This is a genomic window from Pseudomonas sp. Irchel s3a18 (assembly GCF_900187535.1).
Lineage (GTDB): Bacteria > Pseudomonadota > Gammaproteobacteria > Pseudomonadales > Pseudomonadaceae > Aquipseudomonas.
The window spans coordinates 262,248-319,918 of sequence record NZ_FYDV01000003.1; the positions used below are offsets into that span (position 1 = coordinate 262,248).

General features: G+C 60.2%; 41 protein-coding genes, 1 tRNA gene and 1 pseudogene (1 of these 43 only partly in view). 16 read left to right on the plus strand and 27 right to left on the minus strand.

What is annotated here, in order from left to right; translation table 11 throughout:
• Positions 1-26: 26 nt before the first annotated feature.
• Positions 27-3,968 (plus strand): annotated as a pseudogene (locus tag CKW29_RS06325) (beta strand repeat-containing protein); the annotation flags it as partial.
• Positions 3,969-4,253: 285 nt separating this feature from the next.
• Here the strand turns inward: CKW29_RS06325 and CKW29_RS06330 are convergent.
• Positions 4,254-4,991 (minus strand): UTRA domain-containing protein, encoded by a 738-nt coding sequence (locus CKW29_RS06330; protein ID WP_095143158.1) that lies wholly within the window; start codon positions 4,989-4,991, stop codon positions 4,254-4,256.
• A 377-nt stretch (positions 4,992-5,368) separates the two neighbouring features.
• Between CKW29_RS06330 and CKW29_RS06335 the strand changes: the two genes are divergently transcribed.
• From CKW29_RS06335 to CKW29_RS06365, 7 genes are all read left to right on the plus strand, one after another.
• The gene (locus CKW29_RS06335; protein WP_095148105.1) at positions 5,369-6,424 is read left to right on the plus strand and encodes an ABC transporter substrate-binding protein; all 1,056 of its coding nucleotides are present in this window, start codon (positions 5,369-5,371) and stop codon (positions 6,422-6,424) included.
• A 175-nt stretch (positions 6,425-6,599) separates the two neighbouring features.
• Positions 6,600-7,487: an ABC transporter permease subunit gene (locus CKW29_RS06340; protein WP_095143160.1), complete on the plus strand. Its 888-nt coding sequence runs from the start codon at positions 6,600-6,602 to the stop codon at positions 7,485-7,487.
• Positions 7,477-8,247, plus strand: coding sequence for an ABC transporter permease (locus CKW29_RS06345; RefSeq protein ID WP_095079514.1), 771 nt, complete (start codon positions 7,477-7,479; stop codon positions 8,245-8,247). The genes CKW29_RS06340 and CKW29_RS06345 overlap by 11 nt, the downstream gene beginning before the upstream one ends.
• A gap of 9 nt (positions 8,248-8,256) precedes the next feature.
• A complete protein-coding gene (locus tag CKW29_RS06350; protein WP_095143161.1) occupies positions 8,257-9,285 on the plus strand; it encodes an ABC transporter ATP-binding protein in 1,029 nt (342 codons plus the stop codon).
• Entirely contained in the window at positions 9,282-9,941 is a 660-nt protein-coding gene (locus tag CKW29_RS06355) for an HAD family phosphatase (protein ID WP_095143162.1), read from the plus strand. Before CKW29_RS06350 ends, CKW29_RS06355 begins: the two co-directional genes overlap by 4 nt.
• Positions 9,942-10,513: 572 nt before the next feature.
• Entirely contained in the window at positions 10,514-18,037 is a 7,524-nt protein-coding gene (locus tag CKW29_RS06360; protein WP_095148106.1) for a type I polyketide synthase, read from the plus strand.
• Positions 18,038-18,059: 22 nt separating this feature from the next.
• Positions 18,060-19,412: an aminotransferase class I/II-fold pyridoxal phosphate-dependent enzyme gene (locus tag CKW29_RS06365; RefSeq protein ID WP_095148107.1), complete on the plus strand. Its 1,353-nt coding sequence runs from the start codon at positions 18,060-18,062 to the stop codon at positions 19,410-19,412.
• Between the two features lie 349 nt (positions 19,413-19,761).
• Here the strand turns inward: CKW29_RS06365 and CKW29_RS06370 are convergent, their stop codons facing one another.
• The 8 genes from CKW29_RS06370 to CKW29_RS06405 form a co-directional block, all read right to left on the minus strand.
• Positions 19,762-20,805, minus strand: a complete 1,044-nt coding sequence (locus CKW29_RS06370; RefSeq protein WP_095143165.1) for a phytanoyl-CoA dioxygenase family protein — start codon at positions 20,803-20,805, stop codon at positions 19,762-19,764.
• Between the two features lie 3 nt (positions 20,806-20,808).
• Positions 20,809-22,896 (minus strand): capsular polysaccharide biosynthesis protein, encoded by a 2,088-nt coding sequence (locus tag CKW29_RS06375; RefSeq protein WP_177452406.1) that lies wholly within the window; start codon positions 22,894-22,896, stop codon positions 20,809-20,811.
• 35 nt (positions 22,897-22,931) lie between these two features.
• Positions 22,932-23,510 (minus strand): GNAT family N-acetyltransferase, encoded by a 579-nt coding sequence (locus CKW29_RS06380; protein WP_095143587.1) that lies wholly within the window; start codon positions 23,508-23,510, stop codon positions 22,932-22,934.
• Between the two features lie 4 nt (positions 23,511-23,514).
• Positions 23,515-25,038 carry an LTA synthase family protein gene (locus CKW29_RS06385; protein WP_095148109.1) on the minus strand — a complete coding sequence of 508 codons (1,524 nt, stop codon included), beginning with the start codon at positions 25,036-25,038 and terminating at the stop codon, positions 23,515-23,517.
• Complete coding sequence (locus CKW29_RS06390) at positions 25,031-25,807, minus strand: SDR family oxidoreductase (RefSeq protein ID WP_095143168.1); 777 nt, start codon at positions 25,805-25,807, stop codon at positions 25,031-25,033. Before CKW29_RS06390 ends, CKW29_RS06385 begins: the two co-directional genes overlap by 8 nt.
• Entirely contained in the window at positions 25,804-27,120 is a 1,317-nt protein-coding gene (locus tag CKW29_RS06395) for a capsule biosynthesis protein (protein WP_095148110.1), read from the minus strand. The genes CKW29_RS06390 and CKW29_RS06395 overlap by 4 nt, the downstream gene beginning before the upstream one ends.
• Entirely contained in the window at positions 27,060-29,081 is a 2,022-nt protein-coding gene (locus CKW29_RS06400; RefSeq protein ID WP_095148111.1) for a capsular polysaccharide biosynthesis protein, read from the minus strand. Before CKW29_RS06400 ends, CKW29_RS06395 begins: the two co-directional genes overlap by 61 nt.
• A gap of 191 nt (positions 29,082-29,272) precedes the next feature.
• Positions 29,273-30,313, minus strand: coding sequence for a phosphotransferase (locus tag CKW29_RS06405; protein WP_095148112.1), 1,041 nt, complete (start codon positions 30,311-30,313; stop codon positions 29,273-29,275).
• Positions 30,314-30,553: 240 nt separating this feature from the next.
• Here CKW29_RS06405 and CKW29_RS06410 point away from each other — a divergent pair, with 240 nt between their 5' ends.
• Positions 30,554-31,486 carry an SIS domain-containing protein gene (locus CKW29_RS06410; protein WP_095148113.1) on the plus strand — a complete coding sequence of 311 codons (933 nt, stop codon included), beginning with the start codon at positions 30,554-30,556 and terminating at the stop codon, positions 31,484-31,486.
• A gap of 166 nt (positions 31,487-31,652) precedes the next feature.
• Here the strand turns inward: CKW29_RS06410 and kdsB are convergent, their stop codons facing one another.
• The 12 genes from kdsB to CKW29_RS06470 all read right to left on the minus strand — a co-directional run bounded on the left by kdsB (position 31,653) and on the right by CKW29_RS06470 (position 44,803).
• Positions 31,653-32,939 carry a 3-deoxy-manno-octulosonate cytidylyltransferase gene (gene kdsB, locus CKW29_RS06415; RefSeq protein WP_095148114.1) on the minus strand — a complete coding sequence of 429 codons (1,287 nt, stop codon included), beginning with the start codon at positions 32,937-32,939 and terminating at the stop codon, positions 31,653-31,655.
• 31 nt (positions 32,940-32,970) lie between these two features.
• The gene (kdsA, locus tag CKW29_RS06420) at positions 32,971-33,813 is read right to left on the minus strand and encodes a 3-deoxy-8-phosphooctulonate synthase (RefSeq protein WP_095148115.1); all 843 of its coding nucleotides are present in this window, start codon (positions 33,811-33,813) and stop codon (positions 32,971-32,973) included.
• Between the two features lie 5 nt (positions 33,814-33,818).
• Positions 33,819-35,306: a hypothetical protein gene (locus tag CKW29_RS06425; RefSeq protein ID WP_095148116.1), complete on the minus strand. Its 1,488-nt coding sequence runs from the start codon at positions 35,304-35,306 to the stop codon at positions 33,819-33,821.
• Positions 35,307-35,383: 77 nt separating this feature from the next.
• Positions 35,384-37,195 carry a polysialyltransferase family glycosyltransferase gene (locus CKW29_RS06430; RefSeq protein ID WP_095143176.1) on the minus strand — a complete coding sequence of 604 codons (1,812 nt, stop codon included), beginning with the start codon at positions 37,193-37,195 and terminating at the stop codon, positions 35,384-35,386.
• On the minus strand, positions 37,192-38,172 hold the full coding sequence (locus tag CKW29_RS06435; protein ID WP_095143177.1) for a glycosyltransferase family 4 protein: 981 nt from the start codon (positions 38,170-38,172) through the stop codon (positions 37,192-37,194). Before CKW29_RS06435 ends, CKW29_RS06430 begins: the two co-directional genes overlap by 4 nt.
• A 121-nt stretch (positions 38,173-38,293) precedes the next feature.
• Positions 38,294-39,385 (minus strand): polysaccharide biosynthesis/export family protein, encoded by a 1,092-nt coding sequence (locus CKW29_RS06440; RefSeq protein ID WP_095148117.1) that lies wholly within the window; start codon positions 39,383-39,385, stop codon positions 38,294-38,296.
• On the minus strand, positions 39,378-40,484 hold the full coding sequence (locus CKW29_RS06445; RefSeq protein WP_095148118.1) for an ABC transporter permease: 1,107 nt from the start codon (positions 40,482-40,484) through the stop codon (positions 39,378-39,380). The genes CKW29_RS06440 and CKW29_RS06445 overlap by 8 nt, the downstream gene beginning before the upstream one ends.
• A gap of 50 nt (positions 40,485-40,534) precedes the next feature.
• Positions 40,535-41,188 carry an ABC transporter ATP-binding protein gene (locus tag CKW29_RS06450; RefSeq protein ID WP_095148119.1) on the minus strand — a complete coding sequence of 218 codons (654 nt, stop codon included), beginning with the start codon at positions 41,186-41,188 and terminating at the stop codon, positions 40,535-40,537.
• Between the two features lie 11 nt (positions 41,189-41,199).
• On the minus strand, positions 41,200-41,991 hold the full coding sequence (locus tag CKW29_RS06455; RefSeq protein WP_256576997.1) for an ABC transporter permease: 792 nt from the start codon (positions 41,989-41,991) through the stop codon (positions 41,200-41,202).
• 1,030 nt (positions 41,992-43,021) lie between these two features.
• The gene (arsH, locus tag CKW29_RS06460; RefSeq protein ID WP_095148121.1) at positions 43,022-43,717 is read right to left on the minus strand and encodes an arsenical resistance protein ArsH; all 696 of its coding nucleotides are present in this window, start codon (positions 43,715-43,717) and stop codon (positions 43,022-43,024) included.
• Positions 43,718-43,730: 13 nt separating this feature from the next.
• Positions 43,731-43,934: a hypothetical protein gene (locus tag CKW29_RS06465; RefSeq protein WP_177452399.1), complete on the minus strand. Its 204-nt coding sequence runs from the start codon at positions 43,932-43,934 to the stop codon at positions 43,731-43,733.
• Positions 43,935-44,314: 380 nt separating this feature from the next.
• Positions 44,315-44,803: a hypothetical protein gene (locus CKW29_RS06470; protein WP_095148122.1), complete on the minus strand. Its 489-nt coding sequence runs from the start codon at positions 44,801-44,803 to the stop codon at positions 44,315-44,317.
• 175 nt (positions 44,804-44,978) lie between these two features.
• Here CKW29_RS06470 and CKW29_RS06475 point away from each other — a divergent pair, with 175 nt between their 5' ends.
• Positions 44,979-45,644, plus strand: a complete 666-nt coding sequence (locus tag CKW29_RS06475) for a ribonuclease T2 (RefSeq protein WP_095143184.1) — start codon at positions 44,979-44,981, stop codon at positions 45,642-45,644.
• 66 nt (positions 45,645-45,710) lie between these two features.
• On the opposite strand, the gene CKW29_RS06480 is transcribed toward CKW29_RS06475, so the two are convergent.
• Positions 45,711-46,352, minus strand: a complete 642-nt coding sequence (locus CKW29_RS06480) for an HAD family phosphatase (RefSeq protein WP_095148123.1) — start codon at positions 46,350-46,352, stop codon at positions 45,711-45,713.
• A 266-nt stretch (positions 46,353-46,618) separates the two neighbouring features.
• On the opposite strand from CKW29_RS06480, the gene CKW29_RS06485 reads away from it, so the two are divergent.
• Both CKW29_RS06485 and CKW29_RS06490 read left to right on the plus strand, forming a co-directional pair.
• A complete protein-coding gene (locus CKW29_RS06485; protein WP_095148197.1) occupies positions 46,619-48,196 on the plus strand; it encodes a GGDEF domain-containing protein in 1,578 nt (525 codons plus the stop codon).
• 107 nt (positions 48,197-48,303) lie between these two features.
• Positions 48,304-49,710 carry a DUF1254 domain-containing protein gene (locus CKW29_RS06490; RefSeq protein WP_095148124.1) on the plus strand — a complete coding sequence of 469 codons (1,407 nt, stop codon included), beginning with the start codon at positions 48,304-48,306 and terminating at the stop codon, positions 49,708-49,710.
• On the opposite strand, the gene CKW29_RS06495 is transcribed toward CKW29_RS06490, so the two are convergent.
• Positions 49,711-50,202, minus strand: a complete 492-nt coding sequence (locus CKW29_RS06495) for an HIT family protein (protein WP_095143187.1) — start codon at positions 50,200-50,202, stop codon at positions 49,711-49,713.
• A 146-nt stretch (positions 50,203-50,348) separates the two neighbouring features.
• On the opposite strand from CKW29_RS06495, the gene CKW29_RS06500 reads away from it, so the two are divergent.
• Together CKW29_RS06500 and CKW29_RS06505 are read left to right on the plus strand one after the other, a co-directional pair.
• A complete protein-coding gene (locus tag CKW29_RS06500; protein ID WP_095148125.1) occupies positions 50,349-51,179 on the plus strand; it encodes an arylamine N-acetyltransferase in 831 nt (276 codons plus the stop codon).
• A 212-nt stretch (positions 51,180-51,391) separates the two neighbouring features.
• Positions 51,392-52,918: a nucleobase:cation symporter-2 family protein gene (locus CKW29_RS06505; protein ID WP_095143189.1), complete on the plus strand. Its 1,527-nt coding sequence runs from the start codon at positions 51,392-51,394 to the stop codon at positions 52,916-52,918.
• A 183-nt stretch (positions 52,919-53,101) separates the two neighbouring features.
• Here CKW29_RS06505 and CKW29_RS06510 read toward each other — a convergent pair.
• Positions 53,102-53,177 (minus strand) — tRNA-Asn (locus tag CKW29_RS06510).
• Positions 53,178-53,430: 253 nt separating this feature from the next.
• Between CKW29_RS06510 and CKW29_RS06515 the strand changes: the two genes are divergently transcribed.
• Entirely contained in the window at positions 53,431-53,664 is a 234-nt protein-coding gene (locus CKW29_RS06515; RefSeq protein ID WP_095143190.1) for a hypothetical protein, read from the plus strand.
• A gap of 6 nt (positions 53,665-53,670) precedes the next feature.
• Here CKW29_RS06515 and CKW29_RS06520 read toward each other — a convergent pair whose 3' ends face one another.
• Together CKW29_RS06520 and CKW29_RS06525 are read right to left on the minus strand one after the other, a co-directional pair.
• Positions 53,671-53,874 (minus strand): hypothetical protein, encoded by a 204-nt coding sequence (locus CKW29_RS06520; RefSeq protein ID WP_095148126.1) that lies wholly within the window; start codon positions 53,872-53,874, stop codon positions 53,671-53,673.
• Positions 53,875-53,983: 109 nt separating this feature from the next.
• Complete coding sequence (locus CKW29_RS06525) at positions 53,984-55,180, minus strand: amino acid aminotransferase (RefSeq protein ID WP_095143191.1); 1,197 nt, start codon at positions 55,178-55,180, stop codon at positions 53,984-53,986.
• Positions 55,181-55,529: 349 nt separating this feature from the next.
• On the opposite strand from CKW29_RS06525, the gene uvrB reads away from it, so the two are divergent.
• Positions 55,530-57,545 carry an excinuclease ABC subunit UvrB gene (uvrB, locus tag CKW29_RS06530; protein ID WP_095143192.1) on the plus strand — a complete coding sequence of 672 codons (2,016 nt, stop codon included), beginning with the start codon at positions 55,530-55,532 and terminating at the stop codon, positions 57,543-57,545.
• A 52-nt stretch (positions 57,546-57,597) separates the two neighbouring features.
• Here the strand turns inward: uvrB and CKW29_RS06535 are convergent, their stop codons facing one another.
• Positions 57,598-57,671, minus strand: the 3' end of a protein-coding gene (locus CKW29_RS06535) for an MDR family MFS transporter (RefSeq protein ID WP_177452410.1). It continues 1,417 nt past the right edge of the window; only the last 74 of its 1,491 coding nucleotides appear in the window; the start codon falls outside the window, past its right edge; it ends in the stop codon at positions 57,598-57,600.

The window sequence follows — 57,671 nt, forward strand, 5'->3', positions numbered from 1 at the left end:
CAGGCGGCGCGGCTAACGCGGTCTCGGCGACGCAGACGGTGACGATCACCCTTACCGGCACCAACGACCAGCCGACACTGACGATCACCGACACGACCGGTGCGATGAACGAAGGCAACGGCGCAGCCACGCTGAGCGACAGCGGTGTGCTGAGCTTCTCGGACCTGGACAGCAATGATGTGGTGACGGTCAGCCAGACCTCCAACGACGACATCGCCTGGAGCGGCGGTACCCTCGACGCGGCGCAGGCCGCAGCGTTGGTGGCGGGTTTCTCGGTCGATCAGGACAGCTGGAACTACAGCAGCAGCCAGAACCTGGACTTCCTGCGCGCCGGCGAAACCATCAGCTTCTCCTACGCCGTGGTGGCCAGCGACGACAGCGGCGCGGGCAATGCGACCTCGGCAACGCAGACCGTCACCATCACCCTTACCGGCAGCAACGACGCGCCAGTGCTCAGTTTCGTGACGGGCAATGATGCGGGCGCGGTGCAGGAAGACACCACGCTCACCGTGAATGGCCAGTTCAGTTCGGTCGACATCGATCACGATGCCACGGCGACATGGAGCATTGCGGGTGCGGATACGGGCACCTACGGCTCGATCGCGGTGGACAACACCGGCAAGTGGACTTACACGCTGGCCAATGGCACCAATGGTGTCGCCAGTGCGGTGCAGTCGCTGAAGGCTGGCGAGAGTCATGATGACGTGTTTAGCGTGCAAGTCAGCGATGGCCTGGGCGGCGTAGACACCCAGCTGGTGACCGTCACCGTCAGCGGCAGTAACGATGCGCCAGTGCTCAGCTTCGCGGTGGGTAATGATGTCGGCGCGGTACAGGAAGACGGCACGCTCAGCGTGAATGGCCAGTTCAGTTCGGCCGACATCGATCATGACGCCACGGCGACATGGAGCATTGCGGGTACGGATACGGGCACCTACGGCTCGATCGCAGTGGACAACACCGGCAAGTGGATCTACACGCTGGCCAATGGCACCGATGGTGTCGCCAGTGCGGTGCAGTCGCTGAAGGCTGGCGAGAGTCATGATGACGTGTTTACGGTGCACGTCAGCGACGGCCTGGGCGGCGTAGACACCCAGCTGGTGACCATCACCCTCACCGGCACCAATGATGATCCGGATATCCATCTGGTCACGAGCGACAGTGCGAGCGCGACGCTGACGGAGACTAATGCGGGGCTCACCGCGAGCGGTACGCTGAGCGTCAATGATGTCGATCTATTAGATTCGATCAGCACGTCAATCACAGGAGTGGTTGCAACAGGCACTACTGCAGGGCTTGGCCTGACGAACGCACAACTGCTGAGCATGCTGAGTGCAACACCTGCTTCCGGCCTGGCGGCTGACAGTGGCAACGCGCACAACCTGAGCTGGAACTTCGACTCCGGCATACAGGCGTTCGACTATCTCACTGTCGGCCAGTCCCTGGTGCTGACTTACACGGTGCAGAGCGCAGACAACACTGCTGCGTCTGACACACAGACAGTGACAGTGACTATCAACGGCACGAACGACGACACGACGGCGCCGACGGTAACGGGCACCAGCTATGGCACTAACGATGGCACGCTCAAGGCAACTGAGACGGTGACACTGAGCGTAACTTTCAGCGAGGTCGTACTGGTCACAGGTTCGCCGACGCTCAACCTGAACACCGGCGGGACGGCAAGCTACGCGAGCGGCTCGGGCACTAATACGCTGACGTTCACTTACACGGTAGGGGCCGGTCAAAATACAGCCGACCTTACCCTGGCTGCGTCCCCATTCACGCTTGGTGGTGCGACGATCAAAGATGCGGCGGGGAACAATGCCATTCTTACAGGAGCCAATGGCGTCAATCCAACCGGCACATTGATAATCGATACTGTTGCACCCGTCGGGGGGGCTGGGGGGGGGAACGGATACTACGTTCCAGGTAGCAATGTTTTCACAATAGGTGTGACTGACACTTCAGGTTCAGGCGTGGTGTCGGTGACCGTTCATGATAACCATCCCACTTCTCCTGTCGCAGACTTCTCTTTAGTGCTGGTGAATGGAACTGCAACCAATGGAAATTGGGCGATAGATGGCGATACCAGCTCCGCTTTAGGAACTTCAGACAGTATAGAAGGGCACAATGTCACAGTGACCATGACTGACCTGGCGGGTAACACAAGCACGAGATCAGGAGTTGCCCCAGCGGGGATCGCTGGAGAGGCTATCAACCTTGCACTGACTGATCCGACGGTGGGCGCAAGTGACTCTATCCTGGTGACGATAACAGGGATGCCGTCAGGCTGGACGCTGAACGCCGGAACCAACAACGGCGACGGTAGCTGGACAGTGCATACCGACGATCCCGGCTCACTGACGGTGACCACGCCAACTGACTTTGCCGGCGCGCTGGTGCTCGACGTCAGCATGACCTGGACCAACGCCGATGGCAGCATTGGCAATACCTTCGTTTCCGACAACGTAGAAGCCTACGCTCCAGGCTCACCGATCTTCGCTTTGTCAGTGAACGACAACCTGACCGGCTCCAGTGGCGCCGACCTGTTCGTCTTCGCCCAGCCGATCGGCAACAACGTCATTCACAACTTCGATGCGGCGGCGGACAAGATCGACTTGATCGGCTTCACGGGCGTCAACGATTTTGCGGATGTGAGTGTCGTCAACGACGCGAGCGGCAATGCCGTGGTCAGCATCAGCACCGGCCAGACGATTACTGTCAAAGGCGTGGATGCGGCGGCGCTGAGCGGGGCCAACTTACTGTTCGATGTGGACCCGGTCACGACTAATACGGGCACCATCGCCATTGCCGACGGCGCGATCATGCCGTTCGGTGGCAGCATCGACAACAGCGGCACCATCACGCTCGGCTCCACCGGCAGCGGGACCCATCTTGAGATCCTGTTCCGCGGCGCGACGTTGACCGGTGGCGGGCAAGTGGTGCTGTCCGACAGCGCGCAAAACGTGATCTTTGGTGGCAGCGCGGACACGGTACTCACCAATGCCGACAACACCATCTCGGGTGCCGGCCAGTTGGGAGCGGGGCAGATGATGCTGGTCAACGCAGGCCTGATCCTTGCCAGCGGCGTCAATGCGCTGGTGATCGATACGGGTAACAGCGCCGTCATCAACACGGGCGTGCTGGAAGCCAGCGGCAGCGGCGGACTGGTGATTAAAAGCGCGCTCGTCAACAGCGGTAGCCTGTGGGCGAACGATGGCAATATCATCATCCACGCAGATGCCAGCGGCGCGGGAAGTGCGACTATCAGCGGTTCGGCGATGCTCGAATTCGGTGCTGCCTCCGATCAGCACGTGACGTTTGACAGCGGCGCGGCAGGTACGCTCAAGCTCGATGTGTCGACGGCGTTCAGTGGCAGCGTCAGCGGTTTTACCACGGGCGACACGCTGGACTTTGGCGATATAGCGTTCGGCGCCAATACGCAGATCACCTATGCAGCGAGTGACACAGGCACCGGCGGCATGCTGATCGTGAGCGACGGCGTGCATGTGACGCAGGTCGCGCTGAGTGACCAATACGCGGCGGCGGGCTTGCAGGCGAACGCCGAGGGCAGCGGCAGTGAGCTGGCCTACGATGCCGCGGCGGCAAACCACACGATGCTGGGCGGCCTGGCCAATGACATTCTGGTCGGCGGCGCGGGTGACGATCTGTTCCTCGGCGGGCTGGGCAACGACACGCTCGACGGCGGCCTCGGCAACGATACCTTTGTGTTTGCTGCTTCGGGCTTTGGCAACGACTCGATCCAGGGCTTTGACGCCAATCCGACCGGAGGGCAGGACTTGCTCAATATCGCGGGGCTGGGGATCAGCAGCGAGACGTTCGCTACCAACGTGAGCATTGCGGCTGACGGGGCGGACACGGTGATTGGGATCGGAGTGGAGTCTATTCGCCTTGTCGGTGTTAGCAGTGAAGGTATCGACCAGGCGGACTTTATCCTGACGGTATGATGTTTTTGCTGCTGGCCGCACGTTGCTACGCGGTTGCAGACCCCATTGCGGATAAATTTGCGATGGGGTCTGTGCGAGGTGTTTTTCTCGGCATTCCACCCGGAGCGATTCATTTCGGCTTTTTTCGAAATTGATTGAGACTGATCTTTTATGTGGCGTTTCTGTTGTTCCGGGAAACGATACTTGATCAGAACAATGAGTCTCGAGGCTCAGCGGGTAAGTGAACGTTCTGTCAGCTCTAATAGAGGGGGGCCGGATGTATCATTCGTTCAACCATGAGAATGGTTAAGCGACCTTGTCGGAATGCAGCGCCTGGCTATCCATGGTGATTCGGACTGCGTCATGACGCCAGAACTCGCGATCGCAATCAAGTATCTGTCCATGTTGATCGTAGTTGACGCGAATGATCATTAGCAGCGGGCTGCCTTCTGGCAGATTGAGGTAATTCGCCACGCTGGCCTGTGCCGCCGTCGGGTAAATATCAAAAGTCGCGCGGCCGCAATGGATGTCATAGTGCTTTCGGTAAATCAATGTCAGCGACTGACTCAGGTCCAGTTTCAATATGTCCGGGAAAAACTCGGGTTTCAGATAATGTTCTACAAACATCACAGGGCGCCCATCGACTGAACGCAGGCGGCGTATACAGTGCAGCCTGCTTAACGGCGGCACCGCCAACTTCAGGCACAACTCCGGGCTCGCCAATTCCGTACTGGTCGACATGACCTGTGTGATCGCCTTGCGTCCCTGGCTTTCGACCATCTGGTGGAACAGTGAGTGTGTGAAGGGGTTGTACACCAGTCGGGGTGGGGTAACAAACCAGCCACGCCTGCTTTCCCGATAGATCGATCCTTGCGCCTCCATTCTTTGCAGGGCTTCTCTGAGCGTAATGCGGGTTGTGGAAAACAGTTCGCTCAGCTCTCGCTCGGAAGGGAGCTTGCTACCGGACGCCAGCGTGCCATCGATGATCTGCGTTGCCAGGGCGTGATGGATGGTGGCAGCTTGGGTGGTGATTTTTTTTGTCACGGTGAAGGTCTGGATGATTTTCGAGCGCTGATGTTATCCCAGTTAATGATTTCATTCCCTTTACGACGCTCAACTGATGCTCTTCGGGCACACCTGGCCCACTACCTCCCTGACGTTTGATCTCCCGCGACGGGGGCTCGACTGTCGTCCGCGTTCGCGTTCTGGTGCACCTTGGGATAGCGCTTGCCTTTCTTGTTTCTGGTCGAGCCAGGCGCGCCACGAGCGTGGCATCGACAGTAACGACAGCCCTGTTGCATTGCGCATATCTCATCGCATTGGGGGCAGTGTCCCAGCATCCCGAGTGTCATATTTCGGTCATTTCCTCTGGGTAGTATCCAGTTTCCGCCCCAATCTGGTCTATACCACACGGCTAAATCATGAAAAAAATCCTGATTACGAGTTTGCTTGCAAGTGCCTTGTCGATTGCAGTTCCTGCTGCGTATGCGCAGCAGGACATGGATGCTTTAGTCGCCGCAGCCAAAAAGGAAGGCGCGGTTAATAGTCTGGGGATGCCGGATAACTGGGCGAACTGGAAAGATACCTGGGCCCAGATCACGCAAAAATATGGCCTGGTACACCTGGATACCGACATGAGTTCCGGGCAGGAAATCGCCAAATTCGAAGCTGAGAAAACGAACGCATCAGGCGACATCGGCGACGTTGGCCAATCGTTCGGCCCGATTGCCGTCAGGAAGGGTGTAACCCAAGCCTACAAGCCGACCAACTGGGACGACATTCCGGCGTGGGCCAAAGACGAAGACGGTCATTGGGTCGTGGCTTATAGCGGGACCATTTCCTTCATCAGCAACAATAAGCTGGTCAAGAATCCGCCCAAGACCTGGGGCGATTTGCTCAAAGGCAACTATAAGGTGACCGTAGGCGAAGTAGGTGTTTCGGCGCAGGCCAACAGTGCGCTGCTGGCAGCCGCGATTGCCAATGGCGGCAACGAAAAGAATCTGCAACCTGCGTATAAGTTGTTTGCCGAACTGGCTAAACAAGGGCGGCTCTCCATGACCGATGCGAGTATTGCCAACCTGGAAAAAGGTGAAGTGGAGGTCGCGCTGTTATGGGACTTCACCTCATTGGGTTACCGCGAAAAGATTGACCCATCCTTGTTCACGGTCTCCATTCCCGAAGATGGAAGTGTGAGTGCCGGCTATTCAACCCTGATCAACAAATACGCGCAGCATCCGAACGCCGCCAAACTGGTGCGTGAATACATCTTCAGCGATGCCGGCCAGATTAACCTGGCCCGTGGTTTCGCGCGTCCGATTCGTAGCGACGTGGTCCTGCCACAGGATGTAAAGGACAAGATGTTGCCTGCTGCGCAATATAACAACGCCAAACCGATCCAGGACTTCGTGGCGTGGGAGGGGACCACCAAGGCCATACCGCGCCAGTGGCAAGAGCAAGTCATGATTTATAACAAGTAATGCCAAGGGCGTTAGGCCGCCTCTACAAACCACTGCGCGCACGTTGCTCGTTCACTACGGTTTTTAGAGGTGGCCATGAGAGGAGTGTTCGGGGCATTGGCCGCACTAAAGCTTTACTGCCGCGGTGCCCCGCTATCACTTATCAAAACCCAAGGAACACGGAGTTGCTAGTTGTATGACAGTTGCATCGAACCCGCTGGCCACCCCAGTGACCATCGACACCCGGCTTTCTCCACGCTTTCGCCACTGGCGGGCGGCGCTGGTCCTGCTGCCCTTGTTATGTGTATTGGCGTTGTTTTCACTGGCGCCGACAGCATGGCTGCTGATCAACAGCGTGCAGGTTGATGGCGCATGGTCGCTGGCGAACTTCAGTGAAATCCTGAGTTCCCCGTTTTACCGTCAGGCCTTTGGCAACAGCCTCTGGGTTTCCGTCTGCTCCAGCTTGATTGGATTAGCCATCGCGCTGGTGGCCGCCGCTTCGTTGAAGCGGGTGGATTGCACGGTTCGCGACATAACGGTGGCATTCACCAACATGACGGGCAACCTGAGTGGGGTGTCATTGGCATTCGCCTTCATTATCGTGATGGGAACCAATGGTGCCGTGACGTTGCTCTTGCGGCGATGGGGTTGGCTGACTGATTTTGATCTATACACGCAGACTGGGCTGACGCTGATTTACAGCTATTTCCAGATACCGCTGGCGGTACTGTTGCTCTATCCAGCCTTTGATGCGCTGCAGGACGATTGGCAAGAGGCCGCCTCCTTGCTGGGTGCCAGTCGCGCCAGTTACTGGCGCCGGGTTGCGTTGCCGGTGCTGATGCCGGCGATTTTCGGTACGTTCATTTTGTTGTTGGCCAATGCCATGGGGGCGTATGCCAGTGCGTACGCACTGATGACCTCCAACTACAACCTGGTCACCATCCGGATTTCCAGCCTGGTCGCTGGGGACATTTCTCTGGAACCGAATCTGGCGGCAGCACTGTCCGTGCTTCTGGTGGCGATGCTGGTGTTCGTGGCGATGGTCAACCAGTTCTTGATGAAGAGAAGCTACCATGCACACTAACCGTTATCACCAGTTCGTGCTGTATGGCTTGATGGCTCTACTCAGTGTCCCTGTTCTGGCGACCCTGGTTTATTCATTTTCCCAACATTGGGGTGCAACGATATTACCCGATGGGCTGACGTTCGACTGGTATCTCAAGTTGTGGCAAGAGCCGCGCTTCTTGAGCGCATTTAGTCATTCCTTGTTGATTGCACTGGGCACATTGGTCTTCAGCACAGTGGTCATCGTGCCTGCCACCTTTGTCGTGTTCTATTATTTTCCGCACTTGGATCGATGGATGAACATCCTGATTCTGATCCAGTTCGCGGTGCCGCCTGTGGTGTCGTCGGTGGGCCTGTTGCAGATTTATGCCGACGGCCCGTTACCGCTGATTGGCACGCCGTGGGTACTGATAGGGTGTTATTTCACAATTGTTCTGCCGTTCATGTACCGGGCACTCGCCAATGGTCTGCAAGGGCTGAACGTGCGCGACCTGATGGATGCGGCGCATCTGCTGGGGGCAAGTACTCCCGCTGCTTTTCTACGGGTGGTCTTGCCGAATATCCGCAAGGGATTGATGGCCGCCTTGTTTCTCTCTTTCTCCTTCCTGCTGGGCGAGTTCGTGTTCGCCAACATATTGGTTGGCAGCCGTTACGAAACCTTGAACGTCTATCTCTATTCCGTGCGCTCCACCAGTGGCCATTTTGTGAGTGCCGTGGTGATGAGTTATTTCATATTTACGCTGGGCGTGACCTGGATCGCCACCCGCTTGAGCCGATAGGACAGTGCGATGAATTATCTTGAAGTCTCCAAGTTATCTAAATCTTTCGGCAAAAGCTCGGACAAGACCCGGGTGTTTGACGACATCAATTTCACTATCAAGGAAGGCGAACTATTGACCCTGCTCGGCCCCAGCGGTTGCGGCAAGTCGACCTTGTTGCGCTGTATCGCAGGTTTGACTGAGGTTGATGGCGGTCAGATCCATGTGGCGGGGAATAACATTACCCATGTTGCTCCGCAGAAACGTGGCATCGGCATGGTATTCCAGAGCTATGCGTTGTTTCCGAACCTGACGGTGACGGGCAATATTGCCTTTGGCCTGAACATGCAGGGCGTCTGTGTCGAGGAAACCTTGCAGCGCGTGGCCGAAGCGGTGAGCCTGGTGGAATTGCAGGGGCACGAGAACAAATTCGTGAGCCAACTCTCCGGCGGCCAGCGTCAGCGAGTCGCCCTGGCACGGGCATTGGTGGTACGGCCACGCATCCTGCTGCTGGATGAACCGCTGTCGGCGCTGGATGCACGCATCCGCAAGCACCTGCAGGAAGAGATCAGGCGGATCCAGTCGCAGCTGAAACTGACGACCATTTTCGTGACCCACGATCAGGAAGAAGCGCTGATGCTGTCCGATCGCATCATCGTCATGGATGGTGGTCGCATCGTGCAGGAAGGCAGCGCCGAGACCATCTACACACGTCCGGCCAATGGTTTTGTCGCGCGTTTCATGGGCAGCTACAACCTGCTGGATGCCAGCCAGGCGCAACGACTGCTTGGTCTGCACATACAAGGGCAACTGGCAATCCGGCCGGAAGCGATCCATGTGGCGCAAGCCGGTCGCAGCTATGGCCCGCATCTGGGCGCACCGTGCCGCGCCACGGTACGTCACCATCAACTGCTCGGCAACGTCATCCGTTATCACGTCGATGCGCAAGGCTGTTCGTTGATGGTCGATCTGCTCAATCGCAGTTCTGCATCCTTGCTACCGGCAGGCGCGCAGCTCGACCTGCTGTTCAATCGTGAAGAACTGCAGGAGGTCGCATGACGACGCTGGCTATTTTTGACATGGACGACACCCTTATCGATTGCGATAGCTCCAGTCTCTGGCTGCGCTATCTGGTGAAGCGCGGAGTGGCAGCCGCCGACATGCTGGTCACCGAGCAGGCGATGATGCAGGCCTATCATCTGGGCGAACTGTCCATGGCGCAGTACATGGACTTTACGCTCCAGCCGTTGTCTGGAGTGGCCGTCAGCGAAGTGGAGCGATGGGCTGATGACTTTGTCTCCAGCATGATTTCCACGCGCATATTTCCAGCCGCGCGTCGACAAATTGAGTGGCATCGTCAACAGGGAAACAAACTTTTGATCATCTCGGCCACGGCTGACTTTATTGTCCGCCGTATCGCCGCCATGCTGGGCGTGGACGAGGTGATCGCCATCGAACTTGAGCAGGTAGCAGGCAGCTTTACCGGCGCAACCGAAGGGGTGCTCAGTTTTCGGGAAGGCAAGGTAGAACGCTTGCAGGCGTGGCTGCAGATCCATGGCAACAGCTTGCAAGGCAGCTATGGCTACAGTGACTCGGTGAATGACTTGCCGCTATTGCATGTGGTCCAGCATGCGTGCGTCGTCAACCCCGCGCCAGCGCTGAAACAGGTCAGCGACCAGCATCAATGGCGACAGTATGACTGGCAGTTGACGTAACATGAGCACAGCGTCACGGGTCAGGCCCAGGGGGCGGCATGCTGTTAATCCAGTTGCGTTCCGATGCTTTGTTGCGCCACAAGGCGACGGGCCTGCCGGTACCTGGGCTAACCCTGGTGGCGTCGATAGGGCAGGGATCTCTGAATAGCGGCGGGCACGAGGGTGTACGGGTTCGTGCCTGGCCAGACTTGAACGCTTGAGTGCCATCAGGCGGCTGCGAAGGGGCGTTTCTTGGCCGAATGTGGCAAGTGACGCTCAGCCGGCGATCTGCGGGCTGACGCCCGACAGCATCTTGTCATGTGAACCATCTCGAACATTTCACGCAGCAACCACCGCTTAGGGTTTTCCCTGGCCGTCCAGACCGCGTATTATCCCGACATATTTTCTGCAGACTTCCTACGCCCAGCGTTTAGGTGACTTGTCTTGCTTTCCACAGGTGCTTGGCAAGGTAACCTCCAGATCACAGAATAATCCTCAGGTAACGTTTAACGACTTGCCCAAAATATATCGGCCAGGCATGCGGCTGTCCGCTGGATGGGACGGTGTTCGGTAGTGTTTTAAAGGAATGGATTTTGACAAAGCCTAGACAGGTAGCAATTGTTGGTTGTTCTTTTCGTTTCCCCGGTTCCACGACCAGCAATTTCTGGCAGAACCTGATGGCAGGGCGGGACCTGGTGACCCAGGTCGACGCCTCGCGCTGGGATCACGCCGAATTCCTGCACCCGGATAAAGCCAACCCGGCCACCAGTTATACCTTTGCCGCCGGTAGCCTGGGCGACATCAGTGCCTTCGATGCGGGCTTCTTCAACATCTCGCCACGGGAAGCGGCGGTGATGGACCCGCAACAGCGCTTCCTCCTGGAAATGTGCTGGGAAACCTTCGAGAACGCGGGCATCAAGCCCTCGAGCCTGCGCGGCAGCAATTGCGGTGTGTACCTGGGGATCGCCGGTGTCGAGCAGGCCTATCGCCTGGTGGAAGACCTGGCGTCGATCGATGCCGCCACGGCCACTGGCAACACCATGAGCATTGCCGCCAACCGCCTGTCGTTCTTCTACGACCTGCGTGGCCCGAGCATGGCGATCGACACCGCGTGCTCGTCTTCGCTGGTGGCCTTTCACCAGGCCTGCCAGGCGATCATCAGCGGCGATATCGATCAGGCGGTGACTGGCGGCATCAGCCTGCACATGCACCCGTTCGGCTTCATGATTTTCGCCAAGGCCTCGATGCTGTCGCGTACCGGGCGTTGCCAATCCTTCGATCAGAACGGTGACGGTTACGCGCGCTCCGAGGGCGGCGGTCTGTTCCTGCTCAAGGATTACGATCAGGCCGTGGCCGACGGCAACCCGATCCTGGCGGTGGTTGCTGCCAGCGCCGTGAACACCGACGGTCGCAAGTCGAGCCTGACCTTGCCCAGTGCCGATGCACAGGCGGCGCTGCTCAAGAGCACCTATGCCAAGGCCGGGATCGATCCGTCCCGACTCGACTACCTCGAAGCCCACGGTACCGGCACGGCAGTCGGCGACCCGATCGAGACCCGCGCCATCGGCGAGGCCCTGGGCCAGGCCCGGGGGGCGGGTAATCCGCTGCCCATCGGTTCGATCAAGAGCAACCTCGGTCATCTCGAAGCCGCTTCTGGCGTAGCCGGATTGATGAAGGCCCTCAACTGCCTGATCCAGCGGGAGGTCCCTGCGACCATCGGGGTCGAGGCGCTCAATCCGAACATCGCGTTTGCCGATCTGAACCTGCAGGTCGTTACTGAAAACCGTGCGCTCAAAGCCGAAGGGCAGTTGACCGTCGGTATCAACTCATTCGGTTTCGGTGGTGCCAACGCCCACGTGATTTTGCAGAGCGTCGAGTCCGTGCCTGCGGCCGCTGCGCCGACACAGGCCCGGCGCCTGCCGTTGTTGCTCAGTGCCAAGGATGCCGAAGGCCTGCGCGCCACGGCTTCGGGGTTCGCCGACTACCTGGCGGCGCACCCGCAGGCCGCTTACTACGATGTGGCCTACCAGGCCATGTTCCGTCGTGACGCGCACCCGCATCGCTTGCTGTTGATCGGCTCCGATCCGGCCGAGGCCGCCCAGGCCCTGGCGGACTATGCTCAGGACCCGAGCCTCAGCGAACTGAGCTCGGTGGTCGAGGTCGGCCAGGCGCTGGACAAGGTTCAGGGCCCGGTGTTCGTCTATTCCGGCAACGGTTCGCAGTGGCAGGGCATGGGCCGGGCAATGCTCGGCCACCCGCTGTTCGAAGCGGCGGTGGCCGAGGTCGACGGGCTGTTCCAGCCATTGGCGGGCTATTCGTTGCGCGCCGAACTGCTGGGCGAAAACGGCGATGACCGTTATGTGCGCACCGAGATCGCTCAGCCGGCGCTGTTCGCCCTGCAAGTCGCGGTCACCCGCGTGCTGGCGGCACAGGGTTTCCATCCGGCGGCCGTGATCGGCCACAGCGTTGGCGAAGTGGCGGCAGCCTGGGCCAGTGGCGCCCTGAGCCTGGAAGATGCCACCCAGGTGATCTTCCATCGCAGTCGCCTGCAAGGGCTGACCCGCGGCAACGGCAAGATGGCCGCCGTGGGGCTGTCGGGCGAAGCCACCGCGAGCGTGCTGGTGGAACTGGGCCTGGACGACCGTCTGGTGGTGGCGGGCGAAAACAGCGCCCGTGGCGCCACGGTTGCAGGTCCCGTCGAGGCCCTGGCCGAGCTGGAGCAGGTGCTGACCGAGCGTCAGGTGTTCGTTCGTCGCCTGGACCTGGACTACGCCTTCCACTCCCCGGCAATGAATCCGATCGAGCAACAGGTCATCGCCGACCTGGCTCACATTCGTCCGTGCAGCGGTCGCATTCCTTTTTACTCCACGGTAGTGGGTGGCGAACTGGACGGTCAGCGTCTGGACAGCCGTTACTGGTGGCAGAACATCCGCTTCCCGGTGTTGTTCCAGGGCGCGATGGACGCGCTGCTGGAGCGGGGTTTCAACCTGTTCGTCGAAGTCGGTCCGCACCCGATCCTGCGCTCTTATGTGACCGATGCCCTGACCCAGCGCGAGCTGCCCGGTCAAGTGCTTGCCACGCTGCAGCGCAAGGACGACAGCCCTGCGCTGCTGGAGCGTTGCGTCGCCAGGCTGCTGATTGCCGGTGCCGAGCCGGATTGGCAGGCCCATTTCCCGGTGGCCGGTAACAACCTGCGTCTGCCGAACTACGCCTGGCAGCGCGAGCATTTCCAGTTGCCCGTCAGCGCCGAGTCGTTCGGTGTGCTGCAACGCGAGCGTGTGCATCCGTTGCTGGGCTACCCGCTGCCCGACCGCACCCTGACCTGGGAAAACCGCCTCGACACGCAACTGTTCCCGACCCTGGGCGACCACAAGGTCGGTGACGCGGTGCTGTTCCCCGGCGCCGGTTTCACCGAGCTGGCACTGGCCGTGGCCTTGTTGCACCAGCCGGGCGAGTTCGTCGACATCGAAGAGCTGGAAATTCATAACCCGCTGCTGCTGGGGCACGAAGGCAGCAAGAAGATCCGGGTCAGCATCGAGGAAGCCGATGGCACCCTGCACATCACGTCCCGCAGCCTGGCCCAGCGTGAAGAGTGGGTGCAGCACGTGGTCGCCCGCCTGCCTGGCGAAGCCCGTGGCGTGATGCTCGGCGGTCGTGCCCCGGCGCTGCCGCAACGCCCGGCGGACTTCACGGGTGAGCAGCACCTGGCGCTGACCCGTGCGGTCGGCCTGAACTATGGCCCGGCCTACCAGGCCGTGGCGGCGGTGTGGGTCGAGCCGACGCGCGTCCTTGCGCAACTGAGCGTACCTGACGCCATCACCCATGAGCTGGCCGCGCTGCACCTGCACCCGGCCTTGCTCGATGGTGCATTCCAGTTGATCACCGAGTTGCTGGTCGGCCAGCCGGGTAGCAACAAAGGCCTGGCGTTCATTCCGGTCAAGCTTGGTCGCATTGCCTTTGCCAAGGCCGGTGGTGTGCCGTGCCTGGCCGAGGTGCGGCAGCTCAAGCGCACCGAGCATTCGTTGCTGGTGGACTTCACCCTGTACGACGCCGCGGGCGACGCCGTGCTGTTTATCAAGGATGCCCGTTTCCGTGGGGTGCGCTTGCAGCGCGACCGCTCTGGCGACATCAAGCGCCTGGCCCATGTCGGCCTCGCCGCGCCAGGTCAGGTGGTGCCCGTACTGCGTGAAGCGCATGGCAGCACTCCGCTGGCCGCTCATCTGCAAGGGCTGGGTGACGAGCCGGTGCAGGCCCGTTACCTCAATGAGGTCGAGCCGCTGCTCGATGCCCTGTGTTCAAGCTTCGTGCTGGACCTGATCGACCAGGCCGGTGGCCATTTGAGCGCCGAGCAGGTTGCCCTGTGGTCGCAGCAGGACGGCGTGCCGAGCGACTACCTGTCGACGCTGCTGCGTCATGGCCTGGAAGACGGCAGCCTGAGCCGCGATGCCGACTGCACCTGGCACGTTGTCGAGACGGGCGAGCGCCCAGCGTCCGAGGCCATCTGGCAGGAGCTGTTCCAGAGCTACCCGGAACACTTCCAGATCATTCATTCGGTGGGTCGTATCGGCCGCCATTTGCAGGCATTGCTCGACGGTCGTCAGCCCCTTGAGCAATTGCTGCCGAGGGAAACCAGCGGCGCCAACCTGTTGCGTCTGGTGCTGGGGGCGTCCGGTCAGCAGCGCGTGCTTGCCGGTCTGCGCGAAACCCTCGCCCAGCGCCTGGCGGCATTGCCGGCCGGGCAGCGCCTGCGGGTGCTGGAACTGGGCTTTGGCGGGCCATCCTTCGCCGAGTCGTTGTACGCCGGGATCGATTTCGATCGTGTCGATTACAGCTATTGCGTGCAAGAGCCGGAACTGGCGCAAATGCTGCGCGTTGATTGCCCGGCCCTGGATGTCCTGGGCTTTGATCAATTGGCGCAGGGCAGCGGCTACGACTGGGTGCTCATGCCGACCGACCTGGCCGCCCTGGATACCGTGGGCGAAGCCCTGCGTCAGGCGGCGAGCCAGCTCAACCCTCACGGGCAGCTGGCGTTGCTGGCACAACATCCGGCGCGCTGGGCCGACTTCGTGTTCGGTGCCCAGGCCGACTGGTGGCTGGCCGGCCCGGAGCAGGCGTTGTCACGCCAGCAGCGTCCGCAGTTCTGGCAGCATGAAGTGCAACGCCACGGCTTGACCCTGACACACACCCTTGAAGCCTTGCCGGGCACTGCCTGTGGCAGTTACCTGCTACTGGCCGATAAACCGGCGGGCGCGATGAGCCCGCGGGGCGAGACAGCGCCACAGCGCTGGGCGCTGCTGGCCGAGGCCGGGCAGGGCGCTGCTGAAGCGTTGGCCCAGGCCCTGCGTGAGCAAGGCCAGCAGGTCAGCCTGCTGGTTCCGGGCGATGCCCGGGCCTTGGCGCAACAACTGGCCGCCCTGGATCAGGCGCCGGAGCAGGTGCTGCACCTGGTCGGTTTCGACGGCGACCAGGGGCTGGATGCCCAGGGTGCTCGTTGCCTGCAGGCCGCCGCGCTGGTCCAGGCGTGCGAGTCGTTGGGCATGGCCCCGTCATGCTGGCTGCTGACCCGTGGTGCGGCCGGTCACTTCTATGGTGCCGATACGGCGACAGACGTCGACGCCATCGCCGATGCCGCGTTCTGGGGCTTTGGCCGGACCCTGGCGAACGAGTCCGCCAGCTGCCGCATCCGGCTGCTCGACCTGGCCTTCAAGGCGCCGATTGTCAGCCTGATCCCGGCGCTGCTGCACGCCGATGCCGAGACCGAACTGGCGATCAGTGCCGACGGTCAGCGTTATGTGCCACGCTTGCGTGTTCTGCAAGAGCAACACGGTGTCGCTCGCGATGGCGACACGCGTATCAGCCTGGGCTTTGATTTGCCGGGGCAATTGCGCAACCTGCGTTGGGAAGCCCGGGCGCTGACGCCGCCGGCTGCGGACGAGCTGGACATTGAGGTACGCGCCACCGGCCTGAACTTCCGTGACGTGATGTTCGCCCTCGGCCTGTTGTCCGATGAAGCCATCGAGAACGGTTTCTCCGGTCCGACCATGGGCTTTGAATTCTCCGGCGTGGTCCACGGCAAGGGCGCCGCAGTGCTCGGCGATTTCGCCCCGGGCGACCGTGTGGTGGGTTTCGGCCCACGCAGTTTCGCCAACCGTTTGGTGACCAACGCCAATGCCGTGGCGCGGATCCCGGAAGGCATGTCGTTCGAAGCGGCGGCCACCATCCCGAGCACCTTCTTCACCGTGTACTACGCCCTGCATCATCTGGCGCGGCTGGAGCCGGGCGAAAAGGTGCTGATCCACGGCGCAGCCGGCGGCGTCGGCATTGCTGCGATCCAGATCGCCAAGTGGTGCGGTGCAGAGATCTACGCCACCGCCGGCAGCGACGAGAAACGCGACTTCCTGCGCCTGCTCGGTGTCGACAAGGTGTTCGACTCCCGCTCCCTGGCCTACGCCGACGAAGTGCTGGCCGTGACCGGTGGCCGTGGCGTCGACGTGGTCCTCAACTCCCTGGCTGGCGAGGCGATCAACCGCAACCTGCGGGTGCTCAAGCCGTTCGGTCGCTTCCTGGAACTGGGCAAGCGCGACTTTTACCAGAACACCCGGATTGGCCTGCGGCCGTTCCGCAATAACATCAGCTACTTCGGCATCGACGCCGACCAGTTGATGAGCGAGCGTCCGGACCTCACGCGGCGTTTGTTCGGGCAAATGATGGCGCTGTTCGAGCAGGGCATTTTGCATCCGCTGCCATTCCGCGAATTTGATGCCAACCATGTGGTCGAGGCATTCCGCTACATGCAGCAGGCGCGGCAGATCGGCAAGATCGTGGTGACCTATGGCAACCCGATCGAGCAGTTGGTGGAAACCCGCGAACAGCCGTTGCAACAGCTGCAACTCAGTGGCGAGGCGACCTACCTGGTCACGGGTGGCCTGGGCGGTTTCGGCTTGCGCACCGCCCAATGGCTGGTGGACAAGGGCGCCCGGCACTTAGTGCTGCTCGGTCGTCGTGGCCCGGCCAGTGTCGAGGCTCAGCCGAGCCTGGCGGCCTGGCAGGCCCTGGGCATCGATGTGCAGGCGCTGGCGTGCGACATCACCGATGTGCAGCAGCTGCGAGGCGTGTTCCAGCGCATCGCCGCCAGCCCGTATCCGCTGCGCGGCCTGGTGCACGCGGCGACGGTGATCGACGACGGTCTGATCCGCAACCTCGACGCCGAGCAACTGCAGCGCGTGCTGGAGCCCAAGGCCAAGGGTGCGCAATACCTGCATGAACTGACCCGTGAGTTGCCGTTGGACTTCTTCGTGATGTTCTCCTCGGCCACCACCCTGTTCGGCAACCCCGGCCAAGCCAACTACGTCGCGGCCAACCATTGGCTCGAAGCCCTGGCCCGCCATCGTCGCGGTCAAGGCCTGGCCGCCACGGCCGTACTCTGGGGCGCCATCGACGACGTGGGCTTCCTGGCCCGTAACGAGCAGATCAAGGACGCCCTGCAAAGCCGCATGGGCGGTGCTGCGCTGCGGGCCGACGTGGCCCTGGCGCACCTGGAGCAGATGCTGCTCGGTGGTGATGACGGCATCGGTGTGCTGGAGCTGGAATGGAAGGCTTTGTCGCGCTTCCTGCCGAGCGCGGCGACCCCGCGTTTCCAGGAACTGGTCCGCGCCCACGGCGGGGATCAGGACGACGACAATGACGCCGAGGACATCCAGCGCATGCTGCTCGAGCTTGATGACGAGCAGCTACTGGAGCGTTTCGTCGAATTGCTCAAGCACGAGGTCTGCGAGATCCTCCGGCTGCCGGCGGCCCGCCTGGACTCCCAGCGTCCGTTGCAGGAACTGGGGCTGGACTCGTTGATGAGCGTCGAGTTGGTGGTGGCGCTGGAAGAGCGCTTCGGCGTTCGCCTGCCGGTGATGGAGCTCAGCGAGAGTTCCAGCATCGACAAGCTCAGTGTGCGCATTCTTGACCTGCTGCGCGGTGAAGCGGGGGCTGATGAAGCCCCGGCGCCTGTGGCCCTGGCCGAGAACGTACTGGCTCGCCACGGCAGCGAATTGAGCCGCGAGCAAATGGCCGAGATGAACGCCGAACTGGCCGACAGAGCCGCGGCACCCAACCGATTGATTGAGTGATGTTTGATTGAGTGATAGCCCGATGACTGCAACAACGACCACCGGCCTGAGTGTCGGTATCAAGCAACGGCTGATCCAGCAAGCGCTGGAACGCCGTCGCAGCGAGGCGGGCGACACGGCGGGTGGTGCGACTCTGGAGCAAGCGCGACAGGCCGCACTGAAAGTGCCAGAAGCGTTTTATCGCTTTGACCAGCACCCCGGTTATCAGCAGTTGCGCGTGATACAGCAGAGCGCCGCGCGCCTGGGCCTGGCCAACCCGTTCTTTCGTATGCACGAAGGGACGGCGGGTGCCGAGACCTGTATCGGCAGCCGTGAATACGTCAACTTCGCCAGCTACAACTACCTCGGTTATTCCGGTCACCCGGTGGTGGCCGAGGCGGCCAAGGCAGCGATCGACCGGTACGGCACTTCGGTATCGGCCAGTCGCCCGGTGTCGGGCGATCGTCCGTTGCACCGTGAGCTGGAACGCGAGCTGGCCAGTCTGTACGAGGTTGATGATGCGGTGGTGTTTGTCAGTGGCCATGCCACCAACGTGACCACCATCGGCTATCTGTTCGGCCCCCGGGACCTGGTACTGCACGACGAACTGATTCACAACAGTGTGCTGCAGGGCATCCAGTTGTCCGGTGCGCGTCGCCTCAGCTTTGCCCACAACGACTGGCAAGCGCTGGACCGGATCCTCGGCGAGCAACGCCAGCACTTCGAGCGGGTGCTGGTGGTGGTCGAAGGGATCTACAGCATGGACGGCGATTACCCGGACCTGCCGCGCTTCGTCGAACTCAAGCGCAAGCACAAGACCTTCCTGATGGTCGATGAGGCGCATTCGCTGGGGGTGATGGGAGCAACCGGCAAAGGTATTCGCGAGCACTTCGGCCTGACGGGCGATGACGTGGATATCTGGATGGGTACCCTGAGCAAGACCCTCGCCAGTTGCGGCGGCTACATTGCCGGCAACACGGCGCTGGTCGAGCACCTGAAGTTCCTCGCGCCGGGCTTCCTCTACAGCGTGGGCATGCCACCGTCGGTCACGGCAGCGGCGTTGGCGGCGCTGCAGTGCCTGGCTCAGGATCGTGAGCGGGTGCAGGCGGTACAGGCCCGTGGTGAATTGTTCCTGCGCCTGGCCAAAGAGGCGGGCCTCGACACGGCCACCAGTACCGGGCTTGCGGTGATTCCTGTGATCACCGGCAGCTCGTTCAAGGCCGGGCGGCTTTCCAGTGCCCTGTTCGACCGGGGCATCAATGCCCAGCCGATCTTGTACCCGGCGGTCCCGGAGCACGCGGCGCGGGTGCGTTTCTTCGTTTCCTGCGAACACACCGAAGCGCAAATCACCCGCACCGTGGCCATCGTTGCCGAAGAAATGGCCAGGATCGGCTGACGCGGCGGGTTATCGTTTATCGTCGGATCGCCGCCAGGAGCCAGCGCGTTTTCACGGGCTGCCTGGCAGCCCCCCCAAAAAGGTCGCTCAATGCTGCTCAGTTAAGGCATTGAGACCGCCCGTGTAGGAGCAGCCGGTCGACGCTCGAGCGCTCGCGATGGGCGTCAACGAATACGCGTATTTTCTGAATAAACGCGTGGCCCTTGAGTTCATCGCGAGCGCGCTCGCTCCTACAAAGGTCGGCGTTCTCTAACTGAACGGGATTGCCCAAAACTGCAAGACCGCAAGCTCCCTCGCCACGGAGACGACGTTTAGGCTTGATTGAGCGGCACGCCGCGGCCGTTGCGGATCAGATATACGGCTTTTCGTAGGCGTTGAGCTGTTCGATGAAGCGCCAGTGGCTGCGTTTGTCGAAGCCCATCAGGCGCTTGAGGCGGATGTCCCAGCGCATGTGGTGGTTGGCGATCCAGGGCAGGGCGAACAGGTGGGCGCCGCGCCAAGGGATGAACGGGTTGCGGCGCAGGCTGGCGTAGATTTCCACCCGGTGGCTGGGGCGCAGGCTTGGGCAGCGGGCGTGGAAGCCCGAGGTGTCCGCCACCACCAGGGTGTTGGCCGGTACCGAAAAGCGTCGCGGTGCCGGCAGGCCGAGCCCGGCCAGTTCGTGTTCGTGAATGCGGAACGAGCCCTCGCGATGCATCTGCTCGTCGGAGCGTGCCGCGCCGAGGCTCTGGCGATACTCCCAGGCCAGCCGTTCCGGTGTCAGGCGATGGGAGCCCGGGACGTAACTGAACGGCCCCTGGTCGTCGGCCACGTCATCGAGAAACAGCCAGGCCTTGGCGGTCGGATGGAAGGTATCGGCGTGCAGGCGGGTTTGCGGGTCCTGCTCGGCATTCACTCCATCGATCACGATCGACTGCAACTGATAGGTGATCCCACCGGTATTCGACGAGGCATAGGCAATCAGGTCACGCACACTGCGGTCGGCCACAAAGGCAGCGCTGGCCGGATTACGGGCCAGGACATCCTGGTCCAGGCTGACCCGCCGGGTCACGGCCTTGCCTTGGCGCATTTCCCAGCCGGTGCTGCGCAGGTCACCCAGTTCGGCACGCAGGGCGGCGAACTGTTCGGCAGGCAGTGCATTCTCGCGAACGAAAAAACCCTGCTCCTCGAAGCTTGCAAGCTCCCCGGCATCCAGCCGTGGCGCCAGGGCCCGGCGCCGCATGGCGGCCATGCTCATGGCCAGTTGGCGGCGTTGCACGTGCAGGCCCAGGGCATTGAGCCGGGCGCTGCCGATTACCGGGTTGTTCTCGAACGATTTGGCGTGGGTCAGCAATTGCAGGCAATGCCAGGGCAGTGCCGCGTAGCGGCCCAGGTCCTTCAGTGATGCAGGCATGGTCTAATCCTTGAGGGGGACCGCTGCGCGGGCGCAGCCGAGCATGGTCCGGGTGTAATTGAGCAGCGGCAGCAGACGCGGATGGTGCGTCAGGCGCGGCGGGCGAGGGGTCGACAGGCATGCCAGGGCATGCCACGCATCGCAGGGCAAAGCTTGCTGGGGGTCGGCATAGCGCGCATAGCGCAACAGGGCGCCGGCTACCAACTGGTCCAGGGTCAGGCGCCGGGTCCGGCGCGGCAAAGGCTGGTGGTCACGGGTCAGGCCCCAGCCGGCATAGAAGGGCGTGCCGTAGGTCACCACCGTCAGGCCACGCAGCAAGGCCTCGAAGCCCGAAGTGGAACTGAGGGTGTGTACTTCGTCGACCTGGGCATACAGGCGGGCGATGTCGGCACCGGGCAGCACCTGGTCGGCCAGCCCGTGCAGCAGCTGCGCAGGCACGGCGCCCTGGCGTTTTCCGGCTTCCACATCCGGGTGCGGCTTGTAGACGATCCAGGCGTCTGGCGCGCTGGCCCGCACTTGTCTGAGCAGTTCGAGATTGTCGTGCAAGGTGCCGCCACTGCACAGCAGCGAGGCGTCGTCTTCCACTTGGCCGGGTACCAGAATCCGCCGTTGGCCAGGTCGTGCGCACACCGGGTGATCGGCGTCGATCTTGAGGTTGTACTTGCTGGTGCCGCCGGTCACGATCCGCTCGCGCAGGCGGGCGGCTTCGGCGAGGCTGTCGGCGTCGAAGTCCCCGTGTTCCAGCAAGTGTTCCAGGTCACAGCTGGCGCTGGCATCGAAGTGCATGCCGCTGCGGTCGAGCACCAGCGACAGGGCCGGTGCGTTCAGCGCGCCAAGCCCCCTGGAACGCAGAAAACCGTCTTCGACGCGCCACAACGGCACCCCGAGTGCGGCAGCGCGAACCTTGAGGTCGGCCGGTTCGCGAGCGGCCCACACCAGCAGCTTGCCGCGCTTGGCGGCGATCTCCTGGAGCAGCGTCGGGCTGTCCTCGGCGAAGTCCAAGCGACCCCAGCGGCTTTCGAAAAAGCGCCGCATGTTGTGCTGCTTGTGACGCTTGACCCCGAGCACGGTGATGCTCCCGGCGAACTCGGCGTCCCGGGCTTTCTTGCGGGCCAGTTGGTGGGCCACGGTCAAGGCGTCGGTGGGTTGGCCGGTGAGCGGGTCGACATAACGGCAATAGCGCAGGTAGGCGGCGGCCACCAGTTGCACCAGGTCCGGCCGTGCCTGCCGTCGGGGGATCGGCATGCGATCGTCCGTCAGGCCCCAGCCGGCATAGAAGGGCAGGCCGAAGCAGGTCACCGGCACGCCCTGGATCAAGGCTTCGAGCCCGGCCTGGCTGGTGCCGATGTACACCCGTCGGGCGCGCCGGGCCAGCGAGGCCCAGGACACCGGGCGACTCTCCAGGCTTACCCCTCGCGCCGTGGCGGCCGCCAGCAGGCAACTGGGCTTTTGTCCGCCCACGCAGTCCGGGTGGATGCGCACCCGCACCTCGGCGTCCGGGTTTTCCGCCAGGGCCGCATCGAGCATGCGCACGTAGTCGGCCTCACACAGGCCACCGCCAGGAATCGAGTAGTCCCCGGCGGTCTGGTCCACCACCAGCACCAGGGGGCGCTCATGGCCCAGCGGGTCGTCCGGGTCCAGGTCCGGGGCATTGTTGTACTTGCCGATGCCGCTGCTGCGCATCAGCGCGATCAGTTGCCGGGCGCTGTCGAGCTCTTCAGGGCTGAGGCTGTCTGGATCCTGCAGGATGTTTTCCAGCAGCGAAGGACGGTCGGCCAGGTAGTGGATACCCACCGGATCGACCACCATCGACATCGGCGTGTCGCCCTCGATGCCCAGGGACGAAGAGCGCAGGAATCCGTCTTCCAGAGCGATGTAGGGCAAGCCCCAACGCTGACACAACACCCGGGCCTGGGCCGAGGAGTGCTTGTAGCCAATGCCGGCAATGGCTTTCAGGCCCTTGGGGGCATGCCGCCCGCGCCGCCACAGCCAGAAGGGCGAGCCTTCCGGCCCGAGGAATTGCGGCAGGTGCAGGACCTTCCACGCCACCCACTGGGACATGATGCCGATCCAGCCGGGGCCTTCGACCATTGGCTGCAGGGTGATCGCGGGTCTGTCGAGGCCGTTCAAAGGACGGGCTCCGCGCGTCGGTGCATGGTGCGCACCGGTGGCCACGGCACCCAGCGTTTGCGCAGCAAACGGAAGCCGTTATGCAGGTACAGTTCGCGCGCTCGCTGGTTGTCCAGTGGCACTTCCAGGAACACGTCCTTGAAACCGCTGGCCGCGGCCTGTGCGCAACACGCCTGGACCAGTGCCGAGCCGACGCCATGCTGGCGTGCGGTTTTGTTCACGCGCAGGCCGTACAGTAGAAACGGGTAGCGCCATTCGCGCCACTCGCTCAGGCAGAACGCGGCAAAGCGCAGCCAGCCGCGCAACCAGCCGAATTCGCGGACAAAGGGTTGCGAGCGCAGGGCGAAGGGGCCGCGCAGGTGATGCTTGAACGCGGCATAGCCCTGCGCCTGACCGTCTTCGAAGGCCAGCAGCACCCGGTCCCAGTGAATGCTGGTGCCGAGCAGGCGCTGGCGGCAGGCGGTATCGCCGAGGATAAACGCCAGCGAGCCGCGACCGTCCGTGACGATCCGCGACAGCGCGGGGTCGGCGGTCAGGTCCGGTGCCAGGCTCGATCCCAGTACGATAGTCACCACGGCTTCAAGCCACGCCGGCAACAGCGGTGGGCGTGCGTTCCTCGTGGGCGCAGGCAACCAGTCGGCTGGACAACGCATCAACGCGGATCGGGCAAGGGGAGGCGCCGGGCTGTCGCCGGTTGGACCAGATCAAGTAATCAGTGTCGCCGGCAGGCGCGCCAATGGCCTGGTACACGTTCGGCAGGATCGGTACATGGTCGCCGAAGAAACACAGGAGTGCTTCCCGTGGCTGTGCGAGCAGGGTGCCGCGCAGCTTGCCAAGCATGCGATCGGCGTTGGCGATGTGGCGAAGATAGGGGGCCAGGTCGTCCATGCCGGCGAGCAGCGGGCGGTCGAACCAGGTCGGCAACTCGGCAGCGTCGACGTGCTCCAGGTGCAGCGGGCCGTGGTTTTCCATGGTCACCGCGTGGATGAACAGCGGCTGGCTGCGGGCCGGGTCTTCGAGCAGTTCGCGGATCTTGTCGGCCACGGCGCAATCGCCAATGAACGGCCCGGCCTTTTGCGAGTCGTCGAAGGCGCGCACGTCAATGAACTCATCGAACCCCAGGGCCGGCAGCACGGTGTTACGTCCGTAGAAACTGCCGTCGTAAGGATGGATGCAGACCGTGCGGTAGCCCAGGGCCTTGAGGTGCGCCGCGATGCTTGGCAAGCCCTGGCGGGCCAGCACCCGGTAGGGGTTGAAGCGGTGTACGCCGAGGCGGTCGCCGGGGATGCCGGTCAGGTAGGCGAACTCGGTGCGCACGGTGTTGGCGCCCCAGGCGGCCACTTGCAGCTTGCCACGGGCCAGGGACTGCTCGGCAAGACGGTCGTATTCACTCAGTACCTGGGGCTTGACGCCAGGCCACAGGTCGCGCACATCGAAAAACGATTCGCTCTGCACCGACACCAGGTCGGGCAGGGGCATGCCGGGTGGGCAAGTGCATGGCGTGTTGAACGGCGAGCCCAGTGTCCTGCGGTCGACCGGTGCGCGGGCTGCCCAGAAGTACCGCCACAGGCTGGTCGCCAGGCCCCAGCGCCGTACATCGGCTTCGGCATCGAAAGTCGGTACGCTGCGGCGATGGCCGAGCTTCAGCAGGATCACGCCCGCGAGGCCCAGCCAGAGTGCGCTGAGGCGCCCCCCCGCGACTTGCGCTTCGAAGCTCAAGCCGGCCCACAGGTAAATCACGAAGCCCACGGCCAGCAACGCGGCCTTGCCGATGCCGAAGAACGGCAGGTACAGGCGCGGGAAGCGTATGGCATCGCTGAAGTATTCGAAGTCGGCGCACACGAACGGTTCGCGCAGGGAGTGGTACTTGGCGTTGCTGACCATCACGATCAACAGCCACAGCAGCAGTACGTTGATGCCACTGAACAGCGGGCGCGCGGTCGCGCCATACAGCACGGCCAGAGCGACGGACCACAAACCGCCGTGCAGCAACCAGCAACTCAACGGGCGGCGCAGGTTCGGGCGTGGGGTCAGCAGGCGTTCGATCAGGACGGTGAGGAGCAGGCCGACGATGCCGACCTGAAGGATGGACAATTCACTCACTGTAATTCAGACCACGCAGGATAAACGAAGAAAGGCGCTGCGGAATCACCCCCAGCAGCCAGGTGCCGAGGTTCAGCGGGAACGGGAAACTGATGCGGGCCTGGTTTGCTGCCAGCCCGCGCTTGATCCGTCGGGCAGCCTTTTCGGCGGTCCACAGAAAGGGTTTGGGGCCGGGCATTTCGAAGCACATTTTCGACTCGACGTAGCCGGGGACGATCACGTTGATCTTCACTCCTTCCGGCGCCAGCCAGTCGCGGATCGCCTCGCCGTAGACACGGATCGCCGCCTTGCTGGCGCTGTAGGTCGGCGTTACCGGCAACCCGCGCCAGCCCGCCAGTGAACTGAACAGGGCAATCTGTCCATTGCCGCGGGCACGCATGGCCGGCAGTGCCGCTTCAACGGTGGCCAGGGCCGCCATCACGTTGACTTCGAGCAAGGCGCGGCTGTCGTCCCAGCGCTCGGCTTCGCCATGGCTGCCCACGGCGGTATTGAGCCCGGCGCCGACCAGGACCAGGTCTGGCTGCTCGTCTTCGCTGACCCGGCGAACCATGGCGCGCAGCTCATCCAGTTCGCGCACGTCCAGGGCTTCGAGCAATACCCGGGCACCGAGTGCACGGCATTCGCTGGCCAACTCTTCGAGGCGGTCCAGGCGGCGGCCCTGCAGGATCAAGGTCACGCCCGGCGCGGCATAGGCCGGCGCCAGTGCGCCACCGATACCGCCGGTGGCGCCAGTGATGAGAATGCAGCGGGGCGAAGAGCGGTGCGTCATAGGAAGTTTTCGATTCTCGAGGTCTTTGCCAGCAACACGTCCAGGCAATTGTTCACGGCCATGTCGATACCGCAACTGGTATAGAAGCCGCCATTGATCTGGGTGGTGTGGATGACGGTGTTGCGAAAATGATGGAACAGGGCCATGTCCGGCGCTTGTGGATGATGCCAGAAGTCGTCGAGGCTGCCTTGTTGGGTCAGCCCGGGCATGGCGTAGATCGGGTTGGCGAGGGTGAAGGTCGGGCGTTTGTGCAGCAGCGCTGACGCGCCTGCCGTGCTGTTGACCGTAATCATCCCGGCAATGTGCGAGAGCAGCGTCGGCATGTGCCCCCTTTCCAGGAAGTCGACCCGGTCGGCCACGTCATACTGCCTGGCGAGTGCATGGGTGATGCGCTGGTAGTTCACCAGGCCAGGGGTCAGCGGATGGTTCTTCACCAGCAGTCGTGCGGCGCTCGGCGCCGAGGCGGCGAACGAGGCGATCACATGGTTGATGACGTCAAACATGTTGGCGAAGGGCGAGTGGTCCTTGATCTGGGCATCGCTGTCCAGTTGCAGCGGCAACAGGAAGGTCGGATGCCGCTCGCGAGCGACTTCGGCCACCCGTGCGTCGTCGCGACGCGCGGCAAACAGCAGGCGTATGCCCTGACGGACGAAGCCGGCATATTCCGTGGCCGCACTGTACGGCGCATGGGTGCGGTAGTGGGGGAAGCACAGTGTGTTCAGTGCGCCACCGCTGTGGTAGAGCACGTCATGGGCGGCACGGGCGACGAACGACAGTTTGAACGGGTTGCCATTGTCATAGCGCGCAATGTGCTGGCCGACGTCGCGGTACCAGTCCGGGTCCCGTGGCAGGCGCGAGTTGTTGTTCACGCCGTCGCGTTCCAGGGTGACCCAGTAAGGGCGGAAATAACCTTCCTCGAACACATGCACACGAATGCCCTGCAGCCGGGCCAGGGTCACCGCCGGGCGATGCACGGGGCGACAGTCTCCGAACAGCACCAGGTCGGTGACCTGGTGGTCGTGGAAATACTGGCTGTAGAACGCCTCCAGTTCCTGCGGGCGCGCCGAATAGACGCTACGCGAACCGGTGCTGTACAGCAGGTCGCCGACGTTGAAGCTGATGCTGTGCACGCGCTGGTCGATCGCCCGCAGGGCTTTGGCCAACCGGGCGAAAAACGGCGAGCTGACACCCTGCAAAAACAGAAAGCTGTTGCGCGGATGAGGCGCAGGAGGGCGATCCGGTGCCCGCGCCTTCAGCTTCTCAGGCGTCTCATGCCCAACAAACTGCTCAAGCGCTGTTTCAAGTCCTGCCATCGGGATGTTGCTCCTGGCTGCGGTAACGCGTGCCAATTCTGTAATTCGTAGAGAGTCTGTTCAGCGGTGGTGAAACGGTTGGTGATGCGGCTGACATACGTGGGGTACAACAGCAACGTGCCCGCCACCAGTTCATCCAGGCTCAGTCGGCGCCTGCGCCTGGCTTGCACGTCGGGGTGCAAGTCGACATCCCGGGTCAGCCCCCAGCCGGCATAGAACGGCTGGCCATAGGTGGTGACCGGAACACCGCGCAGCAAGGCTTCGAAGCCGGACTGGGAGGTCAGCACGTGCACCTCGTCCACGGTTTCGAGCAATTGCTGCAAGGGCGTATTGCCGATGACCTCGTCGCACCAGTGCACCGTCTGTGCTTCGTCGTCGCCTCGGGCACGGGTACCAGCGAGCACTTCAGGGTGCGGCTTGTACAGCACCCACGCCTCGGGGTTGCGCTCGCGCACCGCCTGCAGCAGTTGCAAGTTGCTGCGGATGCGATGGGCGCCGAAGCGGATCGAGGCATCGCCTTCCACCTGACCGGTCACCAGGATCACCCGTTGTGCCTGGGGCGGTCGCTGCCAGGCGTTGCCAGGCAAGTTGTATTTGGTCAACCCTGCGCGGCAAATGGCTTCGCGCAGATCTTGGGCGCGGGTCAGCAGCTCGGCATCAAAGCGCTGATCCAGCAAGATGCGCTCAAGGCGCGAGCTGCGCGTGGCGTCGTAATAGATGCCCAGGTCGTCGACGACCCAGGACAGCGGGCGGGCCTTGCCGGCGCCGAGGCCAACCGAACGCAGGAACCCGTCCTCGACCCGGCTGACCGGTTGCGGGTGCTCCCTGAGGTCAGTGTCGTGCTTGCAGCCCCAGGACACGGTAGCCAGGCGTGGGTCCAGCGGTTGTTCGGGTTTGACGAAGCGAATCTCGCAGCCGTTGAAAAACAGCTTCACCAGCGGCTCTTTCCAGCGGCTGAAACCGAGCATCTGGATGGCCGCCGGCAGCGCACTGCGATGACGGCGTTGCAGGCCGAGCCAGTTGATCAACACTTCCGGGGTGCATGGCTGACCGGTTTCGGGGCTGACATAACGTGGGTAGCGCACCAGGCTGGCGTGTACCAGTTGGGCAAGGCTCACCGGCTGGCGCCGTGACGGTGCCGGCAGGCGGTCATCCGTCAGCCCCCAGCCGGCATAGAACGGCATGCCCCAGGTGTGCACGGGCACATTCCACAACAGCGCATCGAAGCCCAGTTGCGAGGTCATCACGTACACGGCCCGCAAGCGCGGCAGCAGCTCGGCCGGGTGGACATTGCGCGCCAGCACCTGGACCCGTGGCTGGTCAGCCAGCGCCGCCAGGTCGAAATGCCCGCGCTTGCGGCCGGCGACCACGTCCGGATGCACCTTGAGCAGGATCGTGCTGGCGGGATAGCGCGCCAGGGCCGCCTCGAGCATCGCCCTGAAGTCGGCGGGGTCGGCGCCCTGCAGCGAGGCATCGGCGAAGGTCTGGTCGGCCACCAGCACACAGTCGGCGGGCAGGTCGGGGTATTCGATGCGGGCGTCGTTGTACTTGGACACCCGCTGTTGTTGCCACAACTGTTGCAGCGCCGTGGCACGCAGGGTGTCGGCATCGTTCAGGGGGAGGGCAATCAACTGCTCCAGGCGCGAAGGCGCGCTGGCATCGTAGTACACGCCGATGTCATCGACGATCAACGACAGCGGTGGCTCGTCAGCGCCCAGACCCACGGAACGCAGGAAGCCGTCTTCCAGTGTGAGGATGGGTCGATTGGCTTTCGTTGCTTTGGCGATGATGTTGAGTGCGCTAGGTTTGCGTCCCCAAGCCATAAGGTAGTCCGCTCTACCGACTGCGCGCACGCCGCCATGCTGCAGGACGTAATCGGGCAGCAGCGAGGGCAGCGTGGCAATGCGTTGAGCACCCTTGGAGAGGATCAACAAGCGCGGGCGATGAGAAACGTCATCCATAAACGTGGAACGGAAATCCATTAGAGTGAGCGATTGCGCAGGGCAATGACGATGAAAAAGCCATTGCCCCTGAATAATATCGCGCGAATGTTAATACAATTTAACAGATGGAGAGCGGACTTTTGGATATGTATGTAGGGGATTTCTGAAAAGTGTCCGCTATCACCCTCGATGACATCCTTTCGCCAGGCTCAGAGCAAACTGAGCAAGTAGTCGTACTTCTGCCGCAGCACCGGCATGCGCTGTGTTTCCTGGTACTCGGCAATGGTCTCCGGGCGCAGGCAGTGGAAGAGTGCATTGAGCAGGAACATGTACTGCAAGTTGCGCAGCGCTTCCCCTGTGTCGAAGCCGGCAGGCAGGGCCTCGCGGTAGGCGTCCAGGAACTGCTGCCGGGCCGTGAGGAACACCGGCATGTCTTTGCGCCGGAACAAGGCCCCCAGATAGGCCCCGCCATCGAACCCCACACGCCCGACCTTGACCTCGCTCCAGTCGATCAACTGCAGTTGGTCGTTGTCGATGAACAGGTTTTTGCGCAGATAATCCATGTGGCTGATGCAGCGGGGGCTGCGGCGCGCGGCCCGGCCCAGTCGCGCCAGCAGCGGCTCGAAGGCCTTGAACGAGTCGGCCAGGCCGATGAATCGCTCATCGTTTCGGGCCAGGCGTTCGAGTTCGGGCAGGCAACGGGCGAAGTTGAAGCGCGGGCGCAGCAGGAACCAGGGGCGAAAGAAGTCCATGCTCCAGAACAACGGGGCCTTGTGCCATGGCTGCTGGCTCAGATAGCGATGGCTGAGGCTTTCCAGTTCGGCGATGCCGAGCGCCAATTGCTTGGCAATGGCCTGCATGCGCGGCGGTTTACCACGCACGAAGCCGGTGAAAATCAGACTTTCCCAAGGGGTTTCAATGACGCCCAGGCAGTCGGGGTAATGAAAGTGCTCACTGCCGCTGAGCATGTCCCGGGCCCGATAGAAGCGGGCCTCCTGGCTGCCGATGAACGCCACTTTGCGAATCGACTTTTCCACCAGCTCCAGGTCCTGGCCCGTGCAGGGGTCGACCAGTCGATGATGGCGCACGTAATTGACGAAAGAGGCGTTGGAGGCCAGGTCTTGGCTGATGATGGTCACCGGGCGCTCGCCCCAGTGAGGGTGCAGGGTGCGTAAATGGTGTTCCAGGTGACCGTGTTGCCAGCGGTAGAGCGTTCTGCAGCCTTGCAGGGGGTGTAGATCCAGGTTCATAGCTTCAACTTAGGCAAACGCCATATGTCCGATTTGTAGCGGTTTTGGTAACAATATGCTGCGGGATACAGAACGCAGGCACAACGAAAAGTTTGCTGAAATGGCTGTTGCAGTGGCTCGGGCCGGTATTTAAAGCGTTTTAATTGCTTGTCCGGCAGCAATGGGACTTTGCTAAATGTTGCAAAAACCCTAAAATTGGCCGTTCAACGCCACGTTGTTTTCAGGGACGAAAGTCAAAACATGAATCACCTCGCTATCGCTAAAGAAGCCCTTATTGCCCAGGCGCAGGCTGTCACTCAGTTGGCCAGCCGCCTGGATGGTGAATTCCAGAATGCCGTCGAGCTCATCCTCGGCTGCAAAGGCCGCACCGTCGTGTGTGGCATGGGCAAATCCGGCCTGATCGGGAAAAAGATGGTCGCGACCTTCGCCTCCACCGGCACCCCGAGTTTCTTCCTGCACCCGGCGGAAGCCTTTCACGGCGACCTGGGCATGCTCAAGTCCATCGACGTACTGATCCTGATCAGCTACAGCGGCGAAACCGATGAACTGATCAAGCTGATCCCGAGCCTGAAGTCCTTTGGCAACAAAATCATCGCCATGACCGGTAACGGCAAGTCGACCCTGGCCAAGCACGCGGATATCTGGCTGGACATCTCCGTCGAGCGCGAAGTGTGCCCGAATAACCTGGCCCCTACCACGTCGACCCTGGCGACCATGGCCATGGGCGATGCCCTGGCCGTGGCATTGATCGACGCCATTCAGTTCAAGGCCATGGACTTTGCCCGTTACCACCCCGGCGGTAGCCTGGGCCGTAAACTGCTGACCCGCGTCAGCGACGTCATGCATTCGCCGGCACCGATCGTCACCCCGGCCACCAGCTTCCACGACTGCCTGCTGGTCATGACTCAAAGCCGCATGGGGCTGACCGTGGTCATGGACGGCAATATGCTGGTCGGTATCGTCACCGACGGCGACCTGCGCCGCGCGCTGCTGGAAAACGAAGGCGTGATCCACACCACCGTGGCCCACTTCATGACCGCCAACCCGCACACCATCAAGGCAGACGCGCAGTTGTCGGAAGCCGAAGCCTACATGCTCGACAACAAGATCCGTGCCCTGGCCGTCACCAACCACGACAACGCTGTCGTGGGTGTGGTTGAGATCTTCGACTGATACCGCTGAACCCCAAGGCTTTGATCGTTCCCGCGCTCCCGCGTGGGAATGCAGCCAGGGATGCTCCGCGTCCCATCAACGGCCCAACGCCAAACGCTGAACTGTACCAACGATAACGGGGCCCGACATCGGCCCCGTTATCCTCAACAGCGAACAGTCCTAGCGCTTACTGCGCCATCTTCGCCATCACCTGCGCATAACCTGCCGCAGTGCCCAATACCGCCTCCTTGCCCTGAGCAAACAGGATGGCGTCCGCCACTTCGCGAAACGCACCGGTACCGCCCGCAGCATTCAGCTCATGGGTGGCCGCCGCTTTCACGTACACCGGTGCATCCGCCACGGCAAACGACAGCGCGCACGCGGCGAACGCCGGCAGGTCGATACAGTCGTCGCCGATGCATGCCGTTTGTGCGGCGCTGACACCGGCTTCGGCCATCAACTGGTTGCAGGCCGCCAGCTTGTCCTTCACGCCGAATTGGCAGAGGGTAATGCCCAGATCGGCCACGCGCTTGCGCAGGGTGGCCGAATCGCGACCCGACAGCACCGCTACTCGCACACCGTTTTCTTCCAGCAGGCGCATGCCCATGCCGTCACGCACGTGGAAGCGCTTCAGGCATTCGCCAGTGGCATCGTAATAGATGCCACCGTCGGTGAGCACGCCGTCCACATCGGTGATCACCAGGCGGATGTCATTCAGCGTCGGCCGTGGGGCAGGGGGCTGGCCGCTCATCAGTGCGCGCACTTGCTCCAGGCACTCTGGCGTGTCCACGCCTGGGCCGGTCGGCTCCACCAGGTACGCTCGAATGCAGTAGCCCGCGGCCATCAGCCGCAGTTGCTCCAGCTTCTCGGCGTGTTCCAGCATCGGCTGCGGCAGGCTGCTGTAGTCGGCCAGCACGTCGCGACGATAGCCGTACACACCGACGTGCTTAAGGTAGTGAGCGACTTCGCCGTCCCGTGGGTACGGGATCGGCGAGCGGCTGAAGTACAGCGCGTTGCCGTTATTGGCCAGCACCACTTTCACGGTGTTGGGGTTGCCGGCTTCGTGTGCTTCGATCGGGTGGCACAGGGTGCCGACCTTCACGCTCGCATCGGCGAGCATGCCGGCAGCAAGCGCCTCGATGTCCGCCGGACGCACCAACGGCTCATCACCTTGCAGGTTGATGTAGATGTCTGCCTCGACCTGGGCCATGACTTCGGCCAAGCGGTCGGTGCCGGACGGGTGATCCGGCGAGGTCATCACGCACTCACCGCCAAACGCGCGCACCGCTTGCGCGACGCGTTCGTCGTCGGTGGCCACCACGACCACCTGGGTATTAGCAACTTGCAGGGCGCGCTCGTAGACGTGCTGCACCATCGGCTTGCCGGCAATGTCGGCCAGCGGCTTGCCTGGCAGGCGAGTCGAGCCATAGCGGGCCGGAATGACAATCGCGACCCGTTGTTCTGTACGTGCCATGTTCAGAATCCTTGCTTCAAGAGGCGCTGCTTCAGGCAATGTTCAGGGGGGCGAACGACTTGACCAGGTCATCCAGTGCCTTGATCTGCGCCAGGAACGGCTCCAGTTGATCAAGCGGCAGGGCGCTCGGGCCGTCGCACTTGGCCTGGTCCGGGTTCGGGTGCGCTTCCAGGAACAGACCGGCCAGGCCAACGCCCATGCCGGCACGAGCCAGCTCGACGACCTGGTCGCGACGACCGCCGGAAGCGGCGCCCGACGGATCGCGCTGCTGCAGGGCGTGGGTCACGTCGAAAATGATCGGCAGGTTCTCGCACGTACGCTTCATCACGCCAAAGCCCAGCATGTCCACTACTAGGTTGTCATAACCCAGGCAGGTGCCACGGTCGCACAGGATCAACTGGTCGTTACCGGCTTCCTTGAACTTGTGCACGATGTTCTGCACTTGCGATGGGCTGAGGAACTGAGGCTTCTTGATGTTCACCGGCTTGCCGGTCTTGGCCAGGGCCATCACCAGGTCAGTCTGGCGCGCCAGGAACGCAGGCAGTTGCAGTACGTCGACCACTTCGGCAACGGGCGCCGCCTGATAAATCTCGTGCACGTCGGTAATCACCGGAACACCGAACTCAGCCTTCACCGCTTCGAAAATCCGTAGGCCTTCTTCCATGCCAGGTCCGCGATAGGAGTGAATGGACGAACGGTTGGCCTTGTCGAAGCTCGCCTTGAACACATAAGGAATGCCCAGCTTTTCGGTGACACGCACGTACTCGGCGCACGCGGTCAGGGCTAGGTCCAGCGATTCGAGGACGTTGACACCGCCGAAGAGAACGAAGGGGGCGTTGTTGGAGCATTCGATAGTTGGGGTGATTTTGATCATTTTTTTTACTCGGAGAAACCCATAGGAAAATAGCCAATGGTTAGGCAGGCATTCTTAATCTGAACGACTTTGCTTTTTCCATCGGCAGCTAGATTGAACCTTACGAAGATACGGTCCTTATGGTTATGGTTTACAGACGTGAATTGCTCGAATACAACAAGCCTCTTCCACTTTCCTGCGGCGCTCTTATCTGAGTTCTTATGGTGATAACCAGAATCTCCGACTCCGCCGAGAGTGAGTGAAATCTCACCCTCGGTTGTAAATACGTCAGCAGTAAATGTCAAAAACTGGCCGCGGATGTTTTTGGTTTCCACCGACTCGGGTATGCTGGAGTTGATGTAAATGTTCTTGTTTCTTGCTTCGCTGATATGTATTTCACAGAAGTTGTGGTTGCCGTTTATGGTTACTGGGGAGGCCAGTTCATTTCTAATCCACCAGTAATCATTGAAGAATGAATTGTTGTTTGAAGCGTTGAAATTTCCGTTTGTGGCAAAGTCATTGCAGGAAATCAGATTGTCGGAGGCGTTGTAGGGCAAACTTGTTAGGCGCCACTTTTCACCATCGAAATAGCAAATTGCACCGGAAAGTGTATTGTTGTGATAAAAGCCAATGTTTCCGAAAAGGATATTGGAGCCGGCCGCCTCATGGTTGTACCGGTCTTGCCAGAGGATGCCTTTTTTTGGGGGTGTCAGAGATCTAAAAGGATCGTCTATTGATAGAAGATTCCTTTCAGATCTCAATGACTTTTTTGTGTTTTTTGCTTCTGCGGTTAAGCTTTCGACTGTCGATGAAAGATCAAGGTTTTTTCGAAATATAGAGAGTAACTCCATAACATCATAGACGTACTCGATGTTCTTTCCGAAATAAAGTACATGGGAGTCAACGTCAACAGTTTGGATAATGAGCTTTTTGTTGTCAGGCTTGGTGTTGATAAGTAGATTGGCATTGATCGTATCTATATCGTCATGCCCATGTATGATGTAGATGGCTGAGTCTTTCCAGATTGCTCCGGCAATCTTTTCGATATTTATATGGTTTCCGTTTAAGTCATTGATGTGTTCAATGAGTTCTGGCCACGCATAGTCTTTGGTGATGTTTAGATTTATTTGAGGGTTGGATGCAATCGCATTGAGGTTAAGCTTCAATGCATGAAGGATTGCGCCATATCCCGACATTGATGAGCCAAAAAGAAAGACGTTCTTGTTGTCGTAGTTTTTTGAGTAGTTGTAAATAACTCTTTCGAAGGATTCGCCATTGTCTTCGTCGAGATACCAAGAATTCTTTGGATCGGTTATGAATAACAGATCGCAGGTCTGCTTTTCTAGGAATGACCGGAGCGCCATGTATTTTTCGCCATGGTTGTGCGCGCTCATGACAATCAATAGTCTTTCTGAATATTTTTTTCGGTTTAGACGTACAAAAAGAGTTCTCTTCCCTGAGACAATTGATTCGTTGCGTTCGATGATTTCTACAAGGTCGAGCGTGGCAGTCACATTCAGTTCTCTTGTTTGATGTGGAGGTAGATACACTCTGTATATTGAGGTGTATCTAACTCCACTTGGTTTATGCTTTATTTATTTCTAGAAAAGCGCATTTTTTTTGGAAAAAAAACATGTAGCCAACGAATTCGCTTGTTTTTCGAGTCCGAAAAGAACTTTTTTGGAGTATTGCGAAATTTTTGCCATTTTTTTTTCGATCTTTCAATCGCTTCTACTTTTTCTTCTTCTATTTTTGCTTGTGCGATGCGTTTTCCATGATCTTCGGAATCGGTTTCGATTGCTTTATTTTGGGGGGCTGTGCTTGGTTTTTCAACCTGGGCGGGTTGCTGTGGCTTGGGGGCTGCCGTTCCTGCGGGAGCGGGAGCGGTTGCTGGTTTAGCGGGGGCAGTTGTTTTCGCAGGAACAGCTGCTTTGGCAGGAACAGCTGCTTTGGCAGGTGCAGTTGCTTTTACCGCCGGGACCGGTTTGGCAGCAGGTGCAACCGGTTTTGCTGGTGCGACAGGAGTGGCTCCTGGCACGCTCGGTTTTAAAAGAGTGACATGTGAAGGCAACTGGAATATGTTTTTCAGTTGGGCCTTTCCGGAAGGGAAAGCAGAAACCAAAGAGTACTGAAGCGTCCGAAGCAAAAAGTTTTCGTAGCTGCGGTATGCTTCTATTCCAAGGTGGCTCGGTACCTTGCCAGAGTTTAGATCTTTAATGAAAAGATCAATTTCGTCAGCATTGTAGTCCGAAGTGAAACCTTTTTTCCCGTAAAAGGCGTTGCCGAATTGTATGGGCTGGTAGCCCTCAAATGCTGCCTCGATTAAAGCCTGAGAGTTTATTCCGGCAATAAAGTCAACTTGTTTGAATAGTGACTTTATGTTGAAGTCTTCAATAAATATTAGTCGGTCGTTTGCGCTCGTGATGCTGGGGGAGGCGCTGAATTTTTTGCAGAGTGTATTCAGTGTCAGAGGTGCAGTGATGTTTTTCTTTTTTCGTTCCCAAGGGTGGGATTTAAAAATTATATTCAACTCAGTGTTGGCAAGAAGCTTTTCTATGAGTTTTGTATAGAAAGAGATACTATTTAGACCGGTGCCATTGTGTTCAAGGACCGAGAAATCATTCAGTACTTGGCCAGTGATAAGGATCGTTGGTTTTTTGTTTTTGAAAAGTTTAGCCTTGGATTCACTTGGTTGGCTTACATTTTTGTTTTTTGCTGAGATGACTTTGTTGATCGCTTTGTTGCGCTCGCGGTCTCGTTCGTCAGCCGAAATTTTTGGTTCTAAGGATTTGAAATAGGCCAGGTGCTTGATGTTTGAGTTGTTTGCGATGGGTTCGTATTTTTCTTCAATATAGTTGTCATTTCCAGTGAAGAAACTTTCGAGTACGAATGCACGTGCAGTATGCGTGCGGGTGAACTCAAGTAATGCCCGTGCATATGTCAAACTGCCAGAGAACACCAGCGCAAATTTTGGATTATGCTTTCTAAGCGAGCCTGACCAAAAATTGACCCAATGAATAGCTGCGGCCATATTCCACAGTACTATTTCACGATGATTTTCTAGCAATAAGCTGAGCAGTGCTTTTGCGTCTTTTGGTAGTTCCTTGTCTTGGAACTCATCAAAGGTTATTGCGAGGCATAGAATTTCCGCTCGAGATACTTTGAAAATATTGATTTCTAGTACGCTGTACTCGAACAGTTGAGCAGCAGAAAGATTTTTTATAAGGTTGTAATTTTCGGTTAGCTTTTCCTTGAAAGGAGTGTAGTCGCCGAAGGCGCTCATCCATTCGTGGTAGTCGTTGTTCGTAATTACGGTCGCTTTTGCGTCTACAAAATAGTCGAACAGACTGCGAAAGTTTCTGGTGTGAATGTGTACCGGGTCCGCGATAAGAAACTTGCTCATGCAATTGCATCCAATGCTTTATTGATTGATACCTGATTTCCCTTCAGAAGCTTGAGGTGTTGCTTCATGTTCATGAGAATGGAGTCTTGCCACGTAATAAGGTTCTGGCTAGGTGATTGGCAGGAATGAAACATTCTCGAATAAGCATTGCCTTCATTGCTGGCCAGGCTATTGATGGTGTTGGCGTCAGTGGCGGGGTCCATCGTTAGATAAATGCCGTGGCGCCCATTCTCGATAAGATCCGGCACCATCCCTATTGGATTCGAGAGCACAGGGACGCCCATCGCTGCGGCCTCGGGGATGTTGGCGGGACCACCTTCAAAATAACTCGTCATCAAGAGTGCATCGATACTGCGGTAGGCATCGATCAGGGTCGGGTAAGGGAGTCTTTCGTATACTTCGGTTTCGAATCCGAGACCTCTAAATACGCGACCTTCCTCGGCTCGACCATCACCTACCAGGAAAAATTCGATGAGTGAAGGGTCTAGGCGTTTGGCAAGCTCAAACAAAAATGCCTCTCCCTTGACCTTTCTTCCATATCTTTTCGATACGATGGCAAGCGTGAACTTTTCTCGTCTGATGCGTCCCTTCGCGCGTGCGCCATCAATAAGGTGATGGTTGTATCCGTGAGGAACAACGCAGGTGTGGTAGATGCCACACTCGGCTAGTTTTTTTTGCTGCAGGGTATTCAAGCAAATAACCATATCTGCTTCACGGTACCGATCAAGAAATGCGTTGAGCGACAGCCATCCATCAGGGTCGTTTAGATCGTGGTGAACAGTAACGACGCACGGAGATATTAGCTTATCCTCTAGGTGAGGGCGGTGGTAATGTCTAACGTGTGCGCCTATAACAGGCTTTTCGCTAACGATTTGCTCGGCGAATCCTTCGGTATAGCGAGAAAAATAACTAAATATATCGTCGAAGATCCCGCTATGAACGTTGTTGGATGTGACGTGGTTTATGATGATGGTCATGTCGAGTTTTCAACCCTGAAAATTCGTGATGTTTAAGATTTAACGCTGGGTGTCAGACGTCTATTTAACAGGGCGGGCTAATCAGAAGGAGTCCTACGGATTGCCCGTTGTTGGCTTCGTCTTATTTGTAAACGCCTACGGCACGTCCTAGCACCATGGTCTGTACGACTGGCGAGATAACTTTTTGCCACTCGTACACTGCTGCGTTAGTTACGTAGATCGTGTCATCCGGTTTAATTACGATTTGACGTGCGTAAAAAATCGCCGCTGGATCGCGCATGTCCAGGCGAAGAACTGTTGGTTTTGGATTGGCACCTTCCCCCATGCGGAACACGAAGACTCCTTCCGGATTCGCGCTGGCTTCTCGCAGGCCACCGACGCTACCCAGCGCATCCAGCAGGCTGGTGTTCTGTGCTGGCAAGTCTTTCAGGCCTGGTTCGGCTACGGCGCCCATGGCTACGAAGCGTTGCCGTGCACGGTCCAGTACCACTTCCGAGTTCGGGCGCAGCACCATGTTGTTGCCGGCCAGTACGTCTTCATAGTTGAACTGCTGAACCTGACTGCCGGTACGCACGGTGACGTTTACCAGGTGAGGCTCCATCACGGGGCCACCGGCCTGGTTGACCGCGTCGAGCAGGGTCAGCGGGCCTTGCAGGGTGCTGAAGCGGCCAGGGGACTTGACCGCGCCGGCCACCAGTACCGAGCCCGACAGGTCGCCGACCAGTTCGACGTGGGTCTGCACGTCGGTGGTCACGCCTTTGAGCTGCTTACGGATCATGTTCTCAACCTGGTTGAGGGTCATGCCGGCGACGAACTGACGGCCCACATAGGGCAGGGAGATCATGCCCTGGTCGTCGATGCGGGTCTTGAGCTGGGTACCGCCGGTGGACAGTGGCGCGAACAGGGCCGAGCCTTCCGGTGCGTTGTCGGTGATCAGCACGCTGAGGGTGTCACCGGCCATCAGGCGCGCCGAAGGGGCGACCGGCTTGGCGATGCTCGACTGCACTGTACGCTCGGCACCGCGCATGTAAGGCGCGATGGTGTTGGCGTTGATCTCGACCAGGTTGTACGACTCGTTCTTGGTTTCGATATCGCCCTTGTACGGTCCGGCGCCCGACAGCGTGCCGCCGCATCCGGCCAGGCCCAGGGTTGCCAGGGCCAGCGCCGCCAGTTTCAGGTTGAACTTAGGGGAGACAGCAGGGGATTTAATCACGATGATCCTCGATCGAAGCCAGGATGAAGCGGGTTATGCCGTACAGCATGAGCAGGCCAAGCAGGATGGTTGCCAGGTTGTACAAACGCTCTGGGTACAGGGCCAGTTGCGGGGTGTTCGGGCTGACCACGGTGACCAGGGTGCGGATCTTTTTGCTGGCCTCGATACGGGCGTTGTCGAGGGCGGCGACGGCTGTCTTGTAGCTTTCTTCGGCGATGCCGGCGTCCAGGGTCAGTTGCTGGAAGCGCGAGGCGACCACGTTCAACTGGGAGCCATCGGGCGAGGAGACCAATAGGCGTTTTTCCTTGGCCAGTTGCTGGGTGATGGCGGTGACTTTCTGCTTTTGCTGTCTGACCTGAGGCGAGTCGGCCCGCAGCTTGAACAGCATTTCGGTGAGCACCGCCTGCTCCTTGGTGTACTGGCCTTCCAGGTCGGCAATGATGGTGGCGCGGCTCTGTGCGGTGTTGCCGCCGTCCAGTACCTTGTTGTCATTCTGGAAGTCGAGCAGTTCGGTCTTGCGCTCGGCGTAGTTGGTCCGCACCGTTTCCAGCTCGCTTCGGGCGAAGGCCATTTGCTCGCGGGCAATGCTGTGGCTGACTTCGTTGACGAAGTGTTCGCTGGCCTGAAGGATGGTGCGCAGCATCTGCTCCGACAGTTCAGGGGTGAAGGCTTGCACCTCGACCCGTAGCAGACCGGTGGTTTCGTCGTAGTGAGCCGAGACCATGCGCTGGTAGTACTTGAGCAGGTCTTCGCGTTCGGCGTTCTGGTCCAGCCAGAAGAAGATGTCGCGGCGCTGGGCGGAATATTGCTCGACCCAGTGCAGGCGCTCTTCCAGCAGCAGCATCATGTCCATGGACACGATGTACTCGCGCAGGTAGAGGGTCTCTTCCCGGGAGGCCGGGTTGGTGCCGGTCAGCAGGGTGGCCAGCCCGGGCACCGCGGCGCTCTGGTTGCCGCCATCCTGGCGGACGACCACCTGGGCGGAGCTGACGTAACGGTCGATGGCGAACATGCCGTAGTAGATGGCCGCCAGGGCCAGTGGCAGGACCACCAGGCCGATTGCCAGGCGCCAGCCCTTGAGTTTACCCGTACTGCTCATATGTGATGCATCCTTGAAGTGGAACGGTGCTGCGATATAAGGGGGGGTGATCAGGTGTTGTAGGCCTTGATGCCTTCGGCGACGTCTTCGTAGATCTGAATGCCGCCATCGCGTACCAGCAGGACTATGTCGCAGAGCTTTTCGACTTCAGGCATGGTGTGCGTGACCAGTACCACTTTCGATTGCTGCAGTTTTTGCTGGAACACTTCGGCGCATTTGCGCTTGAACTGCGCATCACCCACCGACATCACTTCGTCGATCAGGTAGTAGTCGAAGTCGAACGCCATGCTCAGGCCGAAGGCCACGCGTGAGCGCATGCCGGAGGAATAGGTCTTGATCGGCTCATCGATCCAGTCGCCGATTTCGGCGAAGTCCTGAACGTAGCGGACTTTCTCGCGCATGGCTTCGCCTTCGGCGCCGTAGACCCGGCAGACGAACTTGATGTTGTCGCGGCCGGTCATGCTGCCCTGAAAGCCACCTGACAGGCCGACTGGCCAGGAAATGCTCCGGTCGGTGACGATGGTGCCGGAGTCGGGGATGTCGGCGCCGCCGAGCAGGCGCATCAGGGTCGACTTGCCTGCGCCGTTGCGGCCGATCAGGCCAATGTTCTTGCCCGGTGGAATCGACAGCGACAGGTTGCGGAACACATACCGGCGCCCCTTTGGGGTCAGGTAGGACTTGGTGACATTCTTGAGTTCGAACACGTTGCCTGTCCTCAGCCGTTTTTCGTGGAAATGAGGTGCAGCCGGCGGGCGCGGTAGCTGCCCAGGGCAACGAACAGCAAGATCACCGTGAACGTGATCACGTAGGTTTCAGACACGCCATCGACCGGGGTGTAGTGAGGCAATACTTCGGCACGGATCAGTTCGACCAGATGCAAAAACGGGTTTAGCAGTAGCAGGGGCATCATGGCTTGTGGCAGATAGGATGCCGGCAAGAGCACGCCGGAAATGAAGTAGAGCGGGAAGAAGGCCATCCGGATGACCACCTTGAGACTGGGAAGGGCGTGGGTGATCAGGGCCAGCAGCATGCCCAGGCCAAAAGCAAACAGCAGACCGAGGGCTAATGTTGCCACCCATTGAAGCGGGCTGTGCACCGACATGTCGAAGCCGAACCAGGCGAAGCCGAACACCAAAATCGCGTAGACCGTGACGCTGATGCAGGCTTCTACCAGTACTCGGGCCACATAGGTGTCCAACGGTTTGATCTGCTTGTAAGCGAATAGAGAGCGATTTTCCCGAAGACTGTCCATCAGTCTCAGGGCGATGTTGCGGTAGAGCAGGAAGGGCGCCATCCCCACCAGTACAAACACCGGGTATTCAACGCCGGAGACGGTGCGGCCGCGAATCAGGGAGAACAGTACGGTAAAGATCAGCAGGTGGCAGATCGGCTCGATCAGGGTCCATACCGCGCCCATGCGACGGTCGCCGAAGCGCGCGCGGGCCTCGCGCAGCACCAGGGCAAAGATGACCGATTTTTGAATCTGGAAGGAGGAGCGAGGCTTCAAGATAGTTACCGCACAGCAAAGCAGCGTGCCTGGGCGCGCCGGTGAATTCATTTCAGGAAAAGCCCGTGTCCCGCGCAGTGTTTTGGGGGATTCAGGCAGCTTCCGTGCTCTAAGGGCGGGGAGATTAATCGCTGGGTGGTATTAGCGTCAAGGGAGAAGCATTCCCAATATCCTACATCCACCTAACTATTTTCTGCATGGAGGTATTACATTTGGAGCTAAAAATCATACGGAAGAGTCAGCTGCACATAAATGACAGAGTTAGGTGTTGAAATGACATGATATCATAATGATGTCATTTTGGGGTTTGGGTCGTTGCTGATTCATTATGTTGAAAGTGCGAGAGTATTGTTCGTTCTGAAAGCTGCTGGTCAGCAGGTTCATTGCTTACAACTGACTTGGAGAGTGGAGGCATTGTAACGATCTTGCTATGCAAGTCATTGATTTTGATGGGTATTTTCAGTCGAGCGGTTCAGGTTTCAGTAGATGATACGGGTTCGGCCGGGCGCATGCTCTTTCAGTTTGAACGGTATTGGTACGCCTGTACCGTTTACGCTTGGCGTGCGATGGCATGTGTTGCATTGTCGTATATCGCGCTGGCTCGTAACGGTCAGGCTTGATGATGCCACATCCTTGAAATCTGCTTCGCCATCGTGCGATTTGCATTCGACTTCAGTGCAGCATTCTGCCTTGATCAAGTAACGCACGAAGCGTGGCGTGGTACTCGTCGGTTTCTTGGCGTTCGTATTTTGACTGTGTAACTTTGGTCAAGTATTAAGTAATGCATCTGTATTGATCCAATTACATTCGTCATACCCGTTTGAGAGTGATGTCACATATGGCGGATTAAGGGGGGAGATGTGGGGGGTGAAGTTGGCCTCTGGAATGACCTGCTATTGATCTGTAAATACCGCTGGGGGTGTTTTGATGCGTCGCGTGCGCAGATCGGTTATCCATCTGCCATTGTTCACTGAGTGAGTGTGTCGGAACGAACGAAAAAGGGGCCAGCAAAAGACTGCCCCTTTTTCGATTAAAGGGAGCGTTGATTAACGCGCTTGCTCAGCTCCTGCGCGCTTTCCTTGCGTTCCGAGTAGCGGTCGACGAGGTCGGGGCGGTCGCGCAGCAGGAGGGTGAATTTCACCAGTTCCTCCATCACGTCGACGACGCGGTCGTAGAGAGCCGAGGGTTTCATGCGGTCCTGGTCGTCGAACTCCATGAAGGCCTTTGGCACGGAGGACTGGTTGGGGATGGTGAACATGCGCATCCAGCGCCCGAGCACGCGCAGTTGGTTGACGGTGTTGAACGACTGCGAGCCTCCTGAAACCTGCATCACGGCCAGGGTTTTGCCCTGGGTCGGGCGCACGGCGCCGAGGGCCAGCGGCACCCAGTCGATTTGTGCCTTGAACACGGCGGACATCGAGCCGTGGCGTTCTGGCGAGCACCACACCTGGCCTTCGGACCACTGCATCAGGGTCAGCAGTTCCTGGACTTTGGGGTGGTCGCTGGGCGCGTCATCCGGCAGGGGCAGGCCGGAGGGGTTGAAGATGCGGGTTTCGGCGCCGAAGTGCTCCAGCAGGCGCGCGGCTTCCTCCACCAGCAGGCGGCTGAACGAGCGTGGGCGGGTCGAGCCATAGAGCAGCAGGATGCGTGGCTTGGGGGTGTCGACAGCGGCGCGGTGCAGGGTATCGGACAGCAGGGCGTCGAGGTTAGGCAGGTGGTCGCTCACGGCGTGCTCCAGATCAGAGGGTGGCGATGCGCTCGAGTTCGCGCTGGAGTGCGGCGGTGTCGAGGCGGTCGAAGGGCAGTTGCAGGAAGGCGCGGCACCGGCTTTCGAGGGTGGCCAGTGTGGCGTTGAAGGCGGCGTTGATTTGGTCTTCGCTGCCGCTCGCCTCGGACAGGATGCCGCGGCAACGGTTGGCCGTGCACATGAACAGCACTGTCATGGGGTTCTCCGTTGGAAGCCGCTCATAGGTCGAGGGGTTTTACATATGGCTTATCGAATATACGGATTATCGAATATTTGGTAAAGCCCGGAGAGGGTTTTATGCAGGCGAGCGGTTGGTCGTTGAAACGAAAATGGGCGAGCTCAGGGTTGATGCCAGCCAGTTAAGGAGAGTGGGGCGCATTTGTAGGAGCGAGCGTGCTCGCGATGAACTCAAGGGCAGCGCGTTAAATCAGAAAAACACGCGTTATCGTTAACGTCCATCGCGAGCTCGCTCGCTCCTACAGGGGCGGCGTTCGCTTAACTGACCAGTATTAACCCTTAGGTCACCCTTTTTTCAAACTGGCAGGGAAGGGGCAGAAGGTCGGCCTTCTCGAAGCGTTAGAGCGCCAGCCCTTCCTGGATCACCGAGAGGAAGTTGTCTTCGTTGAGTGCCACCGGATCCGGTCGTGCTTGCCCGGTGCGGGCAAGGGTCTGGATCTGCCATTGGGCATCGCCGTGGTCGTTCTCGGTGCGGCGGATGTACAGGTCCCTGGTTTTGCCGAGAATATCGACCCGGCCCGTGCCGCCAATGATGAAGCGGGCAATGGGGTCGAGGGTGATGGTGTGGTGGTTACCCTCGATCTGCAGTTTGTCGATGGCATAGTTGAAGGTCTCGCCGGACGGCAGGCTTTCGAAGACGCGGGTGGGTACCCGGCGAATGTTCAGGCCGGCTTCGGTCAGCGGCTCCAGCCACGTCTCGAGCTGGTGGTACATTTCATAGACCTGTGTCGGCCAATGCTCAATCGCCAGGTCTGCGCAGGCCTGTGCGTCCGCACGGGTTTGCTGTTTTTGCTTCAGTTTTGTGGCGAGCTCATCTGCCTTACTCATACCGATTTCCTATCGTGCTGTAAGTGTGGTCGTTGTCACTTCAAGGTACTTCACCTGGAGGGGCGATTGCCAGTCACTCGCGCCGGGCGGATTTCGGTTCGGGAAGAATTTCTCTTGGACTTCAGCCGCCAGCCGTCACAATACGCCCACCCAAGTTCCGCCCTCAGGTGCGTTAATGAAAAAACTGTACACCCTGGTTGTGCTCTGTGTGCTGACGGCTGTCAGTGTGTTCATGAACCAGGCACCGCAATCCCGTCAGAGTCAGCCGCAGAATGCGTCAGTGGTGGGGGTGTTCGACTATTACGTGCTGGCGCTCTCCTGGTCGCCGACCTTTTGCCTGACCCGTCCGGAAAATGCCCAGTGCTCGGGGAAGGGCTATGGCTTTGTGCTCCATGGCCTGTGGCCGCAGTACGCTCAGGGCGGCTGGCCGCAGTCCTGCGAGCCGAAGGTGGGGTTGTCGCAAGCCGAGCGCGCGCGCGGCCTGACGCTGTTTGTGACGCCGGCACTGCTCAAGCATGAGTGGTCGAAGCACGGAACCTGCAGCGGCCTCGGGGCCATGGGTTACCTGGCGGCCGCGGACAAGGCGGTCGGCGCGGTGAAGATCCCCGATCAGTTGCAACCCTTCCACAAGGAGGTCTACTTCTCGGCGCAGGACATTGCGCAGATGTTCCGTCAGAGCAATCCCGGATTAGAAAAGGATGGCCTTGCGGTGATCTGTCGGGGGCCGGAGTTGTCGGAGGTGCGGGTGTGCATGGGCAAGGACTTGTCGTTCCAGGCCTGTGGCAAGGGGGTGAAAAACCAGTGTCGCGCGGGGGATATCCGGGTGCCACCGGTTCGCTAGAGCCGTTTTAACGTAAAACAGGGAAGCGCCCGGCAGCCGGCGCTTCCCTGTTTGCATTCAGGCCGCCTAAGCCTGTTCGACAGGCAAGCCCAGCGCCGCCAGGTCTTTGCGCAATTGCTCGGCACTGGTGAACTGGAGTGCCTTGAAGCCTTCCCGGCGCGCACCTTCGATGTTCGGGGCGTGGTCATCGATAAACACGGCATGGTGCCCTTCGAGCTGGTAGCGGGATTTCAGCAGCTGGAAGATCGCCGGGTCCGGCTTGATGATGCCTTCGGCGCCTGACACCAGGATGCCTTCGAACCGGTGCAGGAAGGCGAAGCGTTCCAGGGCGATGGGGAAGGTTTCGGCCGACCAGTTGGTCAGGGCCAGCAGGCGGATACCCTTGGCATGCAACTCCTCCAGAATCCGTACGCTGCCTTCCAGGACACCACCGAGGGTTTCTTCCCAGCGCTCGCGGTAGGCGCGAATCAGCGCTGATTGCGATGGGTGGCGAGCGATGGCTTCGGCGATCCCGGCTTCCCAGGATCGGCCGGCGTCCTGTTGTTCGTTCCAGGCGGGCGGGCAGACCTCGGACAGGAACGTCTCCATGGCCTGTACGTCATCGCCGAAGAGTTTGCGGTACAGGTTTCTCGGGTTCCAGCGGATCAGGACATTACCGAGGTCGAATACCACGGTGTCGATGGTTGCGGGGTGGTTCAATGCGCTCATGCTTTTCCTCCATTGATCGGCTTGGCGAGAACAAATGGGTGTCAGTGCGGGGAATGGTGGCGCTGTTGTCCTTTTGGCGGTTTTATCCTAACAGAGACGTTTCCGGTCGACGGTATTTGTACAACCATGACAAGCAGATGTGCAACAACGGTCAGCATGCACTGTGACAGCGTGACCATTTGCCCCTCGTCACCGCCGTAAGATAAGCTCCGCGCACCAGGAGGGCAGGGTCTTTGCTCATGCCATAGCCGTCAAGGATGATGCGTTTGCCTACTCCGATTCACGACCTTCATTACGCCAGCGGTGATCCACTCAAGCGCTTGCCCCTGCGCAAGGCTGCAGTGATTTTCATTGTCGGGGTCTGTTTGTGCCTGTGTGGCTTGCTCTACTTGCAACTGGAGCAGTCCCGGCAGCACGAACTGACCCAGGCTCGACTGGCCTCGGCGAACCTGACCCGGGCGATGGCGCAGCAGGCCCAGGATACGTTTCTGGCGGCCGACCTGGTGGTCACCAGTCTGGTCGACTGGATTTCGTCCGATGGTTTTGGCGCAGCACAATTCGGCCAGTTGCAGCGCACCTTTGCGCGTCGGGTGCAGGCCCTTGAACCGTTGCACGGGCTGTTTCTGTTCGACCGCGACGGGCAGTGGGTGGTGACTTCGTTCAACGATCTACCGCGGCGCAAGGGGGTGGCGGATCGTGACTACTTCAGGTTCCATCAGCAGAACCCGTCGCTGCAGGCCCATATCGGGCCGGCGGTTCGCAGTCGGCAGAACGGTGAGTGGATCATTCCGCTGTCGCGGCGCGTGAACGATCGGAACGGCGAGTTCCAGGGCGTGCTGTTGGCCGGGATCCGCATGGCGTATTTCGAGCGGTTTTTCAAAAGCTTCGACCTCGACGACAACGGCTCGATGTTTCTCGCGCTGTCGGACGGCACCTTGCTGGCCCGGCGTCCGTATGAGGAGCAGCGTATCGGCGAGTCGCTGGCCCAAGGAGAAATTTTCAGCCGGTACCTGCCGCAAGCGCCGTCCGGCAATGCGATGATTCGCTCGGTCCTGGATGATGTGGTGCGCTTGTATGGTTATCGCCAGTTGGACGCTTATCCGCTGGTGGTCTCGGCGGCCGTGCCCGAGGCGGCGATTCTTCGGGTGTGGTATGCCAATGCCGTGCAATCGAGTGTCATTGTCGCCTTGGTAGTGCTTGGCGTTGGTCTGTTCGGCTGGGTGTTTGTGCAGCAAGTGCGCAACGGCGAGCGTATCGAGGCGGACTTGCGCGCCGCACAGGAGCGCCTGGAAGTGATCGCCACCCACGACAGCCTGACCGGGTTGGCCAACCGGCGCTTGTTCGAGCGGGCGCTGGACATCGAGTTCTCCCGTGGCGCGCGGCAGCAACGCCCGTTGAGCCTGATCATGCTCGATATCGATTTCTTCAAGCGCTTCAACGACGCCTACGGGCACGTGGCGGGGGACCAGTGCCTGGCACAGGTGGCCGGTGTGGTGAAGCGCCATTGTCAGCGCAAGTCCGACCTGGCGGTGCGCTATGGCGGCGAAGAGTTTGCCGTGTTGCTGCCCGACACCGACATCAAGGGGGCGTTTGCCATTGCCGAGCGCATTCGCCTCGCTATCAAGGACATGCACATCATCCATTGCGGTGCGCCGTCGGGCTATCTGACGCTCAGTCTCGGCTGCTTTGCGTTCGTGCCCAGGGCCGGGGACAGTATTGAAGGGTTCATCGAGCGGGCAGATGCGGCGCTGTACCAGGCGAAGAACTTTGGCAGAAACCGCACCGTGGTGCTGTCGGTCGAAGCCGATTCGCCGGTCAAGGGGCGGGCAACGGTTACGGAGTGAGGTGTTTGTCCGGCGGTCACTCTTGCGGGTGGGTTCCGGGCTCTCAACTACAGTTGAACTGCGCCTCACGCTAACCCCCCTTCTTCATGGCACGGACGATCACCCTCATGTCGATACCCAATACATTCAAGACCGTTGCGCTGACGGTTGCCGCACTCTCCTGGCTACCTCTGTCGACGAATGCCACTGAAGCGATCACCGCCGAAGAGGCCCATGCCATTGGCCTTGACGCCTATGTGTATTTTTATCCGTTGTTGTCGATGGACATCACCCGCAAGCAGTTCACCAATATCGAGCCCGGCAAGGCGTTCGGCAAGGGCCCGATGAACATGTTCGTCAGCGTGCCGGAATACCCACCCGCCAATTTCAAGGGCGTGGTGCGCTCCAACTTCGACACCTTGTATTCGGTTGCCTGGCTGGACCTGACCAGGGAGCCGCAGGTGGTCGCTGCCCCGGACACCGACGGCCGCTTCTATTTGTTGCCGATGCTCGACATGTGGACCGATGTGTTCGCTTCACCGGGGTGGCGCACCACCGGGACCCGGGCTGGCCAGTTCCTGGTGACGCCACCGGGCTGGACCGGCACCGTACCCGCCGGGCTCACCCGGCTCCAGGCGCCCACCCCCTATGTCTGGGTGATAGGGCGGACCAAGACCGATGGCGCGGCAGACTATCCCGCCGTGCACAAGATCCAGGCCGGCTACACCGTGACACCGCTCTCGCGCCTGGGTAAGGCACCCGAGGCGGTCAGCGTGAAAATCGATCCGGCCGTCGACATGAAAACCCCGCCCAAGCTCCAGGTCGATTCGATGTCGGCAGCCAACTACTTCGCTTATGCCGCCGAGTTGCTCAAGCTGCATCCGCCCCACAGCACCGACCAGCCGATCATTGCGCAGATGCAACGCATCGGCATCGAGCCCGGCAAATCGTTCAACCTCGATGCGCTGGAGCCGGCCGTGAAGCAGGCGCTGCAAACCGTCCCGGCTGAAGGCCAGGCATTGATGAAGTGGAAAGTCGATACCCTGGCCCGGATCGACAACGGCTGGTCAATGAACACTGACACCATGGGGGTTTATGGCAACTACTACCTCAAGCGCGCCATCGTCTCGCAGGTCGGGCTGGGGGCTAACTTGCCGGAGGATGCGATCTATCCGCTGAACCTGGGGGACGACAAGGGGCAGCCCCTCGACGGTGCCAACCACTACGTGTTGCATTTCGACAAGGGCTCGGAGCCGCCGGTCAATGCGTTCTGGTCGATCACCCTGTATGACCCGGAAGGCTTCCAGGTTGGCAACGAACTCAACCGCTTTGCCGTCAGCAGCTGGATGCCGTTCAAGAAAAACGCCGATGGATCCCTGGATCTGTATTTCCAGCACGAAAACCCTGGCAAGGACGGCGAGGCCAACTGGTTGCCCGCACCCAAGGGCGCGTTCAACCTGACCATGCGCTTGTACGGGCCAAAACCCGAAGCGCTGAACGGCAAGTGGAATCCGCCAGCGGTGAAACGTCTGTAGTCAGGGCGTCGTTGTATCGAAGGCGGTGCGCAACAGGTCAATGGTCTGCTCGGTGGACATCCCGGGCGCTGGAGGCGGGTCGGGACGTTCACAAAATTCGCGCCACACGTACAGCGTGAGTTCCGCGCCATCGGTCAGGGTTTGCGGGCTTGGGGAGGCATAGGTCTCAAGCAGTCGATAGCGCTTATCCTGCCAGAACAGGGTTTCAACCCACTCGAAAACCGGGATGAAGTGAAAGTGGATCGGCTGTCCGGGGGTGTGCCCGTAACGACCGATGTACAGGCGTTTCGGTGCAAGGCAGGTCTCGACGATTTTCTGCGTTCGGGCCATCAGCACCCCCAGCTGCGCCAATGCTGCATCCGGCAACTCATGGAGTGCGTTGACGTTCGACCGTGCACCGAGCATGAGGTAACCCGGCAGTGCCGAGTTGATTCGGTGATTGACAATCCAGTGCTCGGTTTCGTGGACAATGAAGCGTGGGTCGATGTTCATGCTGAGGGCGTCACGTGTTTTTCAGGCGGGTTGATTGGTGAAATCAATTGTCGTTACTGCGGGAGGATACCGTATAACTTTCGCCCATCGGCAGGGCGCCGCGCTGTCGAGGTGCCCGGCGCGCATTCATGTCCAAGGAATCGCCCATGAACCTGACCCCGCTCAACGACATCGCTCTGTACCTGCAACGCCTGGGCTATACCGCACCACCTGCGCCCACCCTCGAAACGCTGCGTGCGTTGCAGCTGCGCCATACCAGCACCTTCGTGTTCGAAAACCTGTCGCCGCTGGCCCGGCTGTCTGTGCAGCTGGACCTTGAATCGATCCAGCGCAAGGTGTTGCACGAGGGGCGTGGGGGTTACTGCTACGAACTCAATAATCTCTTTATGACGCTGTTGCAGCACCTGGGGTACGAGGTGTGCGGCATCACCGGCCGTGTGGTGATGAACGCGCCTGAAGACGTCTGGGCGGCGCGTACCCATCGCCTGACCCTGTTGACCCTGGACGGGGTGCGCTACATCACCGATGTCGGCTTCGGCGGCATGGTACCCACCGCCCCCCTGTTGCTCGACACCGACGAAGAGCAAGCCACGCCCCACGAGCCCTATCGCATCACCCGGGAGGGCGACAGCTACACCTTGCGTGCCAAGGTCGCCGGAGAGTGGCGGGCGATGTACGTGTTTGACCTGCAGCGCCAGGGCGATATCGATTACGAGATTGGTAACTGGTATGTCTCGACCCATCCCCAATCCCCCTTCCTTCAGCGCTTGATGGCGGCGCGTACCGGGGAGGGCGTGCGCCGTACGCTGAACAACGGCAGTTTTGCCATCCATCATATGGGTGGTGCCAGTGAGCGACGGGAGATCAGCGATCCCGATGAGCTGATCGAGTTGCTGCGCAGTGAGTTCGAATTGCGGGTGCCCGAGCATCCGGCGCTCAAGGCGACGATCGCGGGGTTGATCAGCGCCTCGCAGTGAATGGCCCGGGAAAACCAAAAAAGCTGATCAATTGATCAGCTTTTTTTTCGACAGATGGTATCGCCTCACAGGCCCGTGCCAGAGGGCTTCAAAGGGCCAAAGCTGGACGCCTGTCCATAATGTGACTGACAAGTTGTATACAACTCTATGGACATTTGTTTGGACTCTTGAATACAGTGTGCGCATAACAAAAACCCAGGGAACCCCCCACGATGAAAACGCCCTCTGTTTCACACCAACGGCCCGAGGATGAAAACCTCGGGGTCGGCGCGAATATGGCTTACGGCCTGCAACACGTTCTGACCATGTATGGCGGTATCGTTGCGGTACCACTGATCATCGGCCAAGCGGCCGGGCTTTCTCCGGCAGACATTGGTCTGTTGATCGCGGCATCGTTGTTTGCAGGGGGGCTGGCAACGTTGCTGCAAACCCTGGGTTTACCGTTTTTCGGTTGTCAGTTGCCGCTGGTGCAGGGCGTGTCGTTCTCCGGTGTCGCGACCATGGTGGCGATTGTCAGCAGCGGCGGCGAGGGTGGTTTCCAGTCAATCCTGGGGGCGGTGATTGCCGCCTCGTTGATCGGGTTGCTGATCACCCCGGTGTTCTCGCGGATCACCAAGTTCTTCCCGCCCCTGGTCACCGGTATCGTGATCACCACCATCGGCCTGACGCTGATGCCGGTGGCCGCACGCTGGGCCATGGGGGGCAACAGTCACGCCGAAGACTTCGGCAGCATGGCGAACATCGGTCTGGCGGCCGTGACCCTGATGCTGGTATTGCTGCTGAGCAAGATCGGCAGCGCCACCATCTCTCGCTTGTCGATCCTGCTGGCCATGGTGATCGGTACATTGATCGCGGTATTCCTCGGCATGGCCGACTTCTCGAGCGTCAGCGAAGGGCCGATGTTCGGCTTCCCGACGCCCTTCCACTTCGGTATGCCGACCTTTCACTTCGCCGCGATCCTGTCGATGTGCATCGTGGTCATGGTGACACTGGTGGAAACCTCCGCGGACATCCTGGCGGTCGGTGAAATCATCGACACCAAGGTGGATTCCAAGCGCCTGGGCAACGGTCTGCGCGCCGACATGCTGTCGAGCATGATCGCGCCGATCTTCGGCTCTTTCACCCAAAGCGCTTTCGCCCAGAACGTCGGGCTGGTGGCGGTGACTGGGATCAAGAGCCGTTATGTGGTCGCCACCGGCGGCCTGTTCCTGGTGATCCTGGGTCTGCTGCCGTTCATGGGCCGGGTGATTGCCGCTGTGCCGACCTCCGTGCTCGGCGGCGCCGGCATCGTGTTGTTCGGGACCGTGGCGGCCAGCGGTATTCGTACCCTGTCCAAGGTCGACTACCGCAACAACGTGAACCTGATCATCGTCGCCACCTCCATTGGCTTCGGCATGATCCCGATCGCCGCACCGAGCTTCTACGATCACTTCCCAAGCTGGTTCGCGACCATCTTCCATTCCGGTATCAGTTCGTCGGCGATCATGGCGATCCTGTTGAACCTGGCGTTCAACCACTTCAAGACCGGCAACTCGGACCAGCAGTCGGTATTCGCCGCCGGCACCGAGCGCACCCTGCGCTTCCAGGACCTGGCCGCCCTGCGCGAAGGCGATTACTTCGCCGATGGCAAGCTGCACGACTGTGAGGGCAACGAAGTGCCGGTGGTGGTGGAGGATGATCATGGCCATGGCGCGCCAGGACAGCGTCCGGTGCATGCCAAAAGCAGTGAGCATGTCTGACGGTTGTCATGATTGAAAAAAGCCGATCTGCTGAGTCAGCAGATCGGCTTTTTTGTCTGTGCGGGCTGCGCTGTCCGGTACGTGCCTCGGCAAGCCGGCGACAGAGGGGCAGTCAGCCGGCTTTCTGTCAGGCACAAAAAAGCCCCTGGTCTTTCGATTCAGGGGCTTTTGGGTCTTGCTGTCTGGCTCCACGACCTGGACTCGAACCAGGGACCCAGTGATTAACAGTCACTTGCTCTACCAACTGAGCTATCGCGGAATGCGCCGTATGTTACTGATTAAAAAGAACAAGTCAAGCGTGAGTTGCTCGAATGGCAGATTTTTCGGGTGAGCGGTGCTGATTCAGAGGCGAGAAGGGGGGTATCAGCCATTGGCGGTTACCAGAATCGTGATGGAGGTCTACCATGCCCCTCCGGAAGTGGTTTCACGCGCTGCCGGCCCTCAGCCGAAAAGGTACGCGTCATGACTCATCAGCCACTGTTCACGTTTATCCTGCCGGGCGAGGTGTTCGCATGAGCATCGCCCAGATCAGCCTGCCCAAGGGCGTCGGCCCGCATGCCGAGAAACTCTTTGATGCAATCACTCAGGCTGGCACCGCTGAAGAACTGAACCGTGCGGGCGGCAAGGCTGAAGGTTTTGTACTGGGACTGGAAAGCACCAAGGCGATCAAAAGCCAGGTCGCCGAGTCGCTGTATGTGGCGTATGACGACGCCGCCAGTCAGCGCTCGAGCGAACTGGCGGGCTGATCGACCTTAACCTCCGAAGGTAACGGTGCCGAGCAGGAATTTGGCATACAGCGAGGTGGCCACCAGTTGCACCAGCCACAGGGCCAGACCGCCGAGAAACACCCCGGCCGCCACTTGCAGCACCAGGTTGTTGCCGCGCCTGGCCTGGGGGCGGGGGGTGAAGTGGTCCAGGTCATCGTCGCGGTCAGCGCGTAAATCGTCGTTCTTCATGGGATCTCTCGAAAGGGCGGGCCACTGGACCTTTTAGTCTAGTGATTTTCCGGGCGACAACGAAAAGGGGAAGCCAGACGGCTTCCCCTTTGCTTGTCGCGGGCGTGGTTTAGATCACCGCAACGATGGCCTTGGTCACCACGTCGATGTTGTTCTGGTTCAGCGCGGCAACGCAGATGCGGCCGGTGTCCAGGGCGTAGATGCCGAACTCGGTGCGCAGGCGGGTCACTTGTTCAACGGTCAGGCCGGAGTAGGAGAACATGCCACACTGGCGGCCGACGAAGCTGAAGTCGTGATCCGGGGCGTGCTTGGCCAGCAGGTCAACCATCTGCGTGCGCATGCCGCGAATGCGCAGGCGCATTTCGGCCAGTTCCTGTTCCCATTGTGCGCGCAGCTCAGGGCTGTTCAGCACGGCAGCCACGATCGCGGCGCCGTGGGTCGGCGGGTTGGAGTAGTTGGTGCGGATCACACGCTTGACTTGCGACAGGACACGCGCGCTTTCTTCTTTCGATTCGCTGACGATCGACAGCGCGCCCACGCGTTCGCCGTACAGCGAGAACGACTTGGAGAACGAGCTGGAGACGAAGAAGTTCAGGCCCGACTCGGCGAACAGGCGCACGGCGGCGGCGTCTTCGTCGATGCCGTCGCCAAAGCCCTGATAGGCCATGTCGAGGAACGGCACCAGGTTTTTCGCCTTGACCACGTCCAGCACGTTGTTCCAGTCCGCCGGGCTCAGGTCGACGCCGGTCGGGTTATGGCAGCAGGCGTGCAGCACGACGATGGAGCCGGCGGGCAGGGCGTTCAGGTCTTCCAGCAGGCCGGCGCGGTTCACATCGTGAGTGGCGGCGTCGTAGTAGCGATAGTTCTGCACCGGGAAACCAGCGGTTTCGAACAGTGCGCGGTGGTTTTCCCAGCTTGGGTCGCTGATGGCCACAACGGCGTTCGGCAGCAGTTGCTTGAGGAAGTCGGCACCGATTTTCAGCGCGCCGGTACCGCCGACGGACTGGGTGGTAACAACCCGGCCTGCGGCCAGCAGCGGCGACTCGGCACCAAACAGCAGCTTTTGTACGGCCTGGTCGTAGGCGGCAATGCCGTCAATTGGCAAGTAGCCGCGCGAGGCGTGTTGAGCGGCGCGAATCGTCTCGGCTTCGACAACGGCTCGCAGGAGTGGAATTCGCCCCTCCTCGTTGCAGTAAACACCGACCCCCAGGTTGACCTTGTTGGTACGGGTGTCAGCGTTGAATGCTTCGTTGAGGCCCAGGATTGGATCGCGTGGTGCCATTTCGACAGCGGAGAACAGGCTCATTATTGCGGCGGCTCTGAATGGAATGTGGAGGGACGTGTGGCGCTCCAGCCGAATGCACTAGAGCGGTGCACAAACGGGGAGCTAGTATAGAGGCCATCACCGGGCGCGGCGACAGGCGTTTGGGCTTTTCGGCCAAGTTTTTCGGATTATTTTTCGACCGTTAGTCTTATTGTCATGTCAGGCGCTTAGGGCGTATGCAGGACGTTTACCTTGAAACCACAGGCATTCGCCACCACATCAACGGTTATCATGATTTTTCCCCGCGACATCCGTTGAAATCGGTCTGCGCCGTTGTGACGTGTCTGCCCGCGCCCGAGCGAATCCCTCGGCGCAAACCCAGAGGTCTGTTATGTCTGAATTCCAGCTAGTCACCCGCTTCGAGCCCGCCGGCGATCAGCCGGAAGCCATCCGCCTGATGGTCGAAGGCATCGACGCCGGGCTGGCGCACCAGACGTTGCTCGGTGTGACAGGTTCCGGCAAGACCTTCAGCATCGCCAACGTGATTGCCCAGGTGCAGCGTCCGACCCTGGTGCTGGCGCCGAACAAGACCCTGGCCGCGCAGTTGTACGGCGAGTTCAAGGGTTTTTTCCCGAACAACGCGGTGGAGTACTTCGTTTCCTACTACGACTACTACCAGCCCGAAGCCTATGTGCCGTCGTCCGATACCTTTATCGAGAAAGACGCGTCGATCAACGATCACATCGAGCAGATGCGCCTGTCGGCGACCAAGGCGCTGCTGGAGCGCAAGGACGCGATCATCGTCACCACGGTGTCGTGCATCTACGGTCTGGGCAGTCCGGAAACCTACCTGAAAATGGTCCTGCACATTGATCGCGGCGACAAGCTCGATCAGCGCGCCTTGCTGCGCCGCCTGGCAGACCTGCAGTACACCCGCAACGACATGGATTTTGCCCGCGCCACCTTCCGCGTGCGCGGCGATGTGATTGATATCCACCCGGCGGAATCCGATTTTGAAGCGATCCGCATCGAGCTGTTCGATGACGAGGTCGAGAGCTTGTCAGCCTTCGATCCGCTGACCGGCGAAGTGATCCGCAAGCTGCCGCGCTTCACCTTCTATCCGAAAAGCCATTACGTGACCCCGCGGGAAACTCTGCTGGGAGCTATCGAAGGGATCAAAGTCGAGTTGCAGGAGCGCCTGGACTACTTGCGCTCCAACAACAAACTCGTTGAAGCCCAACGCTTGGAGCAGCGCACCCGTTTCGACCTGGAGATGATTCTCGAATTGGGGTATTGCAACGGTATCGAAAACTACTCGCGCTACCTGTCCGGTCGTGAATCCGGCCAGGCGCCGCCCACCTTGTTTGACTACCTGCCGGCCGACGCCTTGTTGGTGATCGACGAATCCCACGTCAGCGTGCCGCAAGTCGGCGCCATGTATAAGGGCGACCGCTCCCGTAAAGAGACGCTGGTGGAATACGGTTTCCGTCTGCCCTCCGCGCTCGATAACCGGCCGATGCGCTTCGACGAATTCGAGAACATCAGCCCGCAGACGATTTTCGTTTCGGCCACGCCGGGCAATTACGAGGCGGAACACGCCGGTCGCGTGGTCGAGCAATTGGTACGCCCGACCGGTCTGGTCGACCCGCAAATCGAAATCCGCCCGGCGCTGACTCAAGTCGATGATCTGCTCTCGGAAATCACCAAGCGCGTGGCGGTCGAGGAGCGAGTGCTGGTCACCACCCTGACCAAGCGCATGGCCGAAGACCTGACCGACTACCTGGCCGATCACGGGGTGCGCGTGCGTTACCTGCACTCGGATATCGACACGGTGGAGCGGGTCGAGATCATTCGCGATTTGCGCCTGGGAACCTTCGACGTGCTGGTGGGGATCAACCTGCTGCGCGAAGGCCTGGACATGCCGGAAGTGTCGCTGGTGGCGATTCTCGATGCCGACAAGGAAGGCTTCCTGCGCTCCGAACGCTCATTGATCCAGACCATTGGCCGGGCCGCGCGCAACCTCAATGGCCGGGCGATTCTGTATGCCGATCGCATCACCGGCTCCATGGAGCGGGCAATTGGCGAGACCGAGCGCCGTCGCGACAAGCAGATCGCCTTCAACCTGGCCAACGGCATCACCCCCAAGGGTGTGTTCAAGGACGTTGCCGACATCATGGAAGGCGCCACCGTGCCGGGCTCGCGCAGCAAGAAGCGCAAGGGCATGGCCAAGGCCGCCGAGGAAAGCGCCCGGTACGAAAACGAACTGCGTTCGCCGAGCGAAATCGCCAAGCGCATCCGGCAGCTGGAAGAGAAGATGTACCAGCTCGCCCGCGACCTGGAATTCGAAGCCGCCGCCCAGACCCGCGACGAGATCGCCAAGTTGCGCGAGCGGTTGTTGACCGTCTGAGTGTTGATCGTTTGATCGTTACCACGCGGGGCGTGGGAACGATCAGTGGTGACTAGTGCACTTCCCCAGCCTTCAGTCCCGCCGGCAACGCCTTGGTCAACAGAATCGCCAGCATGCTCACCGCCA

What these genes read in the sequence shown, in the direction of transcription:
- CKW29_RS06400 (WP_095148111.1), bottom strand. Translation starts at nt 29,081, where the DNA reads ATGGATGACGTTTCTCATCGCCCGCGCTTGTTGATCCTCTCCAAGGGT.
- CKW29_RS06445 (WP_095148118.1), bottom strand. Translation starts at nt 40,484, where the DNA reads ATGAGCAGTACGGGTAAACTCAAGGGCTGGCGCCTGGCAATCGGCCTG.
- CKW29_RS06500 (WP_095148125.1), top strand. Translation starts at nt 50,349, where the DNA reads ATGAACCTGACCCCGCTCAACGACATCGCTCTGTACCTGCAACGCCTG.
- CKW29_RS06495 (WP_095143187.1), bottom strand. Translation starts at nt 50,202, where the DNA reads ATGAACATCGACCCACGCTTCATTGTCCACGAAACCGAGCACTGGATT.
- kdsB (WP_095148114.1), bottom strand. Translation starts at nt 32,939, where the DNA reads ATGGCACGTACAGAACAACGGGTCGCGATTGTCATTCCGGCCCGCTAT.
- CKW29_RS06395 (WP_095148110.1), bottom strand. Translation starts at nt 27,120, where the DNA reads ATGGCAGGACTTGAAACAGCGCTTGAGCAGTTTGTTGGGCATGAGACG.
- CKW29_RS06410 (WP_095148113.1), top strand. Translation starts at nt 30,554, where the DNA reads ATGAATCACCTCGCTATCGCTAAAGAAGCCCTTATTGCCCAGGCGCAG.
- CKW29_RS06390 (WP_095143168.1), bottom strand. Translation starts at nt 25,807, where the DNA reads ATGACGCACCGCTCTTCGCCCCGCTGCATTCTCATCACTGGCGCCACC.
- CKW29_RS06335 (WP_095148105.1), top strand. Translation starts at nt 5,369, where the DNA reads ATGAAAAAAATCCTGATTACGAGTTTGCTTGCAAGTGCCTTGTCGATT.
- CKW29_RS06480 (WP_095148123.1), bottom strand. Translation starts at nt 46,352, where the DNA reads ATGAGCGCATTGAACCACCCCGCAACCATCGACACCGTGGTATTCGAC.
- CKW29_RS06355 (WP_095143162.1), top strand. Translation starts at nt 9,282, where the DNA reads ATGACGACGCTGGCTATTTTTGACATGGACGACACCCTTATCGATTGC.
- CKW29_RS06375 (WP_177452406.1), bottom strand. Translation starts at nt 22,896, where the DNA reads ATGGTCGAAGGCCCCGGCTGGATCGGCATCATGTCCCAGTGGGTGGCG.
- kdsA (WP_095148115.1), bottom strand. Translation starts at nt 33,813, where the DNA reads ATGATCAAAATCACCCCAACTATCGAATGCTCCAACAACGCCCCCTTC.
- CKW29_RS06370 (WP_095143165.1), bottom strand. Translation starts at nt 20,805, where the DNA reads ATGCCTGCATCACTGAAGGACCTGGGCCGCTACGCGGCACTGCCCTGG.
- CKW29_RS06475 (WP_095143184.1), top strand. Translation starts at nt 44,979, where the DNA reads ATGAAAAAACTGTACACCCTGGTTGTGCTCTGTGTGCTGACGGCTGTC.
- CKW29_RS06430 (WP_095143176.1), bottom strand. Translation starts at nt 37,195, where the DNA reads ATGAGCAAGTTTCTTATCGCGGACCCGGTACACATTCACACCAGAAAC.
- CKW29_RS06340 (WP_095143160.1), top strand. Translation starts at nt 6,600, where the DNA reads ATGACAGTTGCATCGAACCCGCTGGCCACCCCAGTGACCATCGACACC.
- CKW29_RS06435 (WP_095143177.1), bottom strand. Translation starts at nt 38,172, where the DNA reads ATGACCATCATCATAAACCACGTCACATCCAACAACGTTCATAGCGGG.
- uvrB (WP_095143192.1), top strand. Translation starts at nt 55,530, where the DNA reads ATGTCTGAATTCCAGCTAGTCACCCGCTTCGAGCCCGCCGGCGATCAG.
- CKW29_RS06470 (WP_095148122.1), bottom strand. Translation starts at nt 44,803, where the DNA reads ATGAGTAAGGCAGATGAGCTCGCCACAAAACTGAAGCAAAAACAGCAA.
- CKW29_RS06505 (WP_095143189.1), top strand. Translation starts at nt 51,392, where the DNA reads ATGAAAACGCCCTCTGTTTCACACCAACGGCCCGAGGATGAAAACCTC.
- CKW29_RS06405 (WP_095148112.1), bottom strand. Translation starts at nt 30,313, where the DNA reads ATGAACCTGGATCTACACCCCCTGCAAGGCTGCAGAACGCTCTACCGC.
- CKW29_RS06490 (WP_095148124.1), top strand. Translation starts at nt 48,304, where the DNA reads ATGTCGATACCCAATACATTCAAGACCGTTGCGCTGACGGTTGCCGCA.
- CKW29_RS06520 (WP_095148126.1), bottom strand. Translation starts at nt 53,874, where the DNA reads ATGAAGAACGACGATTTACGCGCTGACCGCGACGATGACCTGGACCAC.
- CKW29_RS06465 (WP_177452399.1), bottom strand. Translation starts at nt 43,934, where the DNA reads ATGACAGTGCTGTTCATGTGCACGGCCAACCGTTGCCGCGGCATCCTG.
- CKW29_RS06515 (WP_095143190.1), top strand. Translation starts at nt 53,431, where the DNA reads ATGAGCATCGCCCAGATCAGCCTGCCCAAGGGCGTCGGCCCGCATGCC.
- CKW29_RS06525 (WP_095143191.1), bottom strand. Translation starts at nt 55,180, where the DNA reads ATGAGCCTGTTCTCCGCTGTCGAAATGGCACCACGCGATCCAATCCTG.
- CKW29_RS06345 (WP_095079514.1), top strand. Translation starts at nt 7,477, where the DNA reads ATGCACACTAACCGTTATCACCAGTTCGTGCTGTATGGCTTGATGGCT.
- CKW29_RS06350 (WP_095143161.1), top strand. Translation starts at nt 8,257, where the DNA reads ATGAATTATCTTGAAGTCTCCAAGTTATCTAAATCTTTCGGCAAAAGC.
- CKW29_RS06365 (WP_095148107.1), top strand. Translation starts at nt 18,060, where the DNA reads ATGACTGCAACAACGACCACCGGCCTGAGTGTCGGTATCAAGCAACGG.